The 55,378-nt window shown below is 69.3% G+C and carries 52 protein-coding genes and 2 pseudogenes (2 of these 54 running past the window's edge); 28 read left to right on the top strand and 26 right to left on the bottom strand.

Annotation, left to right across the window (positions count from 1 at the left end; all coding sequences use genetic code 11):
* The 3 genes in view from LYSHEL_RS06065 to mutM are tightly spaced (at most 53 nt apart) and all read right to left on the bottom strand, a layout consistent with a single transcriptional unit that may run on beyond the window.
* A protein-coding gene (locus tag LYSHEL_RS06065; protein WP_213436713.1) for a serine/threonine-protein kinase crosses the window boundary here: on the bottom strand, positions 1 to 2,712 show its 5' portion. The gene continues 111 nt to the left of window position 1, outside the view; only the first 2,712 of its 2,823 coding nucleotides appear in the window; the start codon lies at positions 2,710 to 2,712; its stop codon lies beyond the left edge, outside the window.
* A gap of 13 nt (positions 2,713 to 2,725) precedes the next feature.
* The gene (locus tag LYSHEL_RS06060) at positions 2,726 to 3,289 is read right to left on the bottom strand and encodes an ECF-type sigma factor (RefSeq protein WP_213436704.1); all 564 of its coding nucleotides are present in this window, start codon (positions 3,287 to 3,289) and stop codon (positions 2,726 to 2,728) included.
* A gap of 53 nt (positions 3,290 to 3,342) precedes the next feature.
* Complete coding sequence (gene mutM, locus LYSHEL_RS06055; RefSeq protein WP_213436702.1) at positions 3,343 to 4,161, bottom strand: bifunctional DNA-formamidopyrimidine glycosylase/DNA-(apurinic or apyrimidinic site) lyase; 819 nt, start codon at positions 4,159 to 4,161, stop codon at positions 3,343 to 3,345.
* 214 nt (positions 4,162 to 4,375) lie between these two features.
* On the opposite strand from mutM, the gene LYSHEL_RS06050 reads away from it, so the two are divergent.
* From LYSHEL_RS06050 to acs, 3 genes are all read left to right on the top strand, one after another.
* On the top strand, positions 4,376 to 5,560 hold the full coding sequence (locus LYSHEL_RS06050) for a DesA family fatty acid desaturase (protein WP_213436694.1): 1,185 nt from the start codon (positions 4,376 to 4,378) through the stop codon (positions 5,558 to 5,560).
* Positions 5,561 to 5,631: 71 nt separating this feature from the next.
* Complete coding sequence (locus LYSHEL_RS06045) at positions 5,632 to 5,940, top strand: EF-hand domain-containing protein (RefSeq protein WP_244858686.1); 309 nt, start codon at positions 5,632 to 5,634, stop codon at positions 5,938 to 5,940.
* A 42-nt stretch (positions 5,941 to 5,982) separates the two neighbouring features.
* Positions 5,983 to 7,953: an acetate--CoA ligase gene (acs, locus tag LYSHEL_RS06040; protein WP_213436690.1), complete on the top strand. Its 1,971-nt coding sequence runs from the start codon at positions 5,983 to 5,985 to the stop codon at positions 7,951 to 7,953.
* 60 nt (positions 7,954 to 8,013) lie between these two features.
* Here the strand turns inward: acs and rpmG are convergent, their stop codons facing one another.
* The 9 genes and pseudogenes from rpmG to LYSHEL_RS05995 all read right to left on the bottom strand — a co-directional run bounded on the left by rpmG (position 8,014) and on the right by LYSHEL_RS05995 (position 13,971).
* Positions 8,014 to 8,178 (bottom strand): 50S ribosomal protein L33, encoded by a 165-nt coding sequence (rpmG, locus tag LYSHEL_RS06035; protein WP_036168663.1) that lies wholly within the window; start codon positions 8,176 to 8,178, stop codon positions 8,014 to 8,016.
* A 10-nt stretch (positions 8,179 to 8,188) separates the two neighbouring features.
* Complete coding sequence (gene rpmB / locus LYSHEL_RS06030) at positions 8,189 to 8,425, bottom strand: 50S ribosomal protein L28 (protein ID WP_213436688.1); 237 nt, start codon at positions 8,423 to 8,425, stop codon at positions 8,189 to 8,191.
* Between the two features lie 190 nt (positions 8,426 to 8,615).
* The gene (locus LYSHEL_RS06025) at positions 8,616 to 8,978 is read right to left on the bottom strand and encodes a lipid-A-disaccharide synthase N-terminal domain-containing protein (protein WP_244858685.1); all 363 of its coding nucleotides are present in this window, start codon (positions 8,976 to 8,978) and stop codon (positions 8,616 to 8,618) included.
* Positions 8,978 to 9,703, bottom strand: a complete 726-nt coding sequence (locus tag LYSHEL_RS06020) for a glycosyltransferase family 2 protein (RefSeq protein WP_213436686.1) — start codon at positions 9,701 to 9,703, stop codon at positions 8,978 to 8,980. The genes LYSHEL_RS06025 and LYSHEL_RS06020 overlap by 1 nt, the downstream gene beginning before the upstream one ends.
* Positions 9,700 to 10,692: an SDR family NAD(P)-dependent oxidoreductase gene (locus LYSHEL_RS06015; RefSeq protein ID WP_213436684.1), complete on the bottom strand. Its 993-nt coding sequence runs from the start codon at positions 10,690 to 10,692 to the stop codon at positions 9,700 to 9,702. Before LYSHEL_RS06015 ends, LYSHEL_RS06020 begins: the two co-directional genes overlap by 4 nt.
* A gap of 88 nt (positions 10,693 to 10,780) precedes the next feature.
* Complete coding sequence (locus tag LYSHEL_RS06010; RefSeq protein ID WP_213436682.1) at positions 10,781 to 11,713, bottom strand: ParB/RepB/Spo0J family partition protein; 933 nt, start codon at positions 11,711 to 11,713, stop codon at positions 10,781 to 10,783.
* Positions 11,710 to 12,531, bottom strand: coding sequence for a ParA family protein (locus LYSHEL_RS06005; protein ID WP_213436680.1), 822 nt, complete (start codon positions 12,529 to 12,531; stop codon positions 11,710 to 11,712). Before LYSHEL_RS06005 ends, LYSHEL_RS06010 begins: the two co-directional genes overlap by 4 nt.
* A gap of 189 nt (positions 12,532 to 12,720) precedes the next feature.
* A pseudogene (rsmG, locus tag LYSHEL_RS06000) lies at positions 12,721 to 13,371 on the bottom strand (16S rRNA (guanine(527)-N(7))-methyltransferase RsmG); the annotation flags it as partial.
* A gap of 12 nt (positions 13,372 to 13,383) precedes the next feature.
* Complete coding sequence (locus tag LYSHEL_RS05995; protein WP_213436676.1) at positions 13,384 to 13,971, bottom strand: 4'-phosphopantetheinyl transferase family protein; 588 nt, start codon at positions 13,969 to 13,971, stop codon at positions 13,384 to 13,386.
* 94 nt (positions 13,972 to 14,065) lie between these two features.
* Here LYSHEL_RS05995 and LYSHEL_RS05990 point away from each other — a divergent pair, with 94 nt between their 5' ends.
* The 3 genes from LYSHEL_RS05990 to LYSHEL_RS05980 all read left to right on the top strand — a co-directional run bounded on the left by LYSHEL_RS05990 (position 14,066) and on the right by LYSHEL_RS05980 (position 16,837).
* Positions 14,066 to 15,415 carry an AMP-binding protein gene (locus LYSHEL_RS05990; protein WP_213436674.1) on the top strand — a complete coding sequence of 450 codons (1,350 nt, stop codon included), beginning with the start codon at positions 14,066 to 14,068 and terminating at the stop codon, positions 15,413 to 15,415.
* A gap of 213 nt (positions 15,416 to 15,628) precedes the next feature.
* On the top strand, positions 15,629 to 15,898 hold the full coding sequence (locus tag LYSHEL_RS05985) for a GlsB/YeaQ/YmgE family stress response membrane protein (RefSeq protein ID WP_213436673.1): 270 nt from the start codon (positions 15,629 to 15,631) through the stop codon (positions 15,896 to 15,898).
* Positions 15,899 to 16,354: 456 nt separating this feature from the next.
* Complete coding sequence (locus LYSHEL_RS05980; RefSeq protein WP_244858724.1) at positions 16,355 to 16,837, top strand: NYN domain-containing protein; 483 nt, start codon at positions 16,355 to 16,357, stop codon at positions 16,835 to 16,837.
* A gap of 5 nt (positions 16,838 to 16,842) precedes the next feature.
* On the opposite strand, the gene xth is transcribed toward LYSHEL_RS05980, so the two are convergent.
* Positions 16,843 to 17,610 carry an exodeoxyribonuclease III gene (gene xth, locus LYSHEL_RS05975; RefSeq protein ID WP_213436669.1) on the bottom strand — a complete coding sequence of 256 codons (768 nt, stop codon included), beginning with the start codon at positions 17,608 to 17,610 and terminating at the stop codon, positions 16,843 to 16,845.
* Positions 17,611 to 17,675: 65 nt separating this feature from the next.
* Here xth and cysK point away from each other — a divergent pair.
* Both cysK and LYSHEL_RS15980 read left to right on the top strand, forming a co-directional pair.
* A pseudogene (cysK, locus tag LYSHEL_RS05970) lies at positions 17,676 to 18,683 on the top strand (cysteine synthase A); the annotation flags it as partial.
* Positions 18,663 to 19,178, top strand: coding sequence for a glutaredoxin (locus LYSHEL_RS15980; protein WP_244858723.1), 516 nt, complete (start codon positions 18,663 to 18,665; stop codon positions 19,176 to 19,178). The pseudogene cysK and the gene LYSHEL_RS15980, both read left to right, overlap by 21 nt.
* Here LYSHEL_RS15980 and LYSHEL_RS05965 read toward each other — a convergent pair.
* Positions 19,175 to 20,611: a coniferyl aldehyde dehydrogenase gene (locus tag LYSHEL_RS05965; protein ID WP_244858683.1), complete on the bottom strand. Its 1,437-nt coding sequence runs from the start codon at positions 20,609 to 20,611 to the stop codon at positions 19,175 to 19,177. The two genes, LYSHEL_RS15980 and LYSHEL_RS05965, sit on opposite strands and share 4 nt — an antisense overlap.
* A 46-nt stretch (positions 20,612 to 20,657) precedes the next feature.
* Here LYSHEL_RS05965 and LYSHEL_RS05960 point away from each other — a divergent pair, with 46 nt between their 5' ends.
* The 8 genes from LYSHEL_RS05960 to LYSHEL_RS05925 all read left to right on the top strand — a co-directional run bounded on the left by LYSHEL_RS05960 (position 20,658) and on the right by LYSHEL_RS05925 (position 28,402).
* Positions 20,658 to 21,209 (top strand): gamma carbonic anhydrase family protein, encoded by a 552-nt coding sequence (locus tag LYSHEL_RS05960; RefSeq protein ID WP_407075162.1) that lies wholly within the window; start codon positions 20,658 to 20,660, stop codon positions 21,207 to 21,209.
* A gap of 61 nt (positions 21,210 to 21,270) precedes the next feature.
* Positions 21,271 to 21,765: an RDD family protein gene (locus tag LYSHEL_RS05955; protein ID WP_213436663.1), complete on the top strand. Its 495-nt coding sequence runs from the start codon at positions 21,271 to 21,273 to the stop codon at positions 21,763 to 21,765.
* Between the two features lie 28 nt (positions 21,766 to 21,793).
* Positions 21,794 to 22,474, top strand: coding sequence for an RDD family protein (locus LYSHEL_RS05950; RefSeq protein WP_213436661.1), 681 nt, complete (start codon positions 21,794 to 21,796; stop codon positions 22,472 to 22,474).
* Complete coding sequence (locus tag LYSHEL_RS05945) at positions 22,471 to 23,463, top strand: stage II sporulation protein M (protein ID WP_213436660.1); 993 nt, start codon at positions 22,471 to 22,473, stop codon at positions 23,461 to 23,463. The genes LYSHEL_RS05950 and LYSHEL_RS05945 overlap by 4 nt, the downstream gene beginning before the upstream one ends.
* Complete coding sequence (locus tag LYSHEL_RS05940) at positions 23,453 to 25,000, top strand: DUF4129 domain-containing protein (RefSeq protein ID WP_213436658.1); 1,548 nt, start codon at positions 23,453 to 23,455, stop codon at positions 24,998 to 25,000. The genes LYSHEL_RS05945 and LYSHEL_RS05940 overlap by 11 nt, the downstream gene beginning before the upstream one ends.
* On the top strand, positions 24,997 to 26,118 hold the full coding sequence (locus LYSHEL_RS05935; RefSeq protein WP_213436656.1) for a DUF4350 domain-containing protein: 1,122 nt from the start codon (positions 24,997 to 24,999) through the stop codon (positions 26,116 to 26,118). Before LYSHEL_RS05940 ends, LYSHEL_RS05935 begins: the two co-directional genes overlap by 4 nt.
* Entirely contained in the window at positions 26,115 to 27,104 is a 990-nt protein-coding gene (locus LYSHEL_RS05930; protein WP_213436654.1) for an AAA family ATPase, read from the top strand. Before LYSHEL_RS05935 ends, LYSHEL_RS05930 begins: the two co-directional genes overlap by 4 nt.
* The gene (locus tag LYSHEL_RS05925) at positions 27,101 to 28,402 is read left to right on the top strand and encodes a DUF58 domain-containing protein (protein WP_213436647.1); all 1,302 of its coding nucleotides are present in this window, start codon (positions 27,101 to 27,103) and stop codon (positions 28,400 to 28,402) included. The genes LYSHEL_RS05930 and LYSHEL_RS05925 overlap by 4 nt, the downstream gene beginning before the upstream one ends.
* 6 nt (positions 28,403 to 28,408) lie before the next feature.
* Here the strand turns inward: LYSHEL_RS05925 and aroE are convergent, their stop codons facing one another.
* Positions 28,409 to 29,254: a shikimate dehydrogenase gene (gene aroE, locus LYSHEL_RS05920; protein ID WP_213436645.1), complete on the bottom strand. Its 846-nt coding sequence runs from the start codon at positions 29,252 to 29,254 to the stop codon at positions 28,409 to 28,411.
* Between the two features lie 49 nt (positions 29,255 to 29,303).
* Between aroE and LYSHEL_RS05915 the strand changes: the two genes are divergently transcribed.
* Positions 29,304 to 30,194: a TolB-like translocation protein gene (locus LYSHEL_RS05915; protein WP_213436643.1), complete on the top strand. Its 891-nt coding sequence runs from the start codon at positions 29,304 to 29,306 to the stop codon at positions 30,192 to 30,194.
* 15 nt (positions 30,195 to 30,209) lie between these two features.
* On the opposite strand, the gene hemB is transcribed toward LYSHEL_RS05915, so the two are convergent.
* From hemB to LYSHEL_RS05885, 6 genes are all read right to left on the bottom strand, one after another.
* Entirely contained in the window at positions 30,210 to 31,205 is a 996-nt protein-coding gene (gene hemB / locus LYSHEL_RS05910; RefSeq protein WP_213436641.1) for a porphobilinogen synthase, read from the bottom strand.
* A 77-nt stretch (positions 31,206 to 31,282) separates the two neighbouring features.
* Complete coding sequence (locus tag LYSHEL_RS05905; protein WP_213436639.1) at positions 31,283 to 32,857, bottom strand: PA domain-containing protein; 1,575 nt, start codon at positions 32,855 to 32,857, stop codon at positions 31,283 to 31,285.
* Positions 32,850 to 33,185: a hypothetical protein gene (locus LYSHEL_RS05900; protein WP_213436637.1), complete on the bottom strand. Its 336-nt coding sequence runs from the start codon at positions 33,183 to 33,185 to the stop codon at positions 32,850 to 32,852. Before LYSHEL_RS05900 ends, LYSHEL_RS05905 begins: the two co-directional genes overlap by 8 nt.
* Positions 33,186 to 33,512: 327 nt before the next feature.
* The gene (locus LYSHEL_RS05895) at positions 33,513 to 33,761 is read right to left on the bottom strand and encodes a hypothetical protein (protein WP_213436635.1); all 249 of its coding nucleotides are present in this window, start codon (positions 33,759 to 33,761) and stop codon (positions 33,513 to 33,515) included.
* Positions 33,762 to 33,782: 21 nt separating this feature from the next.
* Positions 33,783 to 34,781, bottom strand: coding sequence for a chorismate transformation FkbO/Hyg5 family protein (locus LYSHEL_RS05890; RefSeq protein ID WP_213436633.1), 999 nt, complete (start codon positions 34,779 to 34,781; stop codon positions 33,783 to 33,785).
* Positions 34,778 to 36,163, bottom strand: coding sequence for an NAD(P)/FAD-dependent oxidoreductase (locus tag LYSHEL_RS05885; RefSeq protein WP_213436631.1), 1,386 nt, complete (start codon positions 36,161 to 36,163; stop codon positions 34,778 to 34,780). Before LYSHEL_RS05885 ends, LYSHEL_RS05890 begins: the two co-directional genes overlap by 4 nt.
* A 124-nt stretch (positions 36,164 to 36,287) precedes the next feature.
* Between LYSHEL_RS05885 and LYSHEL_RS05880 the strand changes: the two genes are divergently transcribed.
* The 8 genes from LYSHEL_RS05880 to fabG all read left to right on the top strand — a co-directional run bounded on the left by LYSHEL_RS05880 (position 36,288) and on the right by fabG (position 42,712).
* Positions 36,288 to 36,557, top strand: coding sequence for a phosphopantetheine-binding protein (locus tag LYSHEL_RS05880; RefSeq protein WP_213436629.1), 270 nt, complete (start codon positions 36,288 to 36,290; stop codon positions 36,555 to 36,557).
* A 10-nt stretch (positions 36,558 to 36,567) separates the two neighbouring features.
* Entirely contained in the window at positions 36,568 to 37,260 is a 693-nt protein-coding gene (locus LYSHEL_RS05875) for a COG4648 family protein (protein WP_213436628.1), read from the top strand.
* 91 nt (positions 37,261 to 37,351) lie between these two features.
* Complete coding sequence (locus tag LYSHEL_RS05870; protein ID WP_213436626.1) at positions 37,352 to 37,627, top strand: ApeI family dehydratase; 276 nt, start codon at positions 37,352 to 37,354, stop codon at positions 37,625 to 37,627.
* Complete coding sequence (locus tag LYSHEL_RS05865; RefSeq protein WP_213436624.1) at positions 37,624 to 38,628, top strand: lysophospholipid acyltransferase family protein; 1,005 nt, start codon at positions 37,624 to 37,626, stop codon at positions 38,626 to 38,628. The genes LYSHEL_RS05870 and LYSHEL_RS05865 overlap by 4 nt, the downstream gene beginning before the upstream one ends.
* Entirely contained in the window at positions 38,534 to 39,190 is a 657-nt protein-coding gene (locus tag LYSHEL_RS05860) for a LolA-related protein (protein ID WP_407075161.1), read from the top strand. Before LYSHEL_RS05865 ends, LYSHEL_RS05860 begins: the two co-directional genes overlap by 95 nt.
* Positions 39,187 to 41,547 carry an MMPL family transporter gene (locus LYSHEL_RS05855; protein WP_213436622.1) on the top strand — a complete coding sequence of 787 codons (2,361 nt, stop codon included), beginning with the start codon at positions 39,187 to 39,189 and terminating at the stop codon, positions 41,545 to 41,547. Before LYSHEL_RS05860 ends, LYSHEL_RS05855 begins: the two co-directional genes overlap by 4 nt.
* Before the next feature lie 47 nt (positions 41,548 to 41,594).
* Complete coding sequence (locus tag LYSHEL_RS05850) at positions 41,595 to 41,987, top strand: hotdog family protein (RefSeq protein WP_213437618.1); 393 nt, start codon at positions 41,595 to 41,597, stop codon at positions 41,985 to 41,987.
* Complete coding sequence (gene fabG / locus LYSHEL_RS05845) at positions 41,984 to 42,712, top strand: 3-oxoacyl-ACP reductase FabG (RefSeq protein WP_213436615.1); 729 nt, start codon at positions 41,984 to 41,986, stop codon at positions 42,710 to 42,712. Before LYSHEL_RS05850 ends, fabG begins: the two co-directional genes overlap by 4 nt.
* Here fabG and LYSHEL_RS05840 read toward each other — a convergent pair.
* The 5 genes from LYSHEL_RS05840 to LYSHEL_RS05820 are packed head-to-tail and all read right to left on the bottom strand — an operon-like array spanning position 42,709 to position 48,466.
* A complete protein-coding gene (locus LYSHEL_RS05840) occupies positions 42,709 to 43,962 on the bottom strand; it encodes a cation:proton antiporter (protein ID WP_213436613.1) in 1,254 nt (417 codons plus the stop codon). The genes fabG and LYSHEL_RS05840 overlap by 4 nt on opposite strands.
* Positions 43,959 to 45,635: an NAD(P)/FAD-dependent oxidoreductase gene (locus LYSHEL_RS05835; RefSeq protein ID WP_213436611.1), complete on the bottom strand. Its 1,677-nt coding sequence runs from the start codon at positions 45,633 to 45,635 to the stop codon at positions 43,959 to 43,961. The genes LYSHEL_RS05840 and LYSHEL_RS05835 overlap by 4 nt, the downstream gene beginning before the upstream one ends.
* On the bottom strand, positions 45,632 to 46,462 hold the full coding sequence (locus tag LYSHEL_RS05830; RefSeq protein ID WP_213436609.1) for a glycosyltransferase family 2 protein: 831 nt from the start codon (positions 46,460 to 46,462) through the stop codon (positions 45,632 to 45,634). Before LYSHEL_RS05830 ends, LYSHEL_RS05835 begins: the two co-directional genes overlap by 4 nt.
* Positions 46,455 to 47,282, bottom strand: a complete 828-nt coding sequence (locus tag LYSHEL_RS05825) for a beta-ketoacyl synthase chain length factor (protein ID WP_213436607.1) — start codon at positions 47,280 to 47,282, stop codon at positions 46,455 to 46,457. Before LYSHEL_RS05825 ends, LYSHEL_RS05830 begins: the two co-directional genes overlap by 8 nt.
* Positions 47,279 to 48,466, bottom strand: coding sequence for a beta-ketoacyl-[acyl-carrier-protein] synthase family protein (locus LYSHEL_RS05820; RefSeq protein WP_213437616.1), 1,188 nt, complete (start codon positions 48,464 to 48,466; stop codon positions 47,279 to 47,281). Before LYSHEL_RS05820 ends, LYSHEL_RS05825 begins: the two co-directional genes overlap by 4 nt.
* Before the next feature lie 245 nt (positions 48,467 to 48,711).
* Between LYSHEL_RS05820 and LYSHEL_RS05815 the strand changes: the two genes are divergently transcribed.
* From LYSHEL_RS05815 to LYSHEL_RS05805, 3 genes are all read left to right on the top strand, one after another.
* On the top strand, positions 48,712 to 49,395 hold the full coding sequence (locus LYSHEL_RS05815) for a YdcF family protein (protein WP_213436605.1): 684 nt from the start codon (positions 48,712 to 48,714) through the stop codon (positions 49,393 to 49,395).
* A gap of 77 nt (positions 49,396 to 49,472) precedes the next feature.
* Positions 49,473 to 55,217 (top strand): alpha-2-macroglobulin family protein, encoded by a 5,745-nt coding sequence (locus LYSHEL_RS05810; RefSeq protein ID WP_213436603.1) that lies wholly within the window; start codon positions 49,473 to 49,475, stop codon positions 55,215 to 55,217.
* Between the two features lie 99 nt (positions 55,218 to 55,316).
* Positions 55,317 to 55,378 carry the 5' portion of a S9 family peptidase gene (locus LYSHEL_RS05805; RefSeq protein ID WP_213436601.1) on the top strand. 2,263 nt of this gene lie beyond the right edge of the window, so 62 of the gene's 2,325 nt are visible here — the first part of the coding sequence; the start codon lies at positions 55,317 to 55,319; its stop codon lies beyond the right edge, outside the window.

Here is a 55,378-nt window from a genome sequence, read left to right as displayed (position 1 = left end):
GTCGCGCGATGCGAGGGCCTCGCCGGCGCGGCATTGCGCTTCGGCCAGGTACGCACGCGCACGCCAGCGCAGGTTGCGGGGTTCGTTGCCGCCTGCCTTGTCGGACGCGATCCGCTGCATGGTGGCGAGCGCATCGGGGCGGCCGGAACGCGCGCGCTCGCGCGCCAGCGACAACTGCGCGGCCAGCGTGCGCGGGTGCGACGGGCCGTAGCCCGCGCGCAGCAGGCGCACCGCTTCGGTCAGCGACGCGATCGCGCCCGTCGTGTCGCCCGAATCGGCGAGGATCAGTCCGCGCGCGTGCTCCACTTCGCCGACCAGCGGATGGCCCTTGCCGAGCTGGGCGATCGCGATGAGCTTCGCTTCGCCCACCTCGCGCATCGCATCGTCGTGGCGGTCCATCGCCTGCAGCACGGCCGCATGGTCGGCGATGCCGCGCACCAGGCGCGTGCGCGCCGACGTCGCGCGCCAGATGTGCACCGCATGCGCGAGGTCGCGTTCGGCTTCGGTCATCTTGCCCTGCTCCCAGGACAGCATGCCGAGCGTGTAGAAGCTGCTGCCGACGTCGGTGTGTTCTTCGCCGAGGCGTTCGATCAGCAGCGGCGTGGTGTCGCGCAGGTCGCGTTCGGCGACGTCCAGCCAGCCCTGTTCCATGTATACCGCGGCGCGCTGGCGGTGCAGCGCGAGCGTGGTGGGATGGCGGTCGCCGAGCAGTTCGCCCGACAACACCAACGCGGCATCGAAGGCTTTCGCCGCTTCGTCCGGGTGGCCCAGTTCGCGCTGCAGCATGCCGATGCGGCGCTGGATCTGCACCGCCAGCGGATGGCGTTCGCCGACGCGCTGCTGCAGTTGCTGCAGCGCTTCGTGCATGCCGCGCAGGGCGTCGTTGGTCTTGCCGGCGTCGGCGTCCACGTTGGCGAGGTCGAGGCGGTTCTCCACGATGCCCGCTTCGTCGTCGAGCACGTCGCGCCGCAGCGACAGCGAGTACTCGAGCAACTGGCGCGCGGAGTTGTATTCGCCCATCGCGCTGCGGCAGCGTGCGAGCTGCGAGTAGAACTCCGCGACCTGCGCCGGCAATTGCGAGGCCTCGCGGCGCGCGCGTTCCAGCCACGGCCGCATGATGTTGACGCAGCTGCGCGGGTCGTCGAGCGAGCGATGCGCCAGGCCGATCTGCGTGGCCGATTCCAGTTGCAGGCTCGCCGGTGCGCTGTTGCCGATGGAGGCGAGGATCGCGTTCTGGCGATCCAGCAGCGCAAGCGCTTCGTGGTAATCGCCCAGGCCCAGGCGCAGGCGCGCGATGATGCCGAACACTTCGGCGCGCGCGAGCGGTTGCCGCGACAGTTCGCGGTTGGCGCGCACGATGCCGTTGTCGAGCAGCGAGCGCATGTCGATCGCATCGTCGCGCGGCGCGGCGCCCGCGCCTTCGAACAAGCCGATGACGAAATCCTGCAGCGCCTGCGCGCGCGCGGTTTCCTGCACGGCCTGTTGCGCCTGCCACGCCACGATCGCCAATGCGGCCGCGAGCACGCTCGCCACGGCGAAGCCGGTGGCCAGCGCCCAGCGATGCCGGAAGATGTACTTGTGGAGCCGATACCCGACGCTCTGCGGGCGCGCGAGCACCGGCTTGCCGGCGAGGTAGCGTTCGAGGTCGAGCGCCATCGCTTCGACCGACGGATAGCGCTGCTCGGGCTTCTTCGCCAGCGCCTTGAGCACGATGTTGTCGAGGTCGCCGGACACGTTGCGCGCACGGCGGCGCAGCATCGCGACGTCGCCCTCGCCCGCATCGGCCTGGCGTTGCAGCGCCTGCGACGGACGTGTGGGATCGCCGAGCAGGATCGCTTCCTCCCACTCCGCATCGGTCTGGCGCTTGAGGCGATAGGGCTTGGCGTCGGCGAGCAATTCGTACAGCACGACGCCGAGCGAATACACGTCGGTCATCGTCGACACGGGTTCGCCGCGCACCTGTTCGGGCGCTGCGTAGTGCAGCGTGAACGCGCGCACGCCGGTGCGCGTCTGTTCGGGCGCCGCGACGTCGGCGTCGATCAGTTTTGCGATCCCGAAGTCGAGCAGGCGCACGTCGCCGGCCGGCGTGACCAGGATGTTCGACGGCTTGAGGTCGCGATGGACGATGAGGTTGGCGTGCGCGTGGCTCACCGCGTCGCCGACCTGGCGGAACAGGTCCAGCCGCGATTCGATCGACAGCTTGTGCGCGCGGCAGTAATCGGTGATCGGCTCGCCTTCGATGTACTCGAGCGCGAGGTAGGGCTGGTGGTCCGCGCTGACACCTGCATCGAGCAAGCGCGCGATGTGCGGATGCGCCAGGCGCGCGAGGATCTGGCGTTCGCGCGTGAAGCGCAGGCGCAGGTTCGGATCGACCAGCCCGGGGCGCAGCAGTTTCAGCGCGACGCGGCGCTGGTACAGGCCGTCATTGCGCGCGGCCAGCCACACCTGGCCCATGCCGCCTTCGCCGAGCATGCGTTCGAGGCGATACGGGCCGATCTCGATGCCGGGGCGCGGGCCGGGGAGTGGCGCGACGAGCGGTTCGGAGAGGAAGTCTTCGCGATCCGAGTCGAGCTTCAGCAGTTCCTCGAGGTCGTTCGCGGTCTGCGGATCCTCCTCGCGCATCAGCTGGAGGCTGCGTTCGCGTTCTTCCTCGTCGAGCTCGAAGAGTGCATCGAGCAGCGGGGACAATCGTTGCCAGCGCTCGGGGTCCATGGCGGGAGCGGCGTCAGCCGTCCTTGAGCGAAGCCAGCAGGAACAAGCGGGCCTTCTGCCAGTCGCGACGGATGCTGCGTTCCGAACGCTTGAGCAGCGCGGCGATTTCCAGTTCCGACAGGCCGGCGAAATACCGCAGCTCGACCACCTGCGCCAGGCGCGCATCCACGGCGGCCAGGCGGGTCAGGGCGGTGTCGAGGCCCAGGGTTTCTTCGTCCAGGCGCAGGCCGCCTTCGACTTCCTCGGGGAGTTCGGTCACGCGGTGCAGGTCGCCGCCGCGCTTCTGCGCCAGGCGCTGGCGCGCGTAATCGACCACGACGCTGCGCATCGCCGAAGCGGCGTAGGCGAAGAAGTGCGCGCGGTCATCGAACTGGGCGGAGTTGCGGCCCACCAGTTTCAGGTAGGCCTCGTGCACGAGCGCGGTGGCATCGAGCGTGTGGCCGTGCTGGCCGGCGAGCTGGCGCCGGGCCATCGAATGCAGTTCCTGGTAGAGGGTGGCCAGCACACGGTCGAGCGCGCCGCGGTCGCCATCCCGTGCAGCGTCGAGCAGTTCGGTGATGTCCGCGGTCTCTGACATGCGCCCCCTCAGGAGCGCGGAATATAGCGCTTATAGAGGGCTTGTGAGGCTTTTCAGCGCTGGCAACGGTTACACCAGACCGTCGTGCGTTGCCCGATGCTGGCCTCCTTCATCGGGCGTCCGCAACGCGGGCAGGGTTGCCCGCCTCTGCCGTACGCGGCCAGCTCGAGTTCGAAATAGCCGGGCAGGCCGTCCGGGCTGATGAAGTCGCGCAGGGTCGTGCCCCCGCGTTCGATGGCGTAGGCGAGGATCTTTTTCACGGCGTCGGCGAGCGCGTGGTAGCGGTCGCGCGAGACGCGGCCGGCCTCGCGCAGCGGCGAGATGCTGGCGGCGAACAGCGCCTCGGCCGCATAGATGTTGCCCACGCCCACCACGATGCCCTGGTCCATCAGGAAGGTTTTCACCGGCGCCTTGCGGCCGCGGCTGCGCCCGAAGAGGTAGTCGCCGTCGAAAACGTCGGACAGGGGCTCCGGGCCCAGGCCCTGCAGGAGCGGGTGCGTCTCGCCGGGCGCCTGCCAGAGCAGGCAGCCGAAGCGGCGTGGATCGTTGAAACGCAGCACCCGCCCCGTTTTCCCGGCCAGGACGATGTCCACGTGGTCGTGGGCCTCGACCGGGGTGCTCGCCGGGAGCACGCGCAGGCTGCCCGACATCCCCAGGTGCAGGACGGCGCTGCCGGCGGCCGTGTCGAGGAGGAGGTATTTCGCGCGCCGACGAACGGCGTCGACCCGTTGGCCGGGCAGCAGCGTCGGGACTTCGGGCGGAATCGGCCAGCGCAGGTCCGGGCGGCGGAGCAGGACGGAGGCGATTGTCTTGCCTTCCACGTGCGGCGCCAGGCCGCGCCGCGTGGTTTCGACTTCGGGCAATTCGGGCATGCGGGAGAGTGTGGCAGCCACATCCCGGCAACGGAAACAGGCGCAAGATGTGCGCGTCCCCAGTGTAGGAACGAGTCGCGTGAAAGCGGCCGTTCCCTTTCATCCGGACTGAACATCCCCATCACGGATCGGGGCCGTACCCGGGCGAATGGCCTTGCCGGGGTGGCATGATCCGTCCGGGCCCCTGCGCCCCGTTTCGTTCAATGGAGTCACGATGCACGCTTTCCTCGAATTCCTGGCCGGTGGCCTCGTCCAGACCGGCTGGGTCGGTTGGGTCGTCTACCTGCTGGTCGCCACGCAGCTGACCATCTTCTCGGTCACGCTCTACCTGCATCGCAGCCAGGCGCACCGCGGCGTGGACTTCCACCCCGTGCTCGCGCACTTCTTCCGGTTCTGGACGTGGATCACCACGTCGATGATCACGAAGGAATGGGCCGCGATCCATCGCAAGCACCACGCGAAGTGCGAGACCGAGGAAGACCCGCACTCCCCGATGCACAAGGGCATCAAGACCGTCTTCTGGCGCGGCGTCGAGCTGTACCGCGAAGCGCGCAACGATCGCGAGTCGATCGAGAAGTACGGCAAGGGCTGCCCGGAAGACTGGATCGAGCGCAAGGTCTACACGCCGCACGCCACGATGGGTCCGACGCTGCTGCTCTTCATCAGCTTCGCGCTGTTCGGCCTGCCCGGCATCGCCATCTGGGCGATCCAGATGCTGTGGATCCCGTTCTGGGCCGCGGGCGTCGTCAATGGCCTGGGCCACTGGTGGGGCTACCGCAATTTCGAAACCTCCGACACCGCGACCAACCTCACCCCGTGGGGCGTCTGGATCGGTGGCGAAGAACTGCACAACAACCACCACGCGTTCCCGAGCTCGGCGAAGTTCGCGCTGCGCAAGTTCGAGTTCGACATCGGCTGGGCCGTCATCAAGATGTTCGAAGCGGTCGGCATGGCGAAGGTGCTGCGTGTTGCGCCGACGCTCGACGTGCGCCCGAACATCCCCGTGCCGGACGGCGAGACGATCAAGGCGCTGCTCGCCCATCGTTTCCAGGCGATGACCGATTTCCAGCGCAACGTGCTCAAGCCCGCCTTGCGCGAAGAAGCCGCTGCCGCCGCCGAACTGCCGCGTCCGGTCCGCAAGGGCCTGAGCGACGATGGTCGCTGGCTGAAGCCGGAAGCCCGCAAGCAGCTGCACGACTGGGTGGCCCAGCGTCCGCGCATCCGTGCGCTGGTCGAGCACCGCGCCCGCCTGGCGGCCGTGCTGGAAGCGCGCGGCAACGACGCCGCGGCCACGCTGCAGAACCTGCAGGCCTGGTGCCGCGAGGCCGAGGCCAGCGGGATCCGCGCGCTGCAGGATTTCTCGGCGCGCCTGAAGGGATACCAGCTGCAGTCGGCCTGATGCACGACCGCTTCGAGGAACATCGAAGACCCGCACGCTCGCGTGCGGGTTTTTCGTTTGTGGCGTTCGCGATGCTGGCATTCGCGGTGATGCCCGCGATCGCGCAGGTGCAGGCCAGCAGCGAGTACCTCGCGCGCATGGACGTGGACCACGACGGCCGCGTTTCGCTGGTCGAATACCAGGACTGGCTGAGCTACGCCTTCGACGCGATGGACCGCGACCACGACGGCACGCTGTCGCCCGCCGAACAACCCGGCGGCCGCGGCAAGCCCATCACCCGCGAACAGCACCGCCTGCGCCTGGCCGATGCGTTCCGCCGCCAGGATGCGAACCACGACGGCAGCCTCAGCGCATCGGAACTCGCCGCGCCACCCCGCTGACGTTGCGGCACACTGTGCGCCCCACGTCGCGAGGGTGTTCGCATGGCCGCCACCGAGCCGACTGAAACCGCGAAGCTCGTCTATCCCGTGCCGCCGGCCTTCGCCGCGCAGGCCCGCTTGCGTCGCGACGATTACGACCGCCTGTACGCCGAATCCCTGGCCGATCCCGACGGCTTCTGGCGCCGCGTCGCCGACCGCATCGACTGGATCACCCCGCCGACGCAGGTGCGCGACGTCAGCTTCGACGTCGAGGATTTCCACATCCGCTGGTACGCCGACGGCGTGCTCAACGCGAGCGTCAATTGCCTCGATCGCCAGCTGCCGATGCGCGGCGACAAGGTGGCGCTGCTGTTCGAACCGGACGATCCGAACACGCCGGTCCAGCGCATCACGTACCGCGAACTGCACGCGCGCGTCTGCCGCCTGGCCAATGCGCTGCGCAACCTCGGCGTCGCGAAGGGCGACCGCATCACGATCTATTTGCCGATGGTGCCGGAGGCCGTCGTCGCGATGCTGGCGTGCGCGCGCATCGGCGCGATCCATTCGGTGATCTTCGGCGGGTTCGCCCCGCGTTCCATCGCCGACCGCATCGCCGACTGCACCAGCAAGCTGGTCATCACCGCCGACGAAGGCCTGCGCGGCGGCAAGCGCGTGCCGCTGAAGGCGAACGTGGATGCCGCGCTCGCGATGCCCGGCACGAATTCGGTCGAGACGGTGCTCGTCGTGCGCCACACCGGCGCGGCGGTCGACATGCAGATGCCGCGCGATCGCTGGATGGAAGCGGTGGTCGAAGGCCAACCGGACACGTGCGAACCGGAGCCGATGAACGCGGAGGATCCGCTCTTCATCCTTTACACGTCGGGCTCCACCGGCAAGCCGAAAGGCGTGCTGCACACCACGGGCGGCTATCTCACCTACGTCGCCTACACGCACGAGTGCATCTTCGACCTGCGCGAAGACGACATCTTCTGGTGCACGGCCGATGTCGGCTGGGTGACCGGCCACAGCTACACCGTGTACGGCCCGCTGGCGAACGGCGCGACCGCGGTGGTGTTCGAAGGCGTGCCCAACCATCCGGATGTTTCGCGCTTCTGGCAGGTGATCGACAAGCACGGCGTCACGCTGTTCTACACCGCACCTACCGCGATCCGCGCGTTGATGCGCGAAGGCGACGATCCGGTGCGCGGCACGTCGCGGCGATCGTTGCGCCTGCTCGGCACCGTCGGCGAACCGATCAACCCGGAAGCCTGGCGCTGGTACCACGACGTCGTCGGCGACGCGCGCTGCCCGATCATCGACACGTGGTGGCAGACCGAAACCGGCGGCGCGCTGATCACGCCGCTGCCCGGCGCCATCGACCAGAAACCGGGCTCGGCCATGACGCCCTTCTTCGGCATCCGCCCGGCGCTCGTCGATGCGGAAGGCCGCCTGCTCGAAGGCGAAGCCACCGGCAACCTCGTGCTGCTGGATTCCTGGCCCGGCCAGATGCGCACCGTGTACGGCGACCACGCGCGTTTCATCGACACGTATTTCCGCACCTATCCCGGGATGTATTTCACCGGCGACGGTTGCCACCGCGATGCCGATGGCGACTACTGGATCACCGGGCGCGTCGACGACGTCATCAACGTCAGCGGCCATCGCATCGGCACGGCGGAAGTGGAAAGCGCGCTGGTGTCGCATCCGAAGGTCGCCGAAGCCGCGGTCGTCGGGTTCCCGCACGACATCAAGGGCCAGGGCATCTACGCGTACGTGACGCTGCTGGCCGGCGAAGCGGAAACCGATGCGTTGCGCGCCGAACTGGTCGGGCACGTGCGCAAGGAAATCGGACCGACCGCCACGCCCGACCACGTGCAGTGGGCGCCGGGCCTGCCGAAGACGCGCTCGGGGAAGATCATGCGGCGCATCCTGCGGAAGATCGCGGAGGACGCGCCGGAGCAGCTGGGCGATACGTCCACGCTGGCGGATCCGTCGGTGGTGGACTCGCTGGTGCGCAACCGGCGCGGCGCATAGGCAAAAAGAAACCCGCCTTGCGGCGGGTTCCCTGATGCTGCATCAACAAGCCAGGAAGGCTTACTTGATCTTGCCTTCCTTGTAGATCACGTGCTTCCGGACGACGGGGTCGTACTTCTTGACCTCCATCTTGTTCGGCGTGTTCTTCTTGTTCTTGTCGGTCGTGTAGAAGTGGCCGGTGTTCGCCGAGGAGATCAGGCGGATCTTGTCGCGCTTGCTTGCCATGGTGTTCTCCTCAGACCTTTTCGCCGCGGGCGCGGAGTTCGGCCAAAACGACGTCGATGCCGTTCTTGTCGATGGTGCGCAGCGCGTGCGCGGAAACCTTCAGCTTGATCCAGCGGTTTTCGCTGGCGACCCAGAAACGACGCTCGTGCAGGTTGGGCAGGAAGCGGCGGCGGGTCTTGTTGTTGGCGTGCGAGACGTTGTTACCCGTCTGCACGCGCTTGCCGGAAACTTGGCAGACGCGGGACATAACGCACCTCGATGGTGTTTGCGGTGCACCCCTTGGCCAGGAGTGCGGCGGCCCCGCTGCAGGGATGGATTCCGGGGTTCCGGACCATGCGGACGGCCCCGGAAAGGGGCAGGCCAGTCGCAGCGAGCCGCGCATTATGCCCGCGCGCAGGGGGGCAGACAACCCGGCAGGGGCAAAAACCCCGGGAAAATCAGTGGGAAGCCTTGTCCCGGTGCCAGCCGCGGTGCCGGATGTCGAGATACAGGCTGTAGGCGGCCGTGAAGGCCGGGAAGAGGTTCTGGATGACCCCCACCGAGTCCTGCTTCGAGGAAAACACGAAATAGGCCAAGGTCATGACCGATCCGACCAGGCTCATGTACCAGAAGGCCCGGGGGATCACGGGCTTGCCGAACTTGCGCGAGGCCAGGAACTGGACCAGCCACCGCCCGCCGAACATCAGCGCCCCGGTCAGGCCGATCAGCTTCCACGGGGACATGTGCAGGCCGGTCCACGCGAGCCACGGGATCGGCGAATTCATCACGTCCTGGGCGACCGGCACGGCGTCCTGCAGCATCAACGCTCCTCCACGCCGGTGCGCTTGCTGCGCGTGATCAGCCACGCCACGCCCATCAGGTCGCGGATGCCGACCAGCGCCCGGTTGAGGTTGTTGTACTTCGACACGCCGGCCGAACGGGCGCGGTGGTTCACCGGCACGCTCACCGTGCGCCATCCCGCGCGCTGCATCAGCGCGGGCAGGTAGCGATGCATGTGGTTGAAGTAGGGCAGGTCGAGGAAGGCATCGCGCTCGAACAGCTTGATGCCGCAGCCGGTGTCGGGCGTGTCGTCGCGCAGCATGCGCGAGCGGATCGCGTTGGCCCACTTCGAGGCCCAGCGCTTGCTGCCCGAATCCTGGCGATTGACGCGCCAGCCCGCGAACAACTTGATCTTCGGCTCGGCGGCGGTGCGCGCCTCGAGCAGCTTGGGGATGTCGGCCGGATCGTTCTGCCCGTCGCCATCCAGCGTGGCCACCCACGGCGCGCGCGCGGCCTTGACGCCCGAACGGATCGCCGTGCTCTGCCCGCTCTGGTGGACGTGGTGCAGCACGCGCAGCTCGGGCACCTCGGCCTTCAGCGCCTGCAAGGCCGCCAGCGTGCCGTCCTTCGAATCGTCGTCGACGAACACCGCTTCGAATTCCACGCGGCCGCGCAACGCGGCCACGACTTCCCGCAGCAAGGGACCGACGTTGTCCTGCTCGTTGAACACCGGCACGACGACGGAAAGCTGCGGGGCGTTGGTCAAGCGTGGTCTCCGAAATAGCCTGCGCACCACCGCACCACTTGCGGCATGCCGGCCTCGATGGGCGTGGTCGGTTCGAAGCCGAAGTCCGCCTGGGCGCGCGCAGTATCGGCCATGGTCTCGACCATGTCTCCCGGCTGCATCGGCTTGTAGACCTTTTCGGCCGGACGGCCAGCGGCTTCTTCGATGACCGCGATGAAATGCTCGAGTTCGACCGGCGTGTGGTTGCCGAGGTTGTAGACCCGGTGCGGGCCGCCTTCGGCCGCGTCCGCGCCGGCCGGCGCCGGCGCCGCGTCCATCGCGCCGAGCACGCCGGCGACGATGTCGTCGATGAAGGTGAAGTCGCGCCGCATCTTGCCGTGGTTGAACACCTGGATCGGCCGGCCGCCGAGCACCGCGCGCGAGAACAGCAGAGGCGCCATGTCCGGCCGGCCCCAGGGCCCGTACACGGTGAAGAAGCGCAGGCCCGTCGCGCGCAGGCCGTAGAGGTGCGCGTAGGTGTGGGCCATCAGTTCGTTGGCGGCCTTCGTCGCGGCGTACAGCGAGCGCGGGCGATCGATGCGCTGCGCTTCGGAGAACGGCGGCACGGCCGAGTCGCCGTACACCGACGACGAACTCGCGTACACCAGGTGTTCGACCCCGCGATGCCGGCACAGCTCCAGCACGTTGACGAAGCCGATGAGATTGCTGTCGACGTAGGCGTGCGGGTTCTCGAGCGAATAGCGCACGCCGGCCTGCGCGGCGAGGTGGATCACGCGCTGGAACCTGTGCTTGTCGAACAGCGCCGCGAGCCCGTCGCGATCGGTGAGGTCGAGTTCGGCGATCTCCACTTCCGGGCACAGCGCCGCCACGCGATCGCGCTTGAGCTGCGGATCGTAGTAATCGTTGAAGTTGTCGAGGCCGACGACGTCGATCCCGCGCGCACGCAACGCGCGGCAGGTATAGGCGCCGATGAAGCCGGCAGCGCCGGTCACGAGGTAGGGAGCCGTCATGGCGTTGCAGCGTTCCTTGGGAAAAAGGGGTCGCAGGCTAGCGCAGCGGTGTCGATGGAAAGATCACGGCGCCGGGGCGCCGCTCCGGTCAGTCCTGCTTGCCGCGCAGGCGTTCGAGCACGCCGTCCAGCGATTCCAGGTCCGAATAGTGGATGACCAGCCGGCCCTTGCCGCCGCGCCCGTGCAGGACGTTGACGCGCGTGCCAAGGGTTTCGCCCAGCTCGCGTTCGAGCGTGGCGATGTCCGCCTGCGGCTTGGCCTTGGCCGGCTTGGCCTTGCGCGCGGTGCCGCCGGCGACCTGGCCGGACGAGAGCTGCTGCACGCGATGTTCGACTTCGCGCACCGACCACTCGTGTTCGGCGGCCTGGCGCGCGAGCGCGATGGCGGCCTGCGGCGCGAGCGTCAGCAGCGCGCGGGCGTGGCCCATTTCCAGCGCCTTGGTTTCCACCAGCACGCGGATTTCGTTCGGGAGTTCCAGCAGGCGCAGCAGGTTGGACACCGCGGCGCGCGAACGGCCCACCGCATCGGCGGCCTGCGCGTGCGTGAGGTCGAATTCGTCGATCAGGCGCTGCAGCGCGGTGGCTTCTTCCAGCGGGTTGAGGTCTTCGCGCTGGATGTTCTCGATCAGCGCCATCGCGATCACGGCATGGTCGTCGACCACGCGCACGACCGCCGGGATTTCCGCCAGGCCCGCGAGCTGCGAAGCGCGCCAGCGGCGTTCGCCCGCGATGATCTCGTAGCGCACGCCCTTGCCGGCGACGGCCTTGTCGTCGTCGGTGATCTCGCGCACGACGATGGGCTGGATGACGCCCTGCGCGCGGATCGATTCGGCGAGCTCCGACAGCTTCGCCTGGTCCATCCCGCTGCGCGGCTGGTAACGGCCGGGCTGCAACTGCGTCACCGGCAGGCGGCGCAGCTGTTCGCCGGGCTGCGCTTCCAGCGGTGCGGTTTCCGCCGCGGCCTTGGGGCCGAGCAGCGCTTCCAGACCGCGGCCCAGGCCGCGCTTCTTCGCGACGGTCATGCTTGTACTTCCTTCTGTCCTTGCGGCGCTGGCTTGCCCGCTTGCTGCTCGCGTTCGCGCTGGCGGCGCAACACTTCGCCCGCCAGGCCCAGGTACGCGACGCTGCCGCGCGAGGCCTTGTCGTACGCCACGATGCTCTGGCCGTGGCTCGGCGCCTCGGCCAGGCGCACGTTGCGCGGCACGATGGTGCGGAACACGCGATCGCCGAAATGGTTGGTGAGTTCGGCCGACACCGCGTTGGCCAGGTTGTTGCGCACGTCGAACATGGTGCGCAGCACGCCTTCGATTTCCAGCGCCGGGTTGAGGCGGCCCTTCAGCGCTTCGATCGTGTCGATCAGCGCGCTCAGGCCTTCCAGCGCGTAGTACTCGCACTGCATCGGCACCAGCACCGAGTCCGCCGCCGTCAACGCATTGAGCGTGAGCAGCGACAGCGCGGGCGGGCAGTCGATGATGATGAAGTCGTAGTCGCCGCGCAGCGGATCGAGCGCGCGCTTGAGGCGCTGCTCGCGGCCTTCCTCGTCCATCAGCTCGATCTCGGCCGCGGTGAGGTCGATGTTGCCGGGCAGTATGTCGAAGCCCTCGGGCGTTTTCACGATCGCCGAGGACGCGTGCATTTCTTCCAGCAGCACGTCCGTCGTCGACGCGCGCAGCCCGCGCTTCTCCACGCCGCTGCCCATCGTCGCGTTGCCCTGCGGATCCAGGTCGACGAGCAGCACGCGCTTGGGCGTGCGCGCGAGCGCGGCCGCGAGGTTCACGGAAGTGGTGGTCTTGCCGACGCCGCCCTTCTGGTTGGCAACAGCGATGATGCGGGCCGTCACGGCGTCAAGTTCCCCAGGGGTGGTCTGCACGGCTGCGGGATCTCTGCGTGCGGACCGGGATTATGCCGCAGCCGGAGCGCTTGTCCGGGACGGCGTGCCCGCTCCGCGCGGGGCTCACGAATCGGTGCGTGCCGGGGCGTCCGCCGGTGCGTCGTCCGGGAACGGGTCGCGGGCCGGCGCGTCGCCTGCACGTTCGACGACGATCAGATGCCGTTCCGCGTCCAGGCCCGGCACGGTGAGCGGCGCGGCGCCGCGTACCTGCCAGCCGGCCGGCAGCGCGGCGATCTCGTCGACCGGCCAGGCGCCTTTCATGGCCAGCAGCACGCCGCCCGGGCGCAGCAGCGCGCCCCCGAGTTCGACGATCAGCGGCAGCGTGGCCAGGGCGCGGGCGGTGATCGCATCGAAGCGGCCGGGCTCGGCGACGCGTTCGATGCGCGATTCGATGACCCGCACGTTGGCCAGGCCCAGCTTGCGCACGGCTTCGCGCAGGAAGCGCGTCTTCTTGCCGTTGCTCTCCACCAGCGCGACCTGCAACCCGGGATGGACGATCGCCAGGGGAATGCCCGGCAGGCCCGCGCCGGTGCCGAGATCGGCCAGCGCGCCGCCCTCGGCCGCGATCGACGCCACGTGCGGATGCATCGCCAGTGAATCGAGCAGGTGCTTGGCGACCATCTCGCGCGGATCGCGGACGGCGGTGAGGTTGTAGGTGCTGTTCCAGCGCACCAGCAACGCGAGATAGGCCAGCAGGGGCGTGGCGAGCGCGGCATCCAGGTGCAGCGCGCGCAGGCCCGCTTCGAGCTCGGGGCGCAGGGATTCGATGGCGGGGTCGGGGGTGTTCATCCGGCGCGCATGTTATCGGGGGCGCCAGGCGAGTGCGGCGCGATAGCCCGGCCGCGGCGCCCATTCATGCAGCGACCACGGGCCGCCGAGGTGCGGATGCGCCTCGCGCACGGCCAGCGTGCCGTCGGATTCGGCCAGCCCGAACTTGTCCAGCCCGAACGCGATCCCGCGCCCGTGCGCCTTCAGCACCGCTTCCTTCGCGCACCACAGGCGCAGGAACGATTCGTGGCGATCCGGTTCCGGCAACGCGCGCAGCCAGGCGTATTCCTCCGGATGGAAGAAGCGTTCCGCCACTTCGAGTGCGCGTGGGCGGGGGCGCGCGCGTTCGAGGTCCGCGCCCACTTCCACGCCTTCGCCCAGCGCGACCAGCAAGCCTTCGCCGCTGTGGCTCCAGCTCACGTCGAGCGCACGCAGCGCATCGCCGAGGCGCGGCCGGCCATGCGCAGCGCGCACGAGCGGGATCGCTTCGGCGCGCACCGACAATTCGGACGCAAGCCACGCGCGCACCAGCGGTTCGGCCGGCGTGCCGCGGCGGTGGTCGATCCACGTCCAGCGCGGGAGGCCGGCCGTGGTCGGCGATGGCAGGCTCGGCGGGGGCATGGGGATCCGTGAAAAGGCCGTCGGCAGCGCGCTGGGCGGTCAGCGTAAAGTACAGGCAGGGGGCGGTTCCGGCCGCAAAGGACGCAGAGGACACATGTCGGCAGTCATCGAACCGGGCGCACAACCGCCATCAGCCACGCCGATCGCATCGGGTGCAGGCGACCGCTCGGTGGTTTTCAGCGCCGCCGGCGATGTCGCGCTGTCGCGCTTCCTCGACCAGGTGCGCGGCGTGGCCGAATGGCTGCCGGCCGGTTGCCACGCCATCAACCTGTGCGAAGACCGCTATCGCTTCCTCGTCGCCTTCTGCGCCGTCGCGCTGCGCGGCCAGGTGAACCTGCTGCCGCCGTCGCGCGCGCCCGCCGCGGTGGACGAAGCGATGACCGCGCATCCCGACAGCTACTGCATCGGCGACGACGCCCTCTCGCCCGCCCCCGCGCGCTACCTGCGCCTTCCCGATGTGTTGCCCGAACGCGCCGGCGACCTGCCCATGCTCGACGACGATGCCCTCGTCGCGATCGGCTACACCTCCGGCAGCACCGGCCGCCCGCATCCCAATCCGAAGACCTGGGGCAGCTTCCGCCGCAGCACCGCGCAGAACCTCGCCGCGCTGTCGGACCTGTGGCCCGAGGGCGATGCGCACATCGTCGCCACCGTGCCGCCGCAGCACATGTACGGGATGGAGATGTCCGTGCTGCTGCCGCTGCTGGGTCCGGTGTCCGTGCATGCCGCGCGCCCGTTCTTTCCCGAAGACGTCGCGCAGGCGCTGTCGCATGCGCGCGCGCCGCGCATCCTCGTGACCACGCCCGTGCACCTGCGCGCGCTGGTCGCCGCCGGCTGCACGTTGCCGCCGTTGCGCGCGATCGTGTCCGCGACGGCGCCGTTGTCCGCCGCGCTCGCGCTGGAAGCCGAACAACGCTTCGGCTGCGAAGTGCGCGAAGTGTTCGGCTCCACCGAAACCTGCGTCATCGCGCGCCGCCGCACCGCGTGCGAAACCGCGTGGACGCCGCTGCCGGGCGTGCGCGTCGCACCGCAACCCGACGGCACCGCCGTGCATGCGCCGCATCTCGAAGCGCCCGTCGTGCTGGCCGACCTCGTCGAAGTCGAACCCGACGGTCGCTTCCACTTGCGCGGCCGCAATGCGGACCTGCTCGAGATCGCCGGCAAGCGCGCATCGCTCGGCGACATGACGCGCAAGCTGCTGGCGATCCCGGGCGTGGAAGACGGCGTCGTGTTCCAGCTCGACGGTGGCGATGCCGGCGTGCGGCGCATCGCCGCGCTCGCGGTGGCACCGACGCTGTGCGAAGCCGACATCCTCGCCGCGCTGCGTCGCACCATCGATCCGGTGTTCCTGCCGCGTCCGTTGAAGCGCGTGGCTGAATTGCCACGCAACGAAACCGGCAAGTTGCCGCGCGAAGCCCTTGCCGAGCTTCTGAAAACGCACTGAAACGCACCGCCGCGTGCCGGGGCACGCGCGCGCAAGCATCCGGAAACACTGGAAAAACAGGGCCCGATTCGCTGAATTCGCCCCTGTACTCCGCCTTCACGCGTGCCTGTTGAAACTCCACTCGTGCCCCCTGTTCCGGGGTGCCGGACAAGCTTCCAAAGCTGGTCTCAAGCGTCTCAATTCGGATCGCGTAAACAACAAAGGAGTGGATGCATGAACATCATCATCTGGTTGATCGTGGGCGGCATCGTCGGCTGGCTCGCCAGCCTGATCATGAGGACGGATGCGCAGCAGGGCATCCTGCTGAACGTCATCGTCGGCATCGTCGGCGCGTTCCTGGGCGGCTGGCTGGGCGGGATGCTCGGCATCAGCGGCGCCAACATCAACAGCGGTTTCAGCGTCACGGGCTTCATCATCTCGCTGGTCGGCGCGGTGATCCTGCTCGCCATCGTCAATCTGTTCCGCCGCGGACGCGTGCGCTAAGCGCACGCCTATGGGATGCGGGGCCGGTCAAGGATGACTGCGCCCCGCGACAGGATGAGCCCGGCTTCGCGCCGGGCTTTTTCTTTGCATGGAACTAAGCAACAGCTGTGATTCGGTCCGATCCGGCTACGAAGTGAGCGGGCCCGATAAACGGCCCACGATTGCCTTGACGACACCCATCTGGGGGCCCATAGTCCGCCCGCGCCGGACAACGCCGGCCAATCCAAACTCCCCCGTTCCACTTCTGGTGGGCGGGTACAAGGCCCCTCTGGGGCCTTGGCTTTTTCTGGGGAAGGAAAATGCGGACCACGGTCTACGTGGACGGCTTCAATCTCTACTACCTACTACCGAGCGCTGAAAGGTACGCCGCATCGTTGGCTAGACCTGCTGGCGCTGTCTCGACAGCTTCTGCGATCCGAGAACCAAATCAACCGCATCCGCTACTTCACTGCCAGGGTGAAACCGAATGCGAACAAGCCAGACCAGCACGTACACCAGGATGCGTACTTGCAGGCAATCTCGTTCCACATCGATTGCCTGGCGGTCCACGAAGGACACTTTTATCGCAATGTTGTGCGCATGCCCCTCGCCCAGCCCATTCCAGGGCTTCCGCGAACCGTCGAGGTGGTCAAGACGGAAGAGAAAGGCTCAGACGTCAATCTTGCGGTGCACCTGGTCAATGATGCTTGTGAAAATGCATTCGATGTAGCGCTGGTGATTTCAAATGACAGCGATCTCGCTGAGGCGATCCGCATTGCGAAAGGGAAGGGAAAGGCGGTCGGCGTCGCAAATCCGAGTGCTGATCCCAAAGTGCAGATGAACGCAGAGCTTCGAAACGCCGCGTCCTTTACGCGGCGGATCGAGTCCAAGCACTTGCGGCTCTCGCAGCTTCCTCAAGCATTCCCCGAAATTCGGATCAAGAAGCCCGCGGACTGGTAGGCGGATCAGTCGATCTGCACCCACACCGGCGTGTGGTCGCTCGGCCGTTCCCAGCCGCGCGGGACCAGGTCGATGCCGGCGGCCGTGGTGCGCGCCTTCAGCGCATCGCTGACGAGCACCAGGTCGATGCGCAGGCCCCAGCCGCGCTGGAAGGCTGCGAGCCGGTAATCCCACCAGCTGTAATGGCCGCCGTCTTCGTTGAACAGGCGGAAGCTGTCGTGCAGGCCCAGCGCCTGCAGCGAACGCAGCGCGTCGCGCTCGGGCGTGGAGCACAGGATCTTCTCGCGCCAGCGCTTGGGATCGTGGACGTCGCGGTCGTCCGGCGCGATGTTGAAATCGCCCAGCACGACGAGGTTGGGATGCGCGGCCAGTTCGGCGCGCAGCCATTCGCGCACAGCTTCGAACCACCGCAGCTTGTACTCGAACTTCGCGCTGCCCACGGCCTCGCCGTTCACCACGTACAGGTCGACGATGCGCACGTCGCCGACGGTGGCCGCCAGCACGCGCTTCTGCGGATCCTCGAACCCGGGGATCGCGGTGACGCATTCCCCGGTGAACGGCAGGCGGCTCAGCACCGCGACGCCGTTGTAGGTCTTCTGCCCGCAGAACACGCTGCGGTAGCCGAGTTCGGCGAGTTGCGAATCGGGGAAGCGTTCGTCGTCGAGCTTGGTTTCCTGCAGCGCGACGATGTCCGGCTGCGCATCGCGCAACCACTGCACCAGGTGCGGCATGCGCACGTTGAGCGAATTGACGTTCCAGCTGGCGATCTTCAAGCAGGCAGTCCCATTGGCGCGCGGGTTCGCGTTCTTCCCGGATGGAAGGCCCCGGAGGAGGCAGCATGGCGCGGTACGACACGATACTCGACACGATCGGCAACACGCCCCTGGTGCGCCTGGGCAAGCTCGCGCCCCCCGGCGTCAACGTGTTCGCCAAGCTCGAATCCTTCAACCCGCTGGGCTCGGTCAAGGACCGCATGGCGCGCGCGGTGATCGAAGCCGCCGAACGCGCGGGCACGCTCGCGCCGGGCCAGACGGTGGTGGAAGCCACCAGCGGCAATACCGGCATCGGCCTCGCAATGGTGTGCGCGCAGAAGGGCTATCCGCTGGTCGTGGTGATGGCGGAAAACTTCAGCATCGAGCGGCGCAAGCTGTTGCGGTTCCTCGGTGCGAAAGTGGTGCTGACGCCGGCGGCGGAGAAAGGTTCGGGCATGCTGGCCAAGGCGGTGGAGCTGTCGCAGGCGCACGGATGGTTCCTGTGCCGCCAGTTCGAGAATCCCGCCAACGCCGAAGTCCACATGCGCACGACGGCGCGGGAAATCCTCGCGGATTTCGAAGGCGACACGCTGCACTGCTTCGTGACCGGCACCGGCACCGGCGGCACGTTGCTCGGCGTCGGCCGCGTGTTGCGACAGGCCGATCCGCGCATCCGCATCGTGGTCGCCGAACCGGACAACGCGCCGATCCTCGCCAGCGGCATTCCGCAACCGCGCGATGCGAACGGCGCGCCCAGCCGCAGCCATCCGCATTTCCAGCCGCACCTCATCCAGGGCTGGACGCCCGATTTCATCCCGCGCCTCACGCAATCGGCGCGCGACGAACAGCTCGTCGATGAAATCGTCCCCATCGCCGGCGCCGATGCGTTGCGCGTGGCGCGCGAACTGGCGACGGTCGAAGGCATCCTCGCCGGCCCGTCGAGCGGCGCCACGGTGGTCGCCGCACTCCACGTCGCCCGCCGCAGCGCGCCCGGCACCAACATCGTCTGCATGCTGCCCGACACCGGTGAGCGCTACATGTCGACGCCGCTGTTCGAACACATTTCGGAAACGATGAACGACGACGAGGTGGCCATCTCGCGTTCGACGCCCGGATATCGCTTCGATCGGCCCACGCCGCCACCGGTGTGCGCGATCCCCGGACTCGCGCCCGTGCCCGATGAAGAGCCGCTCGATGCCCGCGCCGAAGCCTTCGTCGCGCAAGTCATCCGCGACAAGCCCGTCGTGTTGTTCGCGCTGGAGTGGTGCGAGTTCTGCTGGGCGGTGCGCAAGTTGTTCGCGCGGCTAGGCATTGACTACGAAAGCGTCGACCTGGATTCGGTCGCGTACCAGCAGGGCGACCTGGGCGTGAAGATTCGCGCGGTGTTGCGCAAGCAGTTCGCGCAGACGATCCCGCAGATCTTCATCGGCGGCGCGCACATCGGCGGGTGCACGGAGTTGTTCGACGCGATGCGCAGCGGGCAGATGCAACAGCAGCTCGAAGGCGCGCGCGTCGACTACGACCGGAAGATCGCGCTGGACCCGTACACGTTGTTACCGAACTGGGTGCACCCGCGCGAACCGGCCTAGCGCGCGAGGAAGCGCACCAGCCGGTCGACGTAGCCCTTGTAGGGCGGCCGCAACAGATCCGTCGCCGCCCAGCGCGTCTGCCGGAACACCGGCAACAATTTGCTGAAGGTGTCGAAGCCCGTGCGTCCGTGGATCGCGCCCATGCCACTCGGCCCGCTGCCACCGAACGGCAATCCGTCCACAGCGAAATGCACGAGCGTGTCGTTGACCGTGACGCCGCCGGCCAGCGTCGAACCGATGATCCGTTCCACCGTGCGCGTGTCGTTCGAGAACGGATACAACGCCAGCGGCCGATCGTGCGTGCCGATGTACGCCAGCGCCTCGTCCAGCCGCGCGTACGTGCGTACCGGGAGCAACGGCCCGAAGATCTCGTTGCGCATCACCGCGCTGTCGTCGGGCGGATCCAGCACCAGCGTCGGCGGGAACAGGCGCTCGGCGCGCATGCGCTCCGGCGCGACCTCCACCAGCGGCACCACCGTGCATCCGCGCGCACGCGCATCGTCCACGTAGCCCTGCAACCGGTCGAACTGCCCCGCGTTGATGATGCGCGTGTAGTTGCTCGCATCAGCGAAGTCGCCGAAACGCGCCTGCACCTGCGCACGCAGCGCAGCGACGAACGCATCGCGGCGTGCCACGTCCACCAGCGCGTAATCCACGCCGATGCAGGTCTGCCCCGCGTTGAACCACTTGCCGCTGGCGATGCGCGCGGCGGCCAGGTCGAGCGGGAAATCCGGCGCGACCACGGCCGGCGCTTTTCCGCCGAGTTCCAGCGTCACCGGCGTGAGGTTGGGCGCGGCCGCCGCCATCACCTTGCGTCCGACGGCCGTCGAACCGGTGAACAACAGATGGTCGAACGGCAACGCGGAAAACGCCGCGCCCACGTCCGCGCCACCGATCGCCACGGCAACGCGATCCGCGGGAAACACTTCCGCGAGCAAGTCGCGCAGGAATTCACTCGTGCGCGGCGTGTGCTCCGACGGCTTGAGGTACACGTGGTTGCCCGCCGCGATCGCCGACACCAGCGGCACCAGCGCCAGGTTCACCGGGTAATTCCACGGACTGATGATGCCGACCACGCCCACCGGCAACGGGCGGATCTCCGCGCGCGCCGGCCAGAATTTCCAGCCCACGCCCACGCGCCGCGGCTTCGCCCAGCGGCGCAGCTTGCGGCGCGCCAGGTCGATCTCCGACAGCGTCACCATCGCTTCGGAAATCAGGTTCTCGTGCGTCGAGCGATGGCCGAAATCGGCGCGGATCGCCGCGTCCATCGCCTCCAGGCGGCGGGACAGCACGTGCCGCAGGCGGCCCAGGTCCGCGCGTCGTTGTTCCAGGCCGGGCTTGTTCGCCAACCATGCGGTGCGCAGGCGTTCGAGCGTGGCCGGGAGGTCGGCGGCGGGCGGGGTGGCGATCGTCAGGTGGGGTGCGGCATCCATGCGGGGAAGTATGCGCCACGCCCCCGCGCCGACGCGCGCCCTTACAATGCGCGCCATGTCCCTGCGCCCCTATCTCGGCAAGTTGCCGATCCTCGGCGAGCGTTGCTACGTCGACCCCGCCGCGAGCGTCATCGGCGACGTCGTGCTCGGCGACGACACCTCCGTGTGGCCCGGCACGATCATCCGCGGCGACGTCAATTTCATCCGCATCGGTGCGCGCACCAACGTGCAGGACGGCACCGTGGTGCACGTCAGCCACGATGGCCCGCACGCGAAACTCGGCGGTTTCGCCACCGTGATCGGCAACGACGTGACCATCGGTCACAAGGCGATCGTGCATGCGTGCCGCATCGAGGACGCCGTGCTGATCGGCATGGGCGCGATCGTGCTCGACGGCGCGGTGGTGGAACAGCACGGCTTCGTCGGCGCCGGCGCGCTGGTGACACCGGGCAAGGTGGTCGGCCGCGGCGAACTGTGGCTCGGCAACCCGGCAAAGAAAGTACGCGTGCTGTCCGATGCGGAGATCGAAGCGCTCTATTACTCCGCCGGCCACTACGTGCGGTTGAAGGACCAGTACCTCGCGGGTGGCGTTGCCTGAGTTGCGGGCATCCTGCGGGCCGGTCACAGTAGGGCCGTAAGCAGGGGCAGGGGAACCAGGGATGCAGGATCCAATCGGCGCGAATCCGTACGCCGCGCCCGCGGCGCGCGTCGAGCAACCGGTTTCGGCCAGCAGCGGCGAACGCAGTTCGCGTGCCGCGCGCCTGGGCGCCGCGGTGCTGGACAACACGTTGTTGCTGGGTCCCGTGTTCCTCGCATGGTTCTTCAACGGCATGATGGTGACGGATGCCATCGTCGGCATCCTCGGGGCCGCGGCCGTCGTCTCCGCCGTCGTGCTCGTCATCGACGTCGTGCTGCTGCATCGACACGGCCAGACGCTCGGCAAGCGATGGATCGGCATCCGCATCGTGCGCGTGGACGGATCGCGCGCGGGCCTGGGGCGCACCTTCCTGCTGCGCATGCTGCTGCCCGGCGTGATCGGCCTGTTGCCCGTGGCCGGGCAGTTGTTCCTGCTGGTGGATGCGCTCGCGATCTTCGGCGAGGGACGGCGCTGCCTGCACGATCATTTCGCCGACACCATCGTCGTCGACGCCTGACCGGCCACCACGCGAAGGATCGCTGCAGATGCTCGACTCGGTACGCGAAGTCCACACCCCCGAAGGCGTCGCCCTGCGACTGCCCGCCGCGGGGCCCGTGCCGCGCGCGATCGCGTGGGGCATCGATTTCGCCATCCGCCTCGGCCTGGTCATCGCCGCCGGTTCGCTGCTTTCGTTCCTCGAGATGGCCGGCTACGGCGTCTACCTGGTCGTGCTGTTCGGCATCGCATGGGCCTATCCGGTGGTCTGCGAAGGCCTGTTCAACGGCCAGACGCCCGGCAAGCGCGTGATGGAACTGCGCGTCGTCGCGCAGGACGGCGGCCCGATCGGCTGGGTGGCCGCGTTCGCGCGCAACCTGCTGCGCACCGTGGACATGCTGCCGTTCGGATACGCAACGGGCCTGGTGACGAGCCTCGCCGATCCGTGGGGACGGCGCCTGGGCGACATCGTGGCGCGCACGCTCGTCGTGCACGTCGCACGCGAGCGCAAGCGTCCGCCGCTGGCCGAGGCGCCTCCGCACGGCGTGGGCATCGTGCTGCGTCCCGCCGAACAAGCCGCGGTCATCGCCTTCGCCGAACGCGCGCCCACGCTCACGCCGGAGCGCCAGGCCGAACTCGCCGACCTGGTGGAACCGATGACGCAGGCGCGGGGTGCGGAAGGCGTGGAGCGCCTGTTCGGCCTCGCCAACTGGCTGCTGGGGCGCCGATGAGGCAGGCCCAGTTCATCGCCCGCCACGCGGCGGAATGGGACGCGCTGGAAGCCTGGCTCGACAAGCGCGCCGGACATCCCGGCCGCGCGCGCGCCGATGCCACGTGGCAGGGGCTATCGGACGCGGACATGCCCGCGCGCTACCGGCGCGTGTGCCAGCACCTCGGCCTCGCGCGCCGCCGCGGTTACAGCCCTGCGGTGGTGGACCGCCTGCAGGTGCTGATGGAACGCGGGCACACGGCGCTGTACCGCCCGCCACCGTTGCCGTGGCGCCGCGCGCTGCGCTTCTTCCTCGCGGACTTCCCGCGGCTGGTGCGCGCCGACCCGGTGTGCCTGTGGCTGTCGACGGCGTTGTTCGTCGTGCCCGCGGTGGCGATGTACATCGCGGTGACGTGGCATCCCGAACTCGTGCACACGCTGCTGTCGCCGATGGAAGTGGCGCAATTCGAGCGGATGTACGACCCGGGCAACGTCGACGTCGGACGCACCAGCGGCACCGACGTCGCGATGTTCGGCCTCTACATCTTCAACAACATCAGCATCGCCTTCCGCACGTTCGCCGCGGGGTTGCTGGCCGGCGTGGGCACGGCGTTCGTGCTGCTGTTCAACGGCGTCTACGGCGGCGCGGTCGCCGGGCACCTGCACGGCGTGGGTTTCGACGGACCCCTCTGGCGCTTCGTCGTCGGGCATTCGGCGTTCGAACTCACCGGCGTCGTGATCGCCGGTGCCGCGGGCCTGCGCCTGGGCGTGGACCTGCTGGCGCCCGGCCAGCGGCGTCGCGTCGACGCGTTGATCGAAGCCGGGCGCCGCGGTGCGCTGCTCAGCGTGGGCGTGCTCGGCATGTTGCTGGTCGCCGCGTTCGTCGAGGCGTTCTGGTCGTCGATCGGCACGCGCGATCCGATCATCACGTTCACCGTCGGTGCGGTGCTGTGGACCGGCGTGCTGACGTGGCTCGCGCGCGGCGGCAAGGGAGCGACCGATGCGCCTTGACCAGGTCCGCATCGTGCTGCGCCCGCGTTCGTCCTGGGAAGCGGTGGAGCTGGGCATGGCGCTCGTGCGCCGCCACTTCCGCGCGATCCTGCGGCCCTGGTGCCTGGTCACGCTGCCCGTGTTCGCCGTGGTCAACGCGCTCGGCTGGTGGCTGGACCTGCTGGCGTACGCACCGCTCGTGCTGTGGTGGCTCAAGCCGGTATTCGATCGCGTGCCGTTGTTCGTGCTCTCGCGCGCGGTATTCGGCGATGCGCCCGACACGCGTGCCACGTTGGCGGCGCAACGCACGTGGGGATGGCGCGCGATGGTCCAGCACCTGACGTGGCGCCGCCTGTCACCGTTGCGCGCGCTGTACCTGCCGGTGGATTTGCTCGAAGGCGCGGACAGCGGCAGTGCGCGTCGTCGCGTGGTCGGCGGATCCGCGCGCGGCGTGGCGACCGTGGTGACGCTGGTGTGCGCGAACTTCGAATTCGCCCTGCTGATGGGCGTGCTGTGGCTGGTGCCGTTGTTCGCACCGCCCGACCGGTTCAGCGATGCGCTGGGCTTGCTGTCGTGGTTGATGCGCGACCCGCCAACCTGGGCGCACCTGGGGTTCAATGCGCTGTACTGGGGCGCGATGAGCGTGATGGAACCGTTCTACGTCGGCGCCGGCTTCGGCTTGTACCTCAACCGGCGCACGGACCTGGAAGCCTGGGACGTGGAGCTGGTGTTCCGCCGCCTGCGCGAACGCCTCGGTGGCGCCGCGATGGTACTGCTGCTCGTCGTGGGCGGCACGCTGGCGATCGCACCGCCCGCGCGCGCGGACACCACGGTGCCCGACAAGGCCGTCGTGAAGCCGAAGCAGGAAAAGGAAGAGGAGAAGGAGGGCCCTCCCACGTTGCCGCGGTTGTTCGGCGAAGGGCGTGCGTCGGAAGCCCCGTTCCGCAAGGCCGTCAAGGAAGCGCTCGACGACCCGGATTACCGCCGCAAGGAAACGCGCAAGGAATGGGTGCGGCGCGACAAGCCGAAGCCCGGCACCGTCGAGTACGAAGAATCGCCGGCCCTGCGCGCGATCTCGGACTTCTTCGGCATGCTCGCCGAATCCGCGCTGTGGTTGCTGGTGGTGCTGGTGCTGCTGTTGCTGCTGGTCTCGCGCAAGCGCTGGCTGCCGTGGTTGCAGGACATGAAACCCGCCACGTCCACCGATTCCGGCATCGACGTCGCACCGCTCGTCCACGCAGCACGCCTGCCCGACGACATCCCCACCGCCGCGCGCGCGCTCTGGCGCGAAGGCCGCGTGCGGGCCGCGCTCGCGTTGCTGTATCGCGCCAGCGTGGCGGCGATGGTGGCGCGCACCGGTGCGCGCCTCGTGCCCGGCGCCACCGAGGCAGAATGCCTGCGCGCCGCGCGCGCGCTGCAGGACAACGAGGATCGCGACGCCTTCAACGCCGTCGTGCGCACGTGGCAATACGCCGCGTACGCCGATCGCCTGCCGGAGGAAGCCACGTTCGAAGCGCAACTGGCGCGCATGGCCGAGCGGTTCGGGTGGTCGCGATGAACAAGCGCACGACCGGGTTCGCCGCACTCGTCGCGCTGGTACTCATCGTTGCCATCGGCATGTGGTGGACGGCAACGTTCGAACGCCGGCCGGTCGACCACTGGTTGCCGCCGAAGGGCGAAGCCGCAACCAATCCGCTGTACTTGCTGAAGGTCGCGTTGCAGCACGACGGCCAGCGCGTGGATGCGCGCAGCCGGCTGGCGCTCGACAAGCATCCGCTCGGCGCGCATGACACCGTGGTGCTGCTGGCCAATCCGAACACGCTGTCGCAACGCGAGGTCGCGCGCCTGTTGGCCTTCGTGCAAAGCGGCGGACACCTGCTGACGCCCCTGGCGTGGGGGACTCGCGCGAGGGCCGGTCGCAACGTGCCGCTGTTGGGGGCGCTGGGCGTCAGGCCGAAACTGGACACCTTCGGGTGTGTCTCCTACTGGCCGCAAGAGCACGCGCACTCGAACCGCACCTTGTGCGGCCGCCGCTTCGAACTCGTCGCACCGCCGGTGCTTGGATGGCATGACGACAAGGAACCCGGGTATGCGTTCGCCCGCATCGCCTACGGCGCGGGCACGGTGGACGTCGTGACGGACGCGGATTTCCTCGACAACGCCGGCATCAACGGCGTGTTCAACGCCGGGTTCACGCGCCAGCTGCTCGCGCCGAACTATGGCAAGGGCACGTTCCATCTCGTCTATGCGTCCGACATGCCGCCTTTGTGGCGCCTGCTGCTCGACAACGCGTGGCGCGTCCTCGTGCCGCTCGCCTTGTTGCTCGTTGGCTGGTTGTGGATGCGCGCGCAACGCCTCGGGCCGCGCCTGCCGTCGGCGCCCGAAGATCGCCGTGCCCTGCTCGAACACGTGCAGGCCAGCGGCGAACACCTGTATCGCTACGGCCGCGGCGCCGTGCTGCACGACGCCTTGCGCCGCCACGTGCTCGCGCGCCTGCGCCGTCGCGATCCCGTCGCCGCCGCGCTCGAAGGCGACGACCAGGTCGCCGCGATCGCCGCACGCACCGGCCTGGCGCCCGAAGACATCGCGGCTGCACTGCTGACGCCCCGAACCCTCGACGCCGCGGATTTCCGCGCCCGCATTTCCCGCCTGATCGCCTTGAGAAACCGCCTATGAACGACATCGTCCTTCCCCCGGCCCCGATCTCGGGCGAAGTCCTCATCGCGCGCGCCGCCGCCGTGCGCGATGCCGTCGCGCGCGCCTTCATCGGCCAGGACGACGTGCTGGACCAGGTCATCGTGGCGCTGCTCGCCAGCGGCCACGTATTGCTGGAAGGCGTGCCCGGCCTCGGCAAGACGTTGCTGGTGCGCGCACTCGCGCAGGCCCTGGGCTGCGCGCATGCACGCGTGCAGTTCACGCCCGACCTGATGCCCAGCGACATCAGCGGCCACGCCGTGTACGACCCGAAGACCGAACGGTTCCAGGTGCGCCGCGGCCCGGTGTTCACCAACCTGCTGCTCGCCGACGAGATCAACCGCGCACCGGCGAAGACGCAGTCCGCGCTGCTCGAAGCGATGCAGGAACAGCAGGTGACGATCGAAGGCCAGAGCTTCCCGCTCGCGCCGCCCTTCATGACGCTGGCGACGCAGAACCCGCTGGAACTCGAAGGCACCTACCCGTTGCCCGAAGCGCAGCTGGATCGCTTCCTGCTCAAGGTGCTGATCGGCTATCCCTCGTTCGAGGACGAAACGCGGATGGTCGCGTCGGTGAGCGACGGGCGCATGGCGTCGGACTTCGACCTGTCGCAGGTGCCGCAGGTGCTCGGGCAGGATGAAATCATCGGCCTGCAGCTGGGCACCGCCGCGGTGCGCGTGGATGCGTCCGTGATCGACTACGCCGTGCGTATCGTCGGGGCCACGCGCACGTGGCCCGGCATCGCGCTCGGCGCGGGACCGCGCGGCAGCATCGCGCTGGTGCGCACCGCACGCGCGCAGGCGGTGCTGGCCGGGCGCGATTTCGTCACGCCCGACGACGTGCGCGACATCGCCAAGCCTGCGCTGCGCCATCGCATCGCACTCGCGCCCGAACTGCAGATCGAAGGACAGGCGACCGACGACGTCCTGCACGCGCTGCTCGCCAAGGTGGACGCGCCCCGCCAATGAGACCGGCCCCGCCGCTGCTGGCGTGCCTGTTCGCGTGGGCGGCGATCGGCCTGCTCGCGAGCCTCGAGTTCGTGCCTGCGTCGACGTGGACGTGGTCCGGCATCGCGCTCGCGGCGGCGGCGTTGCTCGATGGCGTGCGGCTGTGGCGCGCGGCGCCGCCCGACGTGTCGCGCATCGTGCCGGAGGCGTTCCCGATCGGCGTCGAACGCGACATCGGCCTGCGCATCGAAGCCGGTGCACGCGCGTTGCGCGCCGACGTGCACGACCTGCATCCCGAAGGCTGGTCGTGCACCGGGTTGCCGCGCACGCTGCATGTGGCCGCCGGGACCAGCGCACGGTTCGACTACCGGTTGCGCCCCGAAGCGCGCGGCGACTTCGCGTTCGACGGCGTGCACGTGCGCCTGGCCTCGCCGTGGCGCCTGTGGCACCGCGCGCGCGTGCTCGGTGCGCCGCAGTCCGTGCGCGTGTATCCCAACTTCGCACCGCTCGCGCGGCTGGCGCTGCTCAGCGCGGACCAGGCCTCGCGCCTGGTGGGCGCGCACGTGAAGCGCCGCCGCGGCGAAGGCACCGACTTCCACCAGATGCGCGACTACCGCGTCGGCGACAGCCTGCGCCAGGTGGACTGGAAGGCGACCTCGCGCATGCGTCGCCTGATCTCGCGCGAATACCAGGACGAACGCAACCAGCAACTGCTCGTGGTGATCGACACCGGTCGCCGCATGCTTGCGCGCGACGGTGCGCTGACGCACTTCGATCGCGTGCTCGATGCCGCGCTCGTGGTGTCGTACCTCGCGTTGCGGCAGGGCGATGCGGTCGGCCTGCTCGCGACGGGCGGCGATCCATGCTGGGTCGCCCCGCAACGCGGCCTGGGCGCGATCGATACGCTGTTGCGCGCGACCTACGACCTGCAACCGCGCCCCGTCGCCACCGATTACCTCGCCGCCGCGACGGAACTGGCCACGCGCCAGGCGCGCCGCAGCCTGGTGATGCTGGTGACCAACCTGCGCGACGAAGACATCGACGACGTGCTGGCCGCGGTGCGCATGCTGCAGCGACGCCACCAGGTGGTCGTGGCCAGCCTGCGCGAGGACGCGGTGGATGCGGCGCTGGAAGCCGATGCCCCGGACCTGGCCTCGGCGTTGCGCACGTCCGCGGCCGCGCAATACCTCGAACAACGCGCCGCCGCGCACGATGCGTTGCGCCGGCATCGCGTGCAGGTGGTGGACGTGACGTGCGCGGAATTGCCGGCCGCGCTGGTGGAGCGCTACTTGGCGATCAAGCGCGACGGTTCGCTCTGACGCAGGTCAGTCCGCGGTCACCAGCGCATCGTGGTTCGAATTGAGCATCGCGTAGACCGCGTCGGTTTCCGGCCGCACGCCGTGCCAGCGCGCGAAGCTTTCCGCGGCCTGTTCGACCAGCATGCCCAGCCCGTCGACGACATCGTGGCACCCCGCCGCGCGCGCCCAGGCGAGGAACGGGATCGCCGCCTCGCCGTAGTTGAGGTCCACCGCGGCGCACCGCCGGCCGACGATCGCGCGCGGCATCGCCGGCACGTGGCTGCCGTCGCGCGCAGCAGAGGTGGCATTGAGGATCAGGTCGAATTCGCCGAGCGCCTGTAAATCGCCCAGGTAGCGCGGATGCACGCGGTCCGGTTCGGCCAGGGCATCGGCGAGCTGGTCGGTGCGTTCGGGCGTGCGATTGACGATGAACAAGTCGCCGATCCCTGCGTCGAGCAACGCGGGCGCAACCCCGCGTGCCGCACCACCCGCGCCGATCAGCAAGGTGCGGCGGGCGCGCAGGTCGAGTGCGTGGCGTTCGGTGAGATCGCGGACCAGGCCCACGCCATCGGTGTTGTCGCCGTGCCACGTATCGCCGTTGCGCACGAGCGTGTTGACGGCGCCGGCGCGGCGCGCGCGTTCGGTGAGGTCGTCGCACAGCGTGAACGCCGCTTGCTTGAGCGGCAGCGTGACATTCGCGCCGGCGCCGCCGGATGCGACGAAATCCATCAGCGCATGCGTGAACTGGCCGGGCTCCACGTCGATCGCGCGGTAGTCGATGGGGATCGACGTCTGCCGCCCGAAGGCCGCATGGATCCGCGGCGAGAGCGAGTGCGCAACCGGATGCCCGAACACCGCGTAATGCCTGCTCATCGCCGTCTCCCTTAGACTGCGCCGCATCCTGCGACGCAAGGTATTGCCGATGGAACGTCCGTGGACCTGGTGCGCGGCCACTTTACTCCTGGCCACCGGCAGCGCCGGGGCCCTGGCTGAATTTGGCATCGAAGGCATGCATGCCGTGTCGACGCCCGCCAACGAAATCCGCGCGTCGGTCAGCCCGGACGGTACGCACATCGCCTGGGGCAGCCCCGACCGCACGGGCGGCCCCGGCGGATGGGATATCTGGATCGCGCGCCGCGACGGCGGCCGCTGGGTGGATCCGCAGCCGGCCACGTTCGACGGGCCCGCGAAGGACTTCGACCCGCTGTTCTCCGCCGATGGCCGCTGGCTGTATTTCTTTTCCAACCGACCCGGCGGGCGCGGCGGCGACGATCTGTATCGCGTGCCCGTCCATCCCGACGGGACGTTCGGCGACGTGGAATCGCTGGGCGCGGGCGTCAACTCCGCGGGCGACGAGTGGGCGCCCACGCCGAGCCGCGATGGCCAGCACCTGTTGTTCGCGAGCAATGGCTTCGGCGGCGCGGGGCGGCACGACTTGTTCGTCGCGCACTGGAACGGCAAGGCCTTCGTCGATCCGCGCCCGGTGCCCGGCGTGAATACCGCCGCCGATGATTTCGACGCCGCATGGCTCGACGATGGCCGCACGCTCGTCTTCGCGCGCTCGACCAACGTGGACGACGCGCCGATCCAGTTGTTCGTTGCGCGCTGCGACGGCACGACGTATGCGAACGCCGCGCCGCTCGCGTTGTCGTTCAATGCCACGGATTCGTGGACGCTCGGCCCGGCGATCGATTGGAACAAGCCGGGCGAACTGCTGGTCAGCGGTGCGGCGAAGGCGCCGCATGCAGGCAAGCTCGACATCTACCGCCTGCGCGCTCCCGCGGCCGGCGGCAAGGATGGGTGCGTGCGCTGAGGCGCACGCCGCCGGTTACGGGTTCGCTTCGCGCAGCCAGCGCGCCGCATCGAGCGCGAAATACGTCAGCACGCCGTCGGCGCCCGCGCGCTTGATCGACGTCAGCGCTTCCAGCACGCAGCCGCGCTCGTCGAGCCAGCCGTTGCCGATCGCCGCCTTCAACATCGCGTACTCGCCGCTCACCTGGTAGACGAACGTGGGCGCACCGAATTCGTCCTTCACGCGTCGCACGATGTCCAGGTACGGCAGGCCGGGCTTGACCATGATCATGTCCGCGCCTTCGTCGAGGTCGAGCGCGACTTCGCGCAGCGCTTCGTCGGCGTTGGCCGGATCCATCTGGTAGGTGAACTTGTTGCCCTTGCCGAGCGCGCCGGCCGAGCCCACCGCATCGCGGAACGGGCCGTAGAAACTCGATGCGTACTTCGCGCTGTAGGCGAGGATGCGCGTGTGCACGTGGCCCTCGAGCTCGAGCGCGCCGCGGATCTCGCCGATGCGTCCGTCCATCATGTCCGACGGTGCGACGACATCCGCGCCCGCGCGCGCATGCGACAGCGCCTGCTTCACGAGCGCTTCGACCGTGTCGTCGTTGACGACGTAACCGCTGTCGTCGACCAGGCCGTCCTGGCCGTGCGAGGTGTAGGGATCGAGGGCGACGTCGGTGATGACGCCAAGCTCCGGGAAGCGCTGCTTCAACGCACGCACGGCGCGCTGCACCAGGCCGTCGTCGGCCCATGCGGCTTCGGCCGTCAACGATTTCGCTTCGGGCGCGGTCACCGGGAACAGCGCGAGCGCCGGCACGCGCAGCTCGCTCGCCGTCTCGGCCACGCGCAGCAGTTCCTCGATCGACACGCGTTCGACGCCCGGCATCGAGCCCACCGCGGCGCGGCCGGCGAGTTCGTGCACGAAGACCGGATAGATCAGGTCGTTGGCGGTGAGGACGTGCTCGCGCATCAGGCGGCGCGAGAACTCGTCGCGGCGCATGCGCCGTGGGCGGACGTAGGGGTAGGTCATGGGCGCGGATTCTACGCCCGGCCAACGAAAACGGCGCCCCGGGGGGCGCCGTTGTGTTGCAACGCTGCGGTGCGGAGTCAGATCTTGGAGTTCTTCACGATCTTCGCGGCGCACTGCATCATCTTGCCGCCCTGCTTGCCCGTGATCAGGCCCGCCGCGACCATCTGGTCCTTGTACTGCGACATGCGGTTCTGGTACGTCGCCTTGTCCGGCGAGGTCGCCGCGATCAGGTTGCTGGTCGCCTGCACGTTGGCACCGATGATGATGCCGGCATCGTTGATGATCTTGATCGAGGTATCGCACCCCGCGATCACCGCGTTGCCGGTGTTGAGGTGCCAGCCGGTGTCCTTCAGCAGGTTCGCCGTGATGTCGATGTTCAACGCCGCGTTGAGCGAATCGTTGATCGCCGGCTCCATCAGCGTGTTCGGCGCCGTCGCGGTGTCGTAATGCGAACCGGACGAACCGCTCTGCACCGGGTTGGGCATGAACAGGCGCGGGTGGCCCGCGTTGTCCGCACCTTGCAGCTTCGACGGATCGACGACCAGCCCGACCTGCACGCCGGTCGCGCCCTTGATCAGCGCACCGTCGGGTTGCGTGACGCTGATGGTCGGGATGGTCAGCGTCGGATCGGCGCCGCCGAGGCCCGGGGCCGGGCTGCCCGCGGTGTTGTTGGCCACGATCAGGCCCGTCGCACCGGCGGCCTGCGCGTTCGCCGCCTTGACGACGAAACCGCACGTGCCGCGATCGACGATCACGATGTTGCCGGCGACGGCGCCCGCGTTGGTCAGCGGCGCGCAACCATCGGCCGGCAGGCCGTTGACCACGTTGCCGTTGAAGTTGGCCGGCGTCACCGGCGCGCCGAAGCTCGCGGTGCCGTAGTTGTATTCACCGGCGATCGACGACGGCGCGGTGACGCGGAACGCGGTGCGCGGATCGAGGATCAGCCCGGCGCCGAACGTGGCGCTGGGGCCGTTGAACACGACGTTGCCGTAGTTGATGCCCGACAGGCGACGCTCGTTCACCGTCATCTGCGTCCACAGCTTGCCGGTGCTGTTGTCGAGGGTGAAGGTGGAATAGATGTCGGGGATGTCGGCGAGGAAGCGGCCGGTGCCTTCGTTCTCGAAGTTCTGGAAGCCCAGGCCATGGCCGAACTCGTGCATCACCACGTCGAGGAAGCTGATCTGCCCGGCCGGCGTGTTGCCGTCGAGGCCGTAGTAGAACGCGAAGTCCGACGAGAACTGCGAGTTGATGTCGGTGAAGCCCGGATCCAGGTCGCTGCCGTGCAACGCATCGGCGAGCGCGCCGCTGTACAGCGTGCCGGGAACGGGGAGGCCGGTTTCATCGAAGAACACGTTCGCCGCGCCGGCCTGGCCAAGCACGTTGGCGCCGAGCGGATTGAACTGCGCGCCGACGTAGATCGGCACGTTGCTGACGAGCACCGAACCCCAGAGGTCCGCGGCGAACTGCGCGACGATCTGGCGCTGCTGGCCGACGGTGGTGCCGGGGTTGCCCGCGACGGGCGCGGCCGGGGTCGGATCGTTGTAGCCCTCGTTGGCGCCGTCGAAGTTGACGGGGATGACGTCGGCGGCGCTGGCGATGCCGGCGAGCGCGACGCCGATCGCGACGGTGAGGGCAAGCAGGGACTTATTCATTGGGCAGGCCCTCCGACTTGGTGGCGGGCGCGGTGCCATCGCTTTCGACCATGCGCAGCGAGCCGTCGGCCTGCTTCTGCACGCTCAGCGTGTTCCACAACTCGGTCGGGACGCTGATCGCCTTGCCGCCGCTCGGCGTCTGGCGGAGCGTGCCGTTGGCCTGCGCCATCGTGCGCGGCGCGACGACGTTGAAGTTCTTGTGGTTCTGCGCCACGGCCTTGGCCGCGGCCTGCTTGTCGGCGTCCGTCATCGGCTTCGCCGCCTGCGCGGTCATCGCGCCGCTGGCCAGCGTGATGCCGGCCAGGATCAAAAGTGCCTTGCCCTTCATGTGTCAGAACCCCTTTCTTTGTCGCGACAGACTCTGCGTCCGCCGGAATGGTCGGCGGCCAAGAAATCACGTTGGTGGGCCCGGCCGTGCTGTCGCGGAAATCGGCGGGTCGGGGCCGATCATGCGTGTGACGCAGATCACACTTCATGCCGCAGTGCAGCAGTAACCGGCGGTACGTTTTGGCTGCGGCGAGGACCGGCGCGGCTCGCAGCGCGCGCCTCACGCAGCCCTAACGAAAGAAACCCGACGGGTGGTCGGGTTTCGGGGCCAAACGGCACGGTTCGTGCATCGAGTTCAGATCGATGACCGATTCATGTGATGACTGGTTCAGATGATTCCGCCGCCCAGGTGCAGGCGGAACACGGCGACCACGATGACGATGCCGTTCAACACCAGGCCCGCCTTCGCACGTCCGCGGTTGCCCGGCGACGTGATCGCGATGCCGATCGCCCCGATGATCGCGCCGACCGCGGCGAACGGGATGAGGAACCAGTTGCCCCAGCCGAGCAACGGCAACAGGGCGAGCACCATCCACAGCATCGACACCACGCCCCACAGCAGACTGATCAGGCCCATCGCATTACTCCAGGAGAGGGTTCAGAGGATGCCGTCGATTTCGACGCGCAGCTCGCGGCGGCACACGGCCGCATGCAGCAGCACGCGCGGAACGGACGGGTCGAGGTGCGTGGCGAGCGTCCGTGCCACCAGCGGCATCGCATCGGCGTCGCGCACGTAGACCTTCAGGCGCGAGGCGGCGCCGAAGCGCGCGGGCAACGTGGGGCGCAGCGTGCGCGCGGCGTCGATGAGGCTGTCGAAGTTGGCGAAGGTTTCCGCCAGCTGCGATTCGACGCAATCGTGGTGCTTCGATTCGTGGCCCACCACGCTCGCGGTGCCGGAGAGCAGCAGCGGCATGTCGTCGGACGGCGGCAGCATCGCGCGCGCGAAACTCGGCGATTGCGGACCGTAGCGGCGCGGATAGCGATACGCGCTCACCTGGCGCGGATTCTCGACCGGCGTGCCGGGCGTGCGCGCCGCCAGCCAGTACACCTGCAGCGTGCGCGTGCCGTCTCGGCGACCGATCGCGGTGGCCGCGGGCAGCGTGCCGATGGCGACGTCGCCCAGCCCCGCGGCGCGGCCGATGCAGAAGCGGCGATAGCGCTCGTCGTCGTCGTCGCCCTCGGTGATCGCATCGAGGTAGTTCCAGCTGCGCAGCAGCGACGGGAACCCGCGTGCGGCGACGAACGCCGACAACGTCGCATAGGCCTCCGCGCTCGCGGCTTCCAGGCCGCCGGCGGCTTCCGGGATTTCGATCGCGCCGAAATGCAGCGCATCGTCCTGCGCCCAGCGCACGCCGCCGTCCATGCCGTACGACACCGGACCGCGTGCACGCCAGACTTCCAGCGGCGCCGGCCCGAAGGCCTGCAACGGCACGCGCAGGCAACGCGGATCCGCGTGCGCGGGCATCGCATCGCCGAAACCGATCACCGCCAGCGTGTCGGGACGCGCGAGTTGCGCATCGATCGAAGCGGCGTCGGACTGCGCCACGTAGTCGACGTGGAGCTGCGGCGCGGTCTGCAGGGGACGGACTGCGCTCACGGATTGCCTTGCTGCAGCGTGTCGCCGCTCACCGAAACGCCGACCTGGCGGCGACGGCGCAACCACCCGCGCATCGCCTCGGGCGCCAGTTGCAGCGCGGTGAACGCGTAGATCGCGCGGAAGATGCGCAACCGGCGCAACACCTTGCGGTTGTCGAACACGTCGCCCGCCAGCATCGAGATCACGGCCTGCTCCACCTGCCACACGTTGCGCGGATTGTTGAACAAGTGACGCATGACGGGCGTGGTGAAGCGGTAGATGAACCACTGGAAGTGCTTCAGGCCGCGCTTGAGGCGCCGGGTCATCGCGGCCTGCAGTGCGGCTTCGCGCGCAGGATCCGTCAACGCGCCGTCGACGACCTCGGCCGCCTGCTCGGCGCTGTTCATCCCCAGGTACACGCCCGAGGAGAACACCGGATCCACGAACGCATACGCATCGCCCACCATCACCCAGCCCGGGCCGGTCATGCGCGTGCACGTGTAGGAGTAGTTGCCGGTGACATGCACGGGCGCGACGCGCTGCGCGTCCTTCATGCGGTTCCAGGCGGACGGCTCGGATTCGAGCGTGCGCATCAGGAAGCCTTCGTTGTCGCCGCGGCGGGTCTTGAGGTATTCGGGGAAGCACACCGCGCCGATGCTCATGACATCGCCCTGCAGCGGGATCAGCCACATCCAGCCGTGGTCGAAGCGCTGCACGGTGATGTTGCCCGCGTCCTCGCCCGGCCGGCGTTCGACGCCGGTGAAGTGGCTGAAGATCGCGGCCGACTGGTGCTTCTGGTTCTTCTGCTTCAGCTTGAGCTGCGCACCGACCAGCGTGTCGCGCCCGCTGGCGTCGACGAGGTACTTCATGCGCACGCGCAACGTGGCGCCGCCCGCATCGGTGGCGATCGCTTCGCACGGCCGCCCATCGGCGCCGAACACGATGCGCTCGACCTTCACTTCCTCGCGCGCGTCCACGCCGTTGGCCTTCGCGTGTTCGAACAGCAACTGGTCGAATTCCTCACGCTTGACCTGGAACGCGTAGCCGAACTGCGGATCGATCGCGCGCTCGAAGCGGAAGGTGTTGAAGTTGACGTCGTCGATCGGGAATTCCGCGCCCGGCTTGTGCGTGCCGATCGCGCGCACCTGCTCCAGCACGTCGAGGCGTTGCAGGATCGGCAGGTTCATCGGCAACAGGGATTCGCCGATGTGGAAGCGCGGATGGCGGCCCTTCTCCAGCAGCAGCACCTTCCGGCCGCGGCGGGCCAGGAGGGTGGCGGCGGTGGAACCGGCCGGTCCGCCGCCCACCACGAGGACATCCACATCGAGGGCCGCGACATCGATCGTTGCGGCCGAAGGCGCATTCACATCGGGCGCCGCGGCTTGCGAGTTCTCGTGGGTCATGCGGCTTGCGTGTCGCGGGCGGGTCGGGCCGGCATGATAGCGCGGCGGTTGTGCGGCGCCCGCGCACTGCCAGGGGCGCGCACGCCGCTAGAATGCCCGCCGCCCACCCATGATCGAGAGCCCGATGTCCGACCAGAGCCCCGCCGAACGCGACCTTGCCACGCTCCTCGTCGAGAGCCTCAACCTGGAAGGCGTGGACGCCGCCGGCATCGACCCGGACGCACCGCTGTTCAACGACGGCCTGGGCCTGGATTCGATCGACGCGCTGGAGCTCGCGCTCGCCATCTCCAAGCAGTACGGCTTCCAGCTGCGTTCGGACAACGACGCCAACCGCAAGATCTTCGCCTCGCTGCGCGCGCTCTCGGCGCACGTCGAAGCGAACCGCACGACCTGAGCCCCCGCGCTTGAACGCCCTGCCGCCGGCACGCCTGCTGCTGGCGCTCGCCTATCCCTGGCTCGCGCACGCCGCCAGCGCGCGCCATGACGGCGGGCTTGCGGCCATCGCGCTGGGCGACATCGCCGTGATCCTGTTGCTCGAACCGCTCGCGCACCGGCGCGCGTGGGCGTGGCTGCTGGCCGCGGTGCTGGCGGTGGCGCTGTATTTCTTCGCACGATCCCCGCACGCATTGCTGCCGTTGATGCTGGTGCCGGTGGCGATCGTCGCGCTGGTGTCGTGGACGTTCGGGCGCACCTTGCGCCTGGGCCGCGTGCCGCTGATCACCCGCATCGTGTGCGCGATGGACCAGCTCACGCCCGAGGCCCTCGCCCCCGAACTGCGCGTCTACACGCGCAAGCTCACGGCGACGTGGGCCGTGAGCCTGGGAGCGCTGGCGGTGGCCGACCTGGTGCTCGCGCTGTGCGCGGTGCCGGACGGCCTGCTGGCGAGCGCGGGCATCGCGGCGCCCTTCACGCTCGATCGCACGCAGTGGTCGTGGTTCGCCAACGGCGTGAACTACGGGCTCGTCGGCGCGTTGTTCATCGGCGAATACGCGTACCGCGTGCGGCGCTTCCCGGGACGCTATTCGAGTTTCTTCGATTTCCTGCGGCGGATGGCCGCGCTCGGGCCCGCGTTCTGGCGCGATGCGCTGCGGGGCTGAACCGTTGGCGCGGGGTCCCCGCCTCGACGGCCCAGCCGCCGCGCGCGCTGCATAATCGCGCGGTCCGGAAACGCCACCCAAGATCGCCTGCATGCAGTTCGTTGTCCCCTTCGACCATCCCAGCCTGCCCGGCCACTTCCCGGGGCATCCGGTCGTGCCCGGCGTCGTGCTGCTCGACCACGTACTCGCGGCGATCGAAACCACGTACGGCCCGCTCGGCGCGCTGCGCCTGCCGCAGGTGAAGTTCGTGCAACCGCTGTTGCCGGGCGAACGGGCGCAGGTCGAACTGGAAGGCGAGGCGCCGCGCTGGCGCTTCCGCGTGCTGCGTGACGGCGTGCTGCTGGCCTCGGGCGAGGTCGCGGCATGAGCGCGGACTGGAAGACGCGCCCCGAGGGCGGCGGCTGGTTCGCGATCTGGCTGATCCGCACCATCGCGCGCCGTGGCGGGCGTTCGATCGGGCGGCTGTGCCTGTATCCGATCGTGTTGTATTTCCTCGCCACGCGCGGGCCCGAACGCGCCGCGTCGCGCGACTACCTCACGCGCGTGCTCGGTCGCCGGGCCACGCTGCGCGACGTCTGGCGCCATATCCACACGTTTGCCGCGACGATCCTGGATCGCGTCTTCCTGCTCGGCGAACGCCTGCGCCGATTCCGCCTCGAAGTGCACGGCCTGGCCACGCTGCACGAAGCGGTGGACCAGGGCGGCGTGCTGCTGTTCGGCTCGCACCTGGGCAGTTTCGAAGTGATGCGCGTGCTCGCGCGCGAACGGCCCGACATCCAGGTGCGCGTGGTGCTGGACAAGGCGCACAACCCGGCGATGACGCAGTTGCTCGACGCGCTCAATCCGGCCGTCGCCGCGACCGTGATCGATGCGGGCCAGGACGGACCGTCGATCGTGCTCGCGATCCAGCAGGCCATCGCCGAAGGCGCCATCGTCACGCTGCTCGTCGACCGCACGCAGCCGGGCGAGTCGTCGCTGCCCATCGAATTCCTGGGCCAGCCCGCGCGCCTGCCCGCCGCGCCCTGGCTGATCGCCGCGGTGCTGCAGGCCCCGGTGCTGCTCGCCTTCGGCCTGTACCGGGGCGGCAATCGCTACGACATGGTGTTCGAGCCGTTTAGCGGGCCGATCAGGGTCGCGCGGCAGGATCGCGCGGCGGTGCTGGCCGACTTGGCACGCCGATACGCCACGCGGCTGGAGCACCATGCACGCGCCGCTCCGTACAACTGGTTCAACTTCTACGACTTCTGGGAACACCCACGGGATGCCACGCCGGATGAACAACGCGACCCAACGCGCAGCACTCGCGACGATGTTCCTGCTGGCCATGGCGCTGCCGTGCGCAGCGGCCCCGTCGGACGCGTCGCCTGAGCCCGCCGATGCGGGCTGGATCCTCGCGCGCCTGAAGCGGCCTTCGCCCACGCGCACCGACTTCGTCGAACTGCGCGGCTCGCCCCTGTTGAAGGCGCCGCTGCGCATCGAAGGCGAATACAAGCGCCCGACCGACGACACGCTGGTGCGCGAAGTGCACGCGCCGTACGCGGAGACCACGACGATCCGCGGCGGGGAAGTCTCGATCGCGCGCGGCGGCAAGGCGCGGAAGTTCTCGCTCTCTCGCGCGCCGGAACTGCAGGGCCTGCAGGCGAGCTTCGGCGCGATGCTCGCCGGCGACCGCGTGCAACTCGAACGCTTCTATCGCATCGAAGCCAGCGGCACGCGCCAGCAGTGGTCACTGCGGCTGGCACCGAAGGACAAGGCACTCGCGGCGAAAGTGCAGGACATCGTGCTGCTCGGCCGCGGCGCCGAACTGCGCTGCATCGAAACGCGCCCGGTGAAGGGCGACCTGCAGCGCACCTTGCTCGCGGGCGCCGCGCGCAGCGCCACCGGCGTGACCGACGCCGCCGCGCTCGCCAAGTTGTGCCGTCCGCAATGACGGAGCCCGCTGCGGATCCATCGCCGCCGGCCTTGCGCCCGCGCACGCGGCTTGCGCTCGCGTTGTTGTGGCTCGCGTTGCTCGCCGTCGCGGGCTGGTGGATCGCGGGACAGCTCGAGCTCAGCGGCGACCTGCGCCGTTTCATGCCGAGCGCACGCACGCCCGCGCAGAAACTGCTGATCGACGAACTCGGCGAAGGCCCGGGCTCGCGCCTGTTGTTGGTGTCGCTGTCGGGCGCGGATGCGGAAACCCTCGCCGCGCAATCGCGCGCGCTGCATGCGCGCCTCGCGCGCGACCCGAAGTTCGCGCTGGTCGCCAACGGCGAAGGCGGGCTCGAAAGCTTCCCGGAACGCCTGCGTCCGTATCGTTACCTGTTGTCGCCGACGCTCGATGCGCATCGCTTCGACGCCTCCTACCTGCGCGAACAATTGCAGGCGCGCGTCGAAGACCTCGGTTCGCCTGCCGCAGCGCTCATCGAACCGCTGGTCCCGAGCGATCCGACGCTGGAGACCCTGGCGCTTGCCGAAGCGTGGGAACCGGCGAACGCACCGCAACGCCTGCACGGCGTGTGGTTCGACCACGACGGCCGCGAAGCGCTGCTTGCGATCCAGACGCGCGCGGCGGGGTTCGATCCTACCGGGCAGCAGGTGGCCGTCGACACGATCCGCAACGCGTATGCGCAGGCACGCGGCAAGACGCATGGCGCGATCCTGCTGAGCGGCCCGGGCGCGTTCTCGGTCGACATCGGCGGCCGCACGCAGCACGAAGCGGGTTGGATCGGCATGGTCGATTCGATCGGCCTGCTGTTGCTGCTGTTCGTGGCGTACCGCAACTGGAAGATCCCGCTGCTCGGCGCCTTGCCGCTGGCGAGCGCGGGGCTGGCGGGCCTTGGTGCGGTCGCGCTGCTGTTCGAAGGCGTGCATGGCATCACCGTCGCGTTCGGCTTCACGCTGATCGGCGTCGCGCAGGATTACCCGATCCATTTCTTCAGCCACCAGCGCACGGGCGTGGCGCCGTGGGCGAGCGTGCGCGCGTTGTGGCCCACGCTGGCGACGGGCGTGGCATCGACCTGCATCGCGTACCTGACGTTCTTCGTGTCGGGCGTGGAAGGGCTGGAGCAACTCGCGGTGTTTACCATCGCGGGGCTGGCCACGGCCGCGCTCGCGACGCGCTTCCTGTTGCCCGCGCTGGTCGATCCGGACCTGCGCGACCCCGCCGCATCGCCACGCCTCGAAAGCCTGCGCGCCTGGATCGCGCGCGTACCGCAACCGCGTTGGTCGCTGCTGGTCCTCGGCGTCATCGGGATCGCCATCGCCGCCTTCGCGCCGGGCCCGTTCTGGCAGAACGATCTGTCGAAGCTCACGCCGGTGCCAACCGATGCGCTCGCCCGCGATGCGCACCTGCGCACCGAACTCGGCGCGCCCGACGTGCGCTACGTGATCGCGGTACAGGGCAGTGACATCGAATCGGTGCTGCAACGCACGGAGCGCGTCGCGGCACGCCTCGAAACGGCGCGCGCGCAGGGCGGCGTGCTCGATGGCTTCGATCATCCCGCGCGTTACCTGCCGAGCCAGCGCACGCAACGCCAGCGCCAGGCGCGCTTGCCCGATGCGGCCACGCTGCGCAGCACGCTGGATGCCGCGGTCGCGGAATCGCCGTTGCGCGCCGATGTGTTCGAACCGTTCCTCGCCGACGTCGCCGCCGCGCGCAACGCGAAGCCGCTGGTGCCGAAGGATCTCGCCGGCACGCCGTTGCAGGTGCGCGTCGACAGCCTGTTGTTGCAGCGCCCCGACCACGCGACCGCGCTCGTGTCGTTGAACGGCCTGCTGGCACCGGACGCCGTCGCGCGCATCGCGGCCGCGGAAGGCGCGCAATTGCTCGACCTCAAGCAGGCATCGGAATCGTTGGTCGTCGCCTATCGCGAACGCGTGCTGTGGGCGCTCGGCCTGGCGGCGCTGCTGCTTGCTGCGACCGTGTGGATCGCGTTGCGCACGCCGAGCCGCGTGTGGCGCGTGCTCGCGCCGATGGCGCTGAGCACCGTGCTGATCCTGGCCGCATTGCGCGCGGTGGGCGTGGAGCTGACGTTGTTCCACCTCGTCGCGCTGATCCTGGCGGCGGGCCTGGGCCTGGACTACGCGTTGTTCTTCGAGCACGCCGGCGACGATCGCGAGGAGCAGCTGCGCACGCTGCATGCGCTGATCGTCTGCAGCCTCATGACGCTGCTCGTGTTCGCGCTGCTGGCGTGGTCGTCGATCCCGGTGCTGCGCGCCATCGGCACCACGGTGGCGCTGGGCGTGCTGTCCAACTTCGTGCTGGGCCTGCTGATCGCGCGGCATCCGCACAAGGAGCCCGCGTGATCGTCGATCGCGCGACCATCGCGTCGCTCGTCCCGCATGCGGGCGCGATGTGCCTGTGGGATTCGGTCACGCACTGGGATGCGCAGCGCATCGTGCTGCAAGCCTTCGGGCATCGCGATCCGGCGCATCCTTTGCGCAGCGACAGCCGCCTGCGCGCGGTGCACCTGTGCGAATACGGCGCGCAGGCGATGGCGGTGCACGGCGGACTGCTGGCACGCGAACGGGGTGGCGTCGCGCCACCGGGAATGCTGGTCGCGTTGCGGAATGTCGTGCTGCATGTCGCGCGCATCGACGAACTGCCGGGCGCCATCGAATGCGAAGCCGAGGCGCTGGTCGCCAGCGACACCGCGCAGCAGTATCGTTTCGCCATCCACCACGCCGGCACGCTGCTCGCCGAAGGGCGCGCGGCGGTGATGCTGCAACCCGGGAGCCCCGCATGACCCAGCAACGACGCGCGCTCGTCACCGGCGGCAGCGGCGACATCGGCGGTGCGATCTGCCGGCAGCTCGCCGCCGACGGACTGCACGTGATCGTGCATGCGAATGCGAACGTCGCGCGTGCCGACGCCGTCGTGGCCGCGATCCGCGAAGCGGGTGGCAGCGCGGACGCCATCGCCTTCGACGTGGCCGACGGCGAGGCGACGCGCGTGGCCATCGCGTCGTTGCTCGCCGACGGCCCGATCCAGGTCGTCGTCAACAACGCCGGCATCCACGACGACGCGCCGATGGCCGGCATGACCGACGCGCAGTGGAAGCGCGTGGTCGACGTCTCGCTGCACGGCTTCTTCCACGTGACGCAACCGCTGCTGCTGCCGATGGCGCGCACGCGCTGGGGCCGCATCGTGAGCGTCTCGTCCGTCGCGGCCGTGCTCGGCAACCGCGGACAGACCAATTACGCCGCGGCCAAGGCCGCGTTGCACGGCGCGACGAAATCCCTCGCGCGCGAAATGGCCTCGCGCAACATCACCGCCAACGTGGTCGCGCCCGGCGTCGTCGCCGGCGCGATGGCGGATGGGGCGTTCGCGCCGGAGATGGTCAAGCAGATGGTCCCGGCCGGTCGCGCGGGCACGCCGGACGAGATCGCGGCGGTCGTGCGCTTCCTGTGTTCCGACGCGGCCGCGTACGTCAACGGCCAGGTGATCGGCGTCGACGGCGGGATGAGCTAGCGCGCGGGATCCGGCGCGCGGACCTGCGCGTCTTCCCGCAACAACGCGCGCCCCGCAAACAAGGTAAGCAACGGCGACGTCATCACCGTCGTCACCAACGCCATCACCAGCAGCATCGTGAACAACGACGGGCCGATCAGGCCGGCGTCGAGGCCCACCTTCATCACGATCAGCTCCATCAGGCCGCGCGCGTTCATCAGCGCGCCGGTCGCGAAACTCTCGCGCCAGCCATAGCCGGCCACGCGTGCACCGAGCGCACCGCCGAAGACCTTGCCGAAGATCGCCGCCAACAGCACCAGCGCGAGCGCGCCCATGCCGGCGCCGACGAATGCATCGGCCGTCGTGTTCAAGCCCGCCAGCGCGAAGAAGATCGGCATCAGCAGCACGATGGCCAGGTATTCCAGGCGCTCGACGAGGTAGCGCAGCAAGCGCTCGTCGCGCGGCAGGCACGCGCCGAAGAGGAACGCCCCGAACACCGCGTGCAGCCCCAGCCATTCCGTCGCGAATGCGCACGCCAGCATGCCCAACAACAACGCAGCCAGCAGCATCTGCGTGGGCTCGCCGCTCGGCGCGAAGCGCCGCAGCAGCCACGCATACAACGGCCGCAACGCACCGAAGACGACGGCGGTGAGCACCGCCATCCCGACAGCCGTGCGGAGCAGCCCGCCGGGCTCGGTGCCGATCAGCGCGAGCACGCACGCCAGCATGATCCAGGCGAACACGTCCGCGATCGCCGCCGAGCTCAACGCGAGCCGTCCCAGGCGCGTCTGCGTCATGCCGCGATCCTTGAGGATCCGCGCCATCACCGGGAACGCGGTGATCGACATCGCCGCCGCCATGAACAACGCGAACGGCAGGAACGCGACACCGGCCGGCGCCAGCGGATACACCCACGGCGAAATCACGAAGCCCGCCACCATCGGCAACGCCACCGCGAGCACGCCAACCAGGCCCGCAGCGCGCACCTGCGCACGCACGCCATCGGGCGCACGCAACTCCGCGCCGACGATGAACATGAAGAGCACCAGGCCCAGCGTGGACAACGACGACAGCCCGCCCAGCGAAGCCTTGGAGAACAACTGCGCGTGGAGGTCGGGCGCGATCGCACCGAACACGATCGGCCCCAGCACCAGCCCCGCCGCCATCTCGCCGATCACCGCCGGCTGCCCGAGGAAGCGCAGCAACAAGCCGCACAGGCGCGCGGTGGCGAGGATGACGACGAGCTGGAGCAACAGGAGCGAATGGCTCATGGAGCGAGCGCCTCGGCTTCGACATCCCGATGCAACGCCCGCACCGAGCGCGCATACCACGCCGGCGCCAGCGAACGCGGCGCGTCCGCGTCCGCTTCGGCATAGGGCGCGAGCAACGCATCGAGCCCGTGGTCGTCGATGTCCGCATGGTCGATGCGCGCCTCGCGCAGCATCTCCGCCGCCAGCCACCGCATGCGCACCACGTTGTCGCGCAGGCGCGCTTCGAAGGCGGCGTCGTCCAGCGGATCGTTCAACGCGCGGTTCATTTCATGGAACCAGTCGATCGACCACTGGTTGAGGAAGCGTCCGTCGGGGCGTGCTTCGACCGGCGCGGCGTTGCGCTCGTACCACGTGCGCAGCAGCGCCTGCATGGACAGGTTGAGGTCGCGGCCCTGCAGGAAGGCATCGCGCAGGCGGCCGAGCAACGGGATCGACGTGAGCCGCTCGCCGAAGAACAGCGGCGCCAGCAGCGCCCAGTAATACGTGTAGTCCCAGATCACCTTCAACGGCATGACTTGCGCGTCGCCGAAGATCGGGTACTGGTCCTGGTAGAGCGTGAGCGTGTTTTCGTAGAACGACACGTACAGCTGCTCGTAGATCGGCGCGTAGGCGGTGAAGTTCTGGCCCGCGCGATCCTTGCCGATCAGGTCGCAGATGAAGGTGTTGCTCATCGCGATGAAGTCGCTGCCCGGCGAATAGAACGGATCCAGGAACAGCCCGGCCTCGCCCGTCAGCGCCCAGCGGTCGCCGGAGAACACCTGCTTGCAGCCGTACGAGAAGTGGCGGAAGAACAGGAAGTCCTGCAGCGTGTGTTCCGGCTTGTCGATCGCCTCGGCCATCGCCGGCTGGTGCTCGCGCAACCAGTCCATCGCTTTGGCATGCGTGTTCATCGTGTCGAGCGGATGCATCTTCGCGTCGCACACGATGCCGAGCGAATGCGCGTTCGACGCCAGCGGGATCAGCCAGAACCAGTAGCCCGGCCCGCACATGTGGTTGGTCGAACGCCAGCGCGCGGGCGGGTTGCAACGCGCCAGCCATTCGGCGTCGGTCGACCACTGCTGCGGTTCGATGTAGCCATCCACGCGCCACCACACGGCGTTGGCGTCGTGGTCGTTGGCCTGGGCGAGGTCGAGCTTGCGCTTGAGCAGGCTCGCGCGGCCCGCGGCATCCACGACCCAGCGCGACGCGATCTCGTGCGTCTCGCCGTCGTGCTGGTAGGTGACGCGGTGGTCGGCTTCGCCTTCGGCGAGGTCGATGGTGCGCACCGTTGCGCCGTCGACGAACGCGACGCCGAGCGCGCGCGCCTGTTCGCCGAGGAAATTCTCGAAGCGCCCGCGGTCGAGCTGCCACGACGGCGTGGGCAGCAATTCGCTGACACCGAGTTCCGTGCAATCGTCGACGTCGTTGCGCCCTTCGCTGAAGAAGAAGCGGAAGCCGAACTTGCGCAGCTGCTTCGTTTCAAGATGCTCGCGGAACCCGAGCACGTGCGAGAAATAATGCGCGCCGATCTCGACCGTGGATTCGCCCACCTTGAACGCGGCCTCGCGCACGGGGTGGTTGCGTCGCTCGAGCACCGTGACCGCGGTGGACGGATCACGTTGCCGCAGCTGGATCGCAAGCGTCAGGCCGGCGAGGCCACCTCCAAGGATGACGACGTCGGCGCGCGGGGTCATGAGCGTTCCTGGAAGGAGGCCTGGTGCAGCGAAGGGGGCGGCGGTGCGAATTCGCCCGTCGGATCGTGGATGACGGGCGGATGCGCCCGCGTGTTGCGCCAGTCCGCGCGCAACTGGCCATAACTCAGAATGTGCCGCGTCACGTGCGAGGTGATGCGCCACAGGTCGCGCAGCGGCCGGAAATGACTCTTGCGGAGCGCGCCGACTTCCGGGCTCTGGTAGCGCGACTCGATCGGCACCGACACCACGCGCGTGCCGAGCTTGCGCGAGGCGGACATCAGGATCTGCGCTTCGAACACGAAGTCTTCGCCGGGCACGTCGTCGAGCGCGCACACGTTGGCGGGGTAATAGCGCTGGCCGCTCTGCGTGTCGGAGATCTGGTAACCGCAGCCGATCGAGATGCCCCAGTCGCCGAACTCGTTCGCCAATCGGCGATACAACGGCTGCTGGCTGCGCTTGCGCAACCGCGAACCAATCACCAGCGCGCCCGGGAAACGCACGGCGGCGTCGAGCAACCGCGGCAGGTCTTCCGCGAGGTGCTGGCCATCGCCGTCCATCGTGAGCACGCCGTCGAACCCGCGGCGCATCGCTTCGGCGAAGCCTTCGCGCAGCGAGTGGCCCTTGCCCTGGCGTTCTTCGTGTCGCAAGAGAATGATCGGCAGGTCGGCGATGCGGTCGGACGTGCCGTCGTCGGAGCCGTCGTCGATCACGATGACATTGGGGCATTGCGCGAGCGCGCCTTCCACGACTTCGCGGATGCGCAACTGTTCGTTGAGCGCCGGGATCACGACGCACGTGCGTTGCGCGAGGGCAGCGGCGTCACGCATGGGCGACTCCCGCGGCTTCGGGCGCAGCCATCGTCGCGCCCTGCGTCAGCGTGATGCGCAGCATGCGGCCGGGGCCGGCGTGCAGGGTTGCAACGGATTCACCGCTGGCCAGCGCGTCGAACAACGGCAGCATGGGCGCCATTGCGTTGCGGCCGGCGTGCATCGCCAGGCGCCCGGTCGCGACGGGCGCGTTGCCTTCGAGGATTTCGACGCGCAGTCGCGGCGCATCGTTGCGCGGCGCGCGCGACAGCACCAGGGCGCCGCCCAGCAAGCCGCTGGTCTTCGCGACGGAGGCGAGCGGCCCGGTGGCGGCGCCGTCGTAGCCGACCAGCAACATCGCGTCTTCGCCCGCATCGAGTTGCACCAGGGCTTCGACCAGGCCTTCGGCGAAACTCGCCGCGTACGCGCTGATCGCGGTGGTCGCCTGCGTGCAGCCGGCGCCGATCGTCCAGTAACCGGCCGCGGCGTTGTGCACGGAGTTGTGGAAGCGCGTGGGCGACACGGACCGCGGGTTGTCCACCAGCGTGGCGCTCATGTAATCGGTGATGCCGAGGTCGCCGTGCGTGGATGCGAACACCGACGGCAGGTCGGCCGGCGCACGGCCGGCGCGCGTGCACGCGGCGAGCGCGACGTCGAGGGCGACGGCGACGGTTTCCGGGGCGCGGCGGCGTTCGTTGGGCGCGAGCAGTTCCGGCGACGGACGCGCGGGCGCGGCGTCCGGCAACGTGCCGGTACGCACGAAGGCGCGTGCACTGTCCCAGTCGGGCAGGCCGTTGGACCAGAAGCCGATGCCTTCGATGGTGGCGGTCAGTGCACTCATGCGGCGAACACCAGCGAGCAGTTGTTGCCGCCGAAGCCGAAGGAATTGTTCATTGCGTACCGGATGGGGCGCTCGGCGTTGTCGAAACGGATCTGCGCGCCGCACGCGGCATCGCGTTCGGCGCTGTTGAGGATGCCCGGCAGCAGGCCGTGCTGCAGCGCCAGCATCGCGATCACCGATTCCACGATGCCCGCCGCACCGAGCGTGTGTCCGGTCCAGCCCTTCGTCGAGCTGGCATGCAGCGTGTCGGGGAACAGGCGCGCGACGGCCTGCGCTTCGACGGTGTCGTTGGCGGGCGTGGCGGTGCCGTGCAGGTTGAGATAACCGACGTCGGCGGCGTCGATGCCCGCGCGCGCGAGGGCCTGCGACATCGCCAGGCGCGCGCCCAGGCCTTCGGGATGCGGCGCGGACATGTGGTGCGCGTCGCTGGATTCGCCGTAGCCGCGCAGGGTGAGCGCGTCGTCGTCGCCGGCGCGTTCGAGCAAGGCGTAACCGCCGGCTTCGCCCAGCGACAGTCCGTCGCGCGTCGCATCGAACGGCTTGCACGGCGCCTGCGACACCAGGCCCAGCGCGTTGAACCCGAACAGCACGCTGCCGCACAACGTGTCGACGCCGCCCACGAGGGCGGCGTCCGCGAGTCCTGCATGGATCAGCCGCGCGGCCTGCGCGAAGACTTTCGCGCTCGACGAACACGCGGTGGCGACCGTCACGCACGGGCCCGTCAATCCGGTGGCGCGCTGCACGAACGCGCCCAGCGAATGCGGCGTGTGGACCATCGGCTGGCGCAGGTCGCGCGGGAAGGCGGGTTGGCCGTCGTCGCCCGGTTCCAGGCGTGCGTACGCTTCTTCTGTCGCGCCGATGCTGGACGTGGAGGTCCCCAGCACGACCGCGATGCGGGAGGCGCCGTACTTCGCCTTCGCGGCCTGGACGGCGCCGAACATCCCGTCCTGTTGCAGCGCGAGCCACGCAAGGCGGTTGTTGCGGCATTCGGCATCGCTGAATTCAAGCGGCAGTGCCGCGTCTTCCAGCCCGTCGACGCGGCCGATCCAGCAATCCAGCCGGTCGTTCCCGAAGTCGTTGCGGCGCAGGCCGCCGCGACGTTCGCGCAAACCTGCGAGCAGGGCATCGCGGCCGGGGCCGAGGGCGGTGGTCGCCGTGTAGTGGCGGATCGCCAGCGGCGGGATCGGGACGTGGGTGCCTTGCGTCGATGGTTGTGCGGGCACGCGGGGCTCTCGGGTCCGAATGGCTTTGGAGTATAGCCACGGCCCCGTGCACGACCAGACGACGCGGCCCTGCCGCATACACATGGATGAATGCAGGGCAGCACGTTGCCGTTTCGCCGACCAGGCCGCAGGCCCGCGGAACGTCGCGCACTTAAAATGCGCGTCGTGCGGAACCCCGCACGCCCTTCCCCCGTCCGAGCCCCGGCATGCCCACCCGCATCGCCCATCGCCTGCGCCTCGCCGCCGACCTCGATGTCCTGCAGACCGGGCTCGTGGCGCTGGCCGCGTGCGTGCTCAGCGCGGGGCTGGTGTACCTCGGGTATTTCCTGCACGTGCTGCGCGTGGCCCGCCGCGCACCGTGCACGCCGGAACGCGGCGAATGCGTGTTGCTGTTCGGCAAGCACGCGCCGCGCGGGCGCATCGATGCGGATTTCGACGCGCGCCTGGAGCGCGCGGCTGCCCTGTGGCGCGAGCGCCCGCCGGCCGACTTCATCCTGCTCGGTGGCGGCGCGCCTGACGAACCCACCGAAGCCGAAGTCGCGCGCTCGGCCCTGCTCGCGCGCGGCGTGTCCGATGCCGCATCGCTGCGCATGGAAGCCGAATCGCGCGACACCCTGCAGAACCTGCGCAATGCCCGCAGCCTGTTGCCGAACAACGGCGCACGCCGCGTGACCTTGTTGAGCAACCGCTACCACCTGGCGCGTTGCGCCCTGTTCGCCCGCCAGCTCGGCTACGACTGGGAGTTGTGCGCCGCCGAACCGCGCCTGCCGATGGGCCCGTCCACGTTGTGGCGCATCGCCGCCGAAGCGTATTTCGTCTGCTGGACCGACCTCGGCACCCGCTGGGCGCGCCTGATCGGCAGCCAGCGCATGCTCGCCCGGGTGACCTGACCCCGAATTCCTCGCCTTGCCGTTCCCCTGCGCCTGTGCCAACACTCGGGGCGGGGATCATGGGAAAGGAAGCTCGGATGCGCGCGATCGGCTGGGGGCTGGCGTTGTGGTGCGTGGCCGGTAGTGCGTTCGCACAGAAGCCCGGGCTCGACGTGACGCAGCAGGGCTTCGCGCTCAAGTTCAGCGAACCGGTGCAGGTGCTCGACAACGCGCGCACCGAATCGCTCGTGTCGGTGGCGCCGGCCCGCGCGATGACCTGCAGCTGGACCGACGACGCGCAGCTGGACTGCAAATTCGAGTCCCCGGCGCCGATGGCGACCCGCTTCCGGGTCGTGCTCGCTGACGGACTCAAGACGACGCAAGGCACGCCAATCGCCGGCGTGACGCTGGTCGGCGAAACGCCGCGCCCGGCGCTCCATGCAGAGATCTCTGGCTGGAAGGCCGGCGTTCCCGACATCCTGTTGCGTTCGCTGCACCGTATCGACGCGCGGGACGCCGCGGCCGTGCTGCGCCTGGAGATCGACGGGAACCGTGTACCGGTTTCCCTGGTGACGCCCCCGGCGGAGCGTTACGACGCCTTCAAGTCGAGATTCATCCTGCAGTTGCCGCCCACGCGCACCGATGCCACGGTGAAGCTGTCGATCGTCCCCGGGCTGAAGGCGCTCGATGGTCCGCTCACGGGCCGGGACGACAAGACACTGCTGCTGGCGCGGGTCGGCGAAGCGTTCCAGTTGCGAAATGCCGTCTGTGCGGGCGAATCGTCACCGATCCTCGCGCATGTGGTCGACGGCCGCATCGCGCTGGATGGGTGCGTGCCCGGCGAGCCCATGCGCGTGCAGTTCTCGCGGGAACTGGACGACGCCGCGGTCAAGGCGTTCGTCGCGGAGTGGCCGCAGGCCATGCGATTCGCGTCAAGCGGAACCGAATACGGATTCGATACGGAGGGCGACCTCAAGCGCGCGGTGCCAAGGCGTTCGCCCGGCGGCTGGATCGAATTCACGATCGAAACGCCGGACACCACCGCCACGTTCCCGATTGCCGGCGTGCGCGCCCGGGACGGTGCAGCGCTGGCCACGACGATCGCCGCACGCGCCTCGACCGTGGCGGCGCGCCCGTCGTTCACCGCGACCTACGAGCATGCGCTCCTCGGGGACCCCGCCACGCCCGTCGTGCAGGTGCGCAACCTGCCGCCGGACGCGATGGTGGTGCGCGGGTTCGCGGGCACCGTCGAAGACGAACGCGTCGCAACGCCTGCTTCCGGCGCGACACCGCAGGGCGTTGCCTCGGCCGTCGCGCGCCGCGCGCTGGAGGCGGGTGGCATCGCGACGTTCTCGCTGCCTGACAACCTCGATCCCAAGGCGGCGATGATCGCGGCGGCGCCGGATTTCGACGTCTACGCCGTCGCCGGCCGCAACGACGTGCTGGTGTGGGCCAACGCGTGGGAAGGGCGTGCGCCGATCGCGGGCGCGCAGGTCGAACTCATTTCGCTGGCGGCCACCGGCGCGCCCCGCACGGTGGCCATCGGACGCACCGCGGAAGACGGGACCGCCCTCCTGCAACTCCCGCGCGATTTCGCGCAGCCGAAGAAAGACGAGGATCGCGCGGACTGGTACGTGCGCGTGCAATCCGGCGCGCGGCGCGGTGCATCCCGTGCGGTGCTGCCGCTCACCGTGAACCGCTGGGGCGGCACGCTGGAACGCGGCACGCCCGACACGAAGGCATGGGGGGTCGCCGATCGCCCGCTTTACCGCGCCGGGGATCGCGTGTCCTGGCGCATCTGGACAAGGGAAGTCGGTGAAGGCGGCATCCGCCTTCCGCCGGCCGGTGCGGTCGTGCACCTGGTGCTGCGCGACGACGACCGTTCGCGTGCCGTGTTCTCGTGGGACGGGGCGCTGGACGCGATGGGAGCCGTCGCGGGCACGACGACCCTGCCGATCCACCTTCCCGACGGCCGCTATTGCATCGGATCGTCTTTCGACAGCGGCGCATGTTTCTTCGTCGGCACCTATCGCGCGCAGGACCTGTGGATGCGCGCCAGCGCGCCCGTGCGAACGCTGCGCGACGGCGACGTGGTGGCGTTCGACCTCGAGGCCGGGTACTACTCCGGCGGCGTCGCGGCCGGCGCCGAGATCGACAGCGTGCAGGCGCGCTTGCGCCCGGCGGACCTCGGCGATGTCCATCCCGCATTGGCGGACTACGACTTCGCGGGCGACGAAAGCGAGGATCGCCCTGCGCTGCGCGGCGCCGATGCGCTCACGTTGACCACCGACGCCGAAGGCCGCGCGCACGCCCGGCTCCCGGTGGCGTTCGAAGACGGTGCGAAGCTGCCCGCATTCGGCGAACTCCTGCTGACCGCCGAAGCGCAGATCAGCGATCGCGAAGGCACCACCAGCAACACGGTGCGCATCCCGTATGCGCGCTTTGCACGATACGTCGGCTTGAAGGTGGCCCCCGCCTGGCTCGATGCCACCTCGCCGGTGACGATGGAAGCGATCCTTGCCACCGCCGACGGCCAGCGCATCGACGGCGGCAGGATCGATGTCGAGGTCGCCTACGGAAAGACGACGGCCGACCTTCGCCCGCTGCATGCCTGCAAGCTCGAGGCCGGGCGTGCCTCGGATTGCACGTTCCCGCGGCGGGATTCGGGCGTCTATCGCATCACTGCGCGCAGCGGTGACGCCGCGCCGGTCGTGCACGACCAGTACGTGTGGAGTCGCACGTCCGACATCGATGCAACGCAGCAAGCGAAGCTCGAACTGGTCGACCCGCACGTGTCGCGCGGCGGGAACCTCCGCGTGATGCTCAAGCAGCCGCTCGCGCAGGCGCAGGTGCTGCTGGTCGCCGAATGGGGGAGCGCGGTGCTCGCGCGCCGGGTCGTCCAGCTCGATTCGCCCACGCAGGTGATCGACATGCCGAGCGGTCCGCGGTGGCCGCAACGCTTCACCCTCACGGCCTATGTCCGCGGTGGCCAGGCCGGAGACGCGCCTGCCGGGTACCGCACTGCCGTGAAGGTGACCAGCACGCAGCTCGCCGTGAAGTTCGATCCGCCGGCCGCCGGCGCGCCCGTGGCGATTGCGTTCGCGCCGGCCCGCGCCGCGCCGGCGGACAGCGTGCGCCTGCAGCTGCGCAACGACGCGCCGGTGCCGCGCGCGATCACGCTCACCGTGATGGACGATGCGCTCCACGCGCTCGGCGCCAGCTACATGCGGGGCATGGATCCGGGCAAGGCCTGGGTGCGCGGCTATGCAGCCTCCGGCGAGTTCGAAACGATCGGGTTCGAAACATGGAACCGCGATCCGTGGCGCTGGCGCATGCCCTCGCTCGCGCAACTTGCGCGCTGCGACCGCGCCCGGAATCCGGCGCAATGCCGGAAGTACGCACGCCGCGAAGTGCAGACCCGCCCGATCGATGTCGCTTCCGTGGAGTCGACGACGATCTTCACCGAGGTCGACGAAAGCGCGATCCCGCTGGCGCGCGACACCACCAGCGTGGCGTTGCTTGCACCGGGGCGGACGTTCGGTTACGCCGGCAACGAGCTCGACACGGTCAGCGTGATCGGCAGCGGTGTCACCAATCCCATCGTCGTCACGACCGTGGAGGACGCGTACGCAGCCCCGGCACCGCCCGCCGAGCCGTCCGTGGTGTTCGACGAGGCCTCGCCGGTCGATGTACCGACGCCACGCGAACCTGGCGCGGCGCCGCGTCCGGAACGCCCGGACGGCGCGTTCGCCGAAGCACTCGCGCTGGCGCGCGTTCGCACCGCGTTCGCCGACACCGCGCTCTGGCGCACCGACATCGTGCTCGCACCGGGCGAGACGCGCGAGCTCGACTTCAAAGTCCCGGACAACTTGACGCGCTGGCGCGCGATCGCGTGGAGCCACGACGCGAGCGACGACTTTGCGATGGCGGAAGCGACGCTGGAAGCCGGACTTCCGCTGGAAGCGCGCTTGCAGGCGCCGGTGCGCGTGTACGCGGGCGACCGGACGCGCATCGCCGCCAACGTGCGCCAGTCCGGCACGTCGCCGGCGCGGGTCGAGGCCCTGCTGCGCGTGCAATCGGGCGAGCACGTCGGCACGCATCCGGCCACGCTGTCGCTGGCACCGGGCGGGCAGGCGAGCTTCGGCGCATCGCTGTCGCCGTCGGCGCCGGGCGCGCTTACGCTGACGGCCGCGGCCGCCAACGCCGACGGACGTGATGCGGTCTCCGCGCCGCTGGAGGTCGCCTCCACGGCGATCGATGCGCAACGCGTGCAGGCCGGCTGGCTCGGCGATGCGCCCACCACGCTCGCGATGCCCACGGTGCCCGCCAGCGCGTCGGATGTGCGCTTGCAGGTCCAGGCATGGCGCGGCAACAGCGGCCTGCTGCACGGCTGGACCGAAGACCTGCGCGACTACCCGCATCGCTGCTGGGAACAGATCCTCAGCCGCGCGGTCGGCGCCGCGCTGGCGATCGAACGCGGCGACACGACCTGGCCCGATGCGAAGGCGGTGGTGCAGGAAGCACTCGACAACGCGATCGTGTTCCAGTCCCCGCAAGGCGAGATGTATTACTTCGCCGACCAGGTCGCCGGGTGGAGCAACGGGTCCGGGGCCCGGCCACACATTGCATTGACGGCCTACACGCTGGATGCCTTCGCGACGATGCATCGCCTGGGCTACGTGGTGCCGGAAGCCGTGGAAACGGACGCGCGCGCCTACCTGGCGCGGATGGGCGACAGCGTGTTCACGTCGTCGGTCGAGGACCGCGCGATCGCCGCAGGCGTGGTCTCGCAACCGTATCAGCGGGCGGACGCGGCGCCGTGGAAATCGTGGGGCAAGCTTGCGCTGCCCGCACGCATCGCGACGGCCCGCGCATTGGCGCGCGATGGCAGCCCGGATGCGCGCGACGCGTTCGCCATGCTGCTGGAATCGGCGCCGCTGCGCGGACAGGCCCGCGCGGTTGCACCCATGGCGTCATGGTCGCGCTGGATGGGTTCGAGCTTGCGTGAGCAATGCAGCCTGATCCGCCTGTTCGGCGACTATCCGCAACTCGCCCCGGCGCAGGCGCACGTGCAGTTGCAGGCCGGCCTGACCGATCTGTACGCCGGCGGTCGCGGGCATGCGGACACGCAGGAAGCCGCGATCTGCCTGATGGCGCTGCAGGCCGATGGCACGAAGGATGCGGCGCCCATCGCGGTGGATGCCACCGTCGGCGGCAGGACGCAACGCATCACCCTCGACGCGGGCGCGAACGGCGATGCGACGCGCTTCGACGCACCGCGCGGCGCACTCACGCTCGTCGCGCGCGAGCGTCCGGATTCGCCCGTCGCCTACCTGGCACGCGTCGACTACAAGGAAGACGCGCGCCAGGCCCAAAGCACGGCGATCGGATTCGCCATCGAGCGCCGGTACGCCGTGTTCCGTGGTCGCGCGTGGAGGCCGCTCGCAGCCGCCGGTCCCGTGCGTGAAGGCGACTGGATCCGCGTGACGCTCGTGGTCTCCAATGCGCGCGAGCGGGACTTCGTGGCCGTCACCGACGACATCCCCGGCGGCCTGCGGCCCACGGACCTGTCGCTGGCCGGCGTGGCGGGCGTGGACATGCAGGCGCTCGCCGATGAAGGCGACCCGGCCTTCCGCGAGCGCAAGCTCGACCCCCGCAACCCGAAGTTCTATGCCGAACACCTGTGGCCCGGCCGCCACGAGATCCACTACTTCGCCCGCGTCGGCAATACCGGCGACTACCTCGCCGCGCCGGCCGTGGCCGAGCTGATGTACGGCGAAACCACCCGCGCGCGCACCGCGGCCGACCGGATCCGCATCGCCGATCCCGCGCCCGCACGCTGAACCGGGATGCGCGCCCGCCCCTGCAGGACTTCCTGCAGGGGCCAATCGCGCGGGGTGCGCTAGGATCGCGGGCTCTTGATCCGGATCGGGGAGCGGGGCATGGGTTTGAAGTTGCAGGCGGGCGCATCGGTCGCCGTGTTGTTCCTGTGCACGGGCGGCGC

Origin of the sequence: Lysobacter helvus, assembly GCF_018406645.1 — a bacterium.
Lineage (GTDB): Bacteria > Pseudomonadota > Gammaproteobacteria > Xanthomonadales > Xanthomonadaceae > Noviluteimonas > Noviluteimonas caseinilytica.
This window is presented reverse-complemented; position numbering and strand designations above follow the sequence as displayed.

Bases quoted from the DNA above. Each gene is read 5' to 3' on its own strand.
- LYSHEL_RS05965 (WP_244858683.1), bottom strand. From the start codon at position 20,611: ATGGATGCCGCACCCCACCTGACGATCGCCACCCCGCCCGCCGCCGAC.
- LYSHEL_RS05940 (WP_213436658.1), top strand. From the start codon at position 23,453: ATGCGCCTTGACCAGGTCCGCATCGTGCTGCGCCCGCGTTCGTCCTGG.
- LYSHEL_RS05930 (WP_213436654.1), top strand. From the start codon at position 26,115: ATGAACGACATCGTCCTTCCCCCGGCCCCGATCTCGGGCGAAGTCCTC.
- LYSHEL_RS05815 (WP_213436605.1), top strand. From the start codon at position 48,712: ATGCCCACCCGCATCGCCCATCGCCTGCGCCTCGCCGCCGACCTCGAT.
- fabG (WP_213436615.1), top strand. From the start codon at position 41,984: ATGACCCAGCAACGACGCGCGCTCGTCACCGGCGGCAGCGGCGACATC.
- LYSHEL_RS05985 (WP_213436673.1), top strand. From the start codon at position 15,629: ATGAACATCATCATCTGGTTGATCGTGGGCGGCATCGTCGGCTGGCTC.
- aroE (WP_213436645.1), bottom strand. From the start codon at position 29,254: ATGAGCAGGCATTACGCGGTGTTCGGGCATCCGGTTGCGCACTCGCTC.
- LYSHEL_RS05825 (WP_213436607.1), bottom strand. From the start codon at position 47,282: ATGAGTGCACTGACCGCCACCATCGAAGGCATCGGCTTCTGGTCCAAC.
- rpmB (WP_213436688.1), bottom strand. From the start codon at position 8,425: ATGTCCCGCGTCTGCCAAGTTTCCGGCAAGCGCGTGCAGACGGGTAAC.
- LYSHEL_RS05855 (WP_213436622.1), top strand. From the start codon at position 39,187: ATGACGGAGCCCGCTGCGGATCCATCGCCGCCGGCCTTGCGCCCGCGC.
- LYSHEL_RS05885 (WP_213436631.1), bottom strand. From the start codon at position 36,163: ATGACCCACGAGAACTCGCAAGCCGCGGCGCCCGATGTGAATGCGCCT.
- LYSHEL_RS06045 (WP_244858686.1), top strand. From the start codon at position 5,632: ATGCTGGCATTCGCGGTGATGCCCGCGATCGCGCAGGTGCAGGCCAGC.
- LYSHEL_RS06050 (WP_213436694.1), top strand. From the start codon at position 4,376: ATGCACGCTTTCCTCGAATTCCTGGCCGGTGGCCTCGTCCAGACCGGC.
- LYSHEL_RS05850 (WP_213437618.1), top strand. From the start codon at position 41,595: ATGTGCCTGTGGGATTCGGTCACGCACTGGGATGCGCAGCGCATCGTG.
- LYSHEL_RS05900 (WP_213436637.1), bottom strand. From the start codon at position 33,185: ATGAAGGGCAAGGCACTTTTGATCCTGGCCGGCATCACGCTGGCCAGC.
- LYSHEL_RS05925 (WP_213436647.1), top strand. From the start codon at position 27,101: ATGAGACCGGCCCCGCCGCTGCTGGCGTGCCTGTTCGCGTGGGCGGCG.
- LYSHEL_RS05830 (WP_213436609.1), bottom strand. From the start codon at position 46,462: ATGCGTGACGCCGCTGCCCTCGCGCAACGCACGTGCGTCGTGATCCCG.
- LYSHEL_RS05810 (WP_213436603.1), top strand. From the start codon at position 49,473: ATGCGCGCGATCGGCTGGGGGCTGGCGTTGTGGTGCGTGGCCGGTAGT.
- LYSHEL_RS05995 (WP_213436676.1), bottom strand. From the start codon at position 13,971: ATGCCCCCGCCGAGCCTGCCATCGCCGACCACGGCCGGCCTCCCGCGC.
- acs (WP_213436690.1), top strand. From the start codon at position 5,983: ATGGCCGCCACCGAGCCGACTGAAACCGCGAAGCTCGTCTATCCCGTG.
- hemB (WP_213436641.1), bottom strand. From the start codon at position 31,205: ATGACCTACCCCTACGTCCGCCCACGGCGCATGCGCCGCGACGAGTTC.
- LYSHEL_RS05990 (WP_213436674.1), top strand. From the start codon at position 14,066: ATGTCGGCAGTCATCGAACCGGGCGCACAACCGCCATCAGCCACGCCG.
- LYSHEL_RS06015 (WP_213436684.1), bottom strand. From the start codon at position 10,692: ATGACGGCTCCCTACCTCGTGACCGGCGCTGCCGGCTTCATCGGCGCC.
- LYSHEL_RS15980 (WP_244858723.1), top strand. From the start codon at position 18,663: ATGAACGACGACGAGGTGGCCATCTCGCGTTCGACGCCCGGATATCGC.
- rpmG (WP_036168663.1), bottom strand. From the start codon at position 8,178: ATGGCAAGCAAGCGCGACAAGATCCGCCTGATCTCCTCGGCGAACACC.
- LYSHEL_RS05865 (WP_213436624.1), top strand. From the start codon at position 37,624: ATGAGCGCGGACTGGAAGACGCGCCCCGAGGGCGGCGGCTGGTTCGCG.
- LYSHEL_RS05835 (WP_213436611.1), bottom strand. From the start codon at position 45,635: ATGACCCCGCGCGCCGACGTCGTCATCCTTGGAGGTGGCCTCGCCGGC.
- LYSHEL_RS05905 (WP_213436639.1), bottom strand. From the start codon at position 32,857: ATGAATAAGTCCCTGCTTGCCCTCACCGTCGCGATCGGCGTCGCGCTC.
- LYSHEL_RS06060 (WP_213436704.1), bottom strand. From the start codon at position 3,289: ATGTCAGAGACCGCGGACATCACCGAACTGCTCGACGCTGCACGGGAT.
- LYSHEL_RS05895 (WP_213436635.1), bottom strand. From the start codon at position 33,761: ATGGGCCTGATCAGTCTGCTGTGGGGCGTGGTGTCGATGCTGTGGATG.
- LYSHEL_RS05870 (WP_213436626.1), top strand. From the start codon at position 37,352: ATGCAGTTCGTTGTCCCCTTCGACCATCCCAGCCTGCCCGGCCACTTC.
- LYSHEL_RS05935 (WP_213436656.1), top strand. From the start codon at position 24,997: ATGAACAAGCGCACGACCGGGTTCGCCGCACTCGTCGCGCTGGTACTC.
- LYSHEL_RS05960 (WP_407075162.1), top strand. From the start codon at position 20,658: ATGCGCGCCATGTCCCTGCGCCCCTATCTCGGCAAGTTGCCGATCCTC.
- LYSHEL_RS05880 (WP_213436629.1), top strand. From the start codon at position 36,288: ATGTCCGACCAGAGCCCCGCCGAACGCGACCTTGCCACGCTCCTCGTC.
- LYSHEL_RS05860 (WP_407075161.1), top strand. From the start codon at position 38,534: ATGAACAACGCGACCCAACGCGCAGCACTCGCGACGATGTTCCTGCTG.
- LYSHEL_RS05840 (WP_213436613.1), bottom strand. From the start codon at position 43,962: ATGAGCCATTCGCTCCTGTTGCTCCAGCTCGTCGTCATCCTCGCCACC.
- LYSHEL_RS06010 (WP_213436682.1), bottom strand. From the start codon at position 11,713: ATGACCGTCGCGAAGAAGCGCGGCCTGGGCCGCGGTCTGGAAGCGCTG.
- mutM (WP_213436702.1), bottom strand. From the start codon at position 4,161: ATGCCCGAATTGCCCGAAGTCGAAACCACGCGGCGCGGCCTGGCGCCG.
- LYSHEL_RS05955 (WP_213436663.1), top strand. From the start codon at position 21,271: ATGCAGGATCCAATCGGCGCGAATCCGTACGCCGCGCCCGCGGCGCGC.
- LYSHEL_RS06025 (WP_244858685.1), bottom strand. From the start codon at position 8,978: ATGCTGCAGGACGCCGTGCCGGTCGCCCAGGACGTGATGAATTCGCCG.
- LYSHEL_RS05945 (WP_213436660.1), top strand. From the start codon at position 22,471: ATGAGGCAGGCCCAGTTCATCGCCCGCCACGCGGCGGAATGGGACGCG.
- LYSHEL_RS05950 (WP_213436661.1), top strand. From the start codon at position 21,794: ATGCTCGACTCGGTACGCGAAGTCCACACCCCCGAAGGCGTCGCCCTG.
- LYSHEL_RS05915 (WP_213436643.1), top strand. From the start codon at position 29,304: ATGGAACGTCCGTGGACCTGGTGCGCGGCCACTTTACTCCTGGCCACC.